The 55,072-nt window shown below is 72.9% G+C and carries 47 protein-coding genes; 20 read left to right on the top strand and 27 right to left on the bottom strand.

The annotated features are described in order from the left end of the window. Positions 1-131: 131 nt before the first annotated feature. From ACIPW5_RS23805 to ACIPW5_RS23815, 3 genes are all read right to left on the bottom strand, one after another. Positions 132-1,751 (bottom strand): transporter, encoded by a 1,620-nt coding sequence (locus tag ACIPW5_RS23805; protein WP_401248312.1) that lies wholly within the window; start codon positions 1,749-1,751, stop codon positions 132-134. Then, positions 1,748-2,584 carry an ABC transporter ATP-binding protein gene (locus ACIPW5_RS23810; RefSeq protein ID WP_401248314.1) on the bottom strand — a complete coding sequence of 279 codons (837 nt, stop codon included), beginning with the start codon at positions 2,582-2,584 and terminating at the stop codon, positions 1,748-1,750. Before ACIPW5_RS23810 ends, ACIPW5_RS23805 begins: the two co-directional genes overlap by 4 nt. A gap of 139 nt (positions 2,585-2,723) precedes the next feature. After that, complete coding sequence (locus ACIPW5_RS23815; protein WP_401248317.1) at positions 2,724-3,410, bottom strand: bifunctional DNA primase/polymerase; 687 nt, start codon at positions 3,408-3,410, stop codon at positions 2,724-2,726. Positions 3,411-3,624: 214 nt separating this feature from the next. On the opposite strand from ACIPW5_RS23815, the gene ACIPW5_RS23820 reads away from it, so the two are divergent. Both ACIPW5_RS23820 and ACIPW5_RS23825 read left to right on the top strand, forming a co-directional pair. Further along, positions 3,625-5,007 (top strand): transcriptional regulator, encoded by a 1,383-nt coding sequence (locus ACIPW5_RS23820; protein ID WP_401248320.1) that lies wholly within the window; start codon positions 3,625-3,627, stop codon positions 5,005-5,007. A gap of 80 nt (positions 5,008-5,087) precedes the next feature. Next, the gene (locus ACIPW5_RS23825) at positions 5,088-6,761 is read left to right on the top strand and encodes a hypothetical protein (protein ID WP_401248322.1); all 1,674 of its coding nucleotides are present in this window, start codon (positions 5,088-5,090) and stop codon (positions 6,759-6,761) included. Between the two features lie 21 nt (positions 6,762-6,782). Here ACIPW5_RS23825 and ACIPW5_RS23830 read toward each other — a convergent pair whose 3' ends face one another. Further along, positions 6,783-8,213, bottom strand: a complete 1,431-nt coding sequence (locus ACIPW5_RS23830; protein ID WP_401248325.1) for an ABC transporter substrate-binding protein — start codon at positions 8,211-8,213, stop codon at positions 6,783-6,785. A 196-nt stretch (positions 8,214-8,409) separates the two neighbouring features. On the opposite strand from ACIPW5_RS23830, the gene ACIPW5_RS23835 reads away from it, so the two are divergent. Both ACIPW5_RS23835 and purU read left to right on the top strand, forming a co-directional pair. Continuing rightward, complete coding sequence (locus ACIPW5_RS23835) at positions 8,410-8,856, top strand: hypothetical protein (protein WP_401248622.1); 447 nt, start codon at positions 8,410-8,412, stop codon at positions 8,854-8,856. A 14-nt stretch (positions 8,857-8,870) separates the two neighbouring features. Then, positions 8,871-9,752 (top strand): formyltetrahydrofolate deformylase, encoded by an 882-nt coding sequence (purU, locus tag ACIPW5_RS23840; protein WP_401248328.1) that lies wholly within the window; start codon positions 8,871-8,873, stop codon positions 9,750-9,752. A gap of 51 nt (positions 9,753-9,803) precedes the next feature. On the opposite strand, the gene ACIPW5_RS23845 is transcribed toward purU, so the two are convergent. Together ACIPW5_RS23845 and ACIPW5_RS23850 are read right to left on the bottom strand one after the other, a co-directional pair. After that, positions 9,804-10,775 carry an immunity 49 family protein gene (locus tag ACIPW5_RS23845; RefSeq protein WP_401248331.1) on the bottom strand — a complete coding sequence of 324 codons (972 nt, stop codon included), beginning with the start codon at positions 10,773-10,775 and terminating at the stop codon, positions 9,804-9,806. 111 nt (positions 10,776-10,886) lie between these two features. Continuing rightward, positions 10,887-11,402, bottom strand: coding sequence for an EF-hand domain-containing protein (locus ACIPW5_RS23850; protein WP_401248333.1), 516 nt, complete (start codon positions 11,400-11,402; stop codon positions 10,887-10,889). Positions 11,403-11,681: 279 nt separating this feature from the next. Here ACIPW5_RS23850 and ACIPW5_RS23855 point away from each other — a divergent pair, with 279 nt between their 5' ends. Both ACIPW5_RS23855 and ACIPW5_RS23860 read left to right on the top strand, forming a co-directional pair. Further along, complete coding sequence (locus ACIPW5_RS23855) at positions 11,682-12,260, top strand: sigma-70 family RNA polymerase sigma factor (RefSeq protein ID WP_401248336.1); 579 nt, start codon at positions 11,682-11,684, stop codon at positions 12,258-12,260. Continuing rightward, positions 12,257-13,483 carry a zf-HC2 domain-containing protein gene (locus tag ACIPW5_RS23860; protein WP_401248339.1) on the top strand — a complete coding sequence of 409 codons (1,227 nt, stop codon included), beginning with the start codon at positions 12,257-12,259 and terminating at the stop codon, positions 13,481-13,483. Before ACIPW5_RS23855 ends, ACIPW5_RS23860 begins: the two co-directional genes overlap by 4 nt. A 62-nt stretch (positions 13,484-13,545) precedes the next feature. On the opposite strand, the gene ACIPW5_RS23865 is transcribed toward ACIPW5_RS23860, so the two are convergent. The 4 genes from ACIPW5_RS23865 to ACIPW5_RS23880 form a co-directional block, all read right to left on the bottom strand. Further along, positions 13,546-14,853 (bottom strand): transglycosylase family protein, encoded by a 1,308-nt coding sequence (locus ACIPW5_RS23865; RefSeq protein WP_401248342.1) that lies wholly within the window; start codon positions 14,851-14,853, stop codon positions 13,546-13,548. An 83-nt stretch (positions 14,854-14,936) separates the two neighbouring features. Continuing rightward, positions 14,937-16,391, bottom strand: coding sequence for a CHAP domain-containing protein (locus ACIPW5_RS23870; protein ID WP_401248344.1), 1,455 nt, complete (start codon positions 16,389-16,391; stop codon positions 14,937-14,939). 238 nt (positions 16,392-16,629) lie between these two features. Continuing rightward, positions 16,630-16,908: a hypothetical protein gene (locus ACIPW5_RS23875; RefSeq protein ID WP_401248347.1), complete on the bottom strand. Its 279-nt coding sequence runs from the start codon at positions 16,906-16,908 to the stop codon at positions 16,630-16,632. Between the two features lie 340 nt (positions 16,909-17,248). Continuing rightward, a complete protein-coding gene (locus tag ACIPW5_RS23880) occupies positions 17,249-18,898 on the bottom strand; it encodes a class I adenylate-forming enzyme family protein (RefSeq protein WP_401248350.1) in 1,650 nt (549 codons plus the stop codon). A 158-nt stretch (positions 18,899-19,056) separates the two neighbouring features. Here ACIPW5_RS23880 and ACIPW5_RS23885 point away from each other — a divergent pair, with 158 nt between their 5' ends. The 7 genes from ACIPW5_RS23885 (at position 19,057) to ACIPW5_RS23915 (ending at position 26,197) form a co-directional block, all read left to right on the top strand. Then, entirely contained in the window at positions 19,057-20,250 is a 1,194-nt protein-coding gene (locus ACIPW5_RS23885; protein ID WP_401248353.1) for an amidohydrolase family protein, read from the top strand. A gap of 1 nt (position 20,251) precedes the next feature. Then, positions 20,252-21,406: an acyl-CoA dehydrogenase family protein gene (locus tag ACIPW5_RS23890; RefSeq protein WP_401248355.1), complete on the top strand. Its 1,155-nt coding sequence runs from the start codon at positions 20,252-20,254 to the stop codon at positions 21,404-21,406. A gap of 6 nt (positions 21,407-21,412) precedes the next feature. After that, on the top strand, positions 21,413-22,312 hold the full coding sequence (locus ACIPW5_RS23895) for an acyl-CoA dehydrogenase family protein (RefSeq protein ID WP_401248358.1): 900 nt from the start codon (positions 21,413-21,415) through the stop codon (positions 22,310-22,312). A 341-nt stretch (positions 22,313-22,653) separates the two neighbouring features. Next, a complete protein-coding gene (locus ACIPW5_RS23900; protein ID WP_401248360.1) occupies positions 22,654-23,115 on the top strand; it encodes an ATP-binding protein in 462 nt (153 codons plus the stop codon). A 597-nt stretch (positions 23,116-23,712) separates the two neighbouring features. After that, entirely contained in the window at positions 23,713-23,787 is a 75-nt protein-coding gene (locus ACIPW5_RS23905) for a tryptorubin family RiPP precursor (protein WP_401248625.1), read from the top strand. Positions 23,788-23,865: 78 nt separating this feature from the next. Then, positions 23,866-24,927 (top strand): cytochrome P450, encoded by a 1,062-nt coding sequence (locus ACIPW5_RS23910; protein ID WP_401248363.1) that lies wholly within the window; start codon positions 23,866-23,868, stop codon positions 24,925-24,927. After that, positions 24,917-26,197 (top strand): cytochrome P450, encoded by a 1,281-nt coding sequence (locus ACIPW5_RS23915; protein WP_401248366.1) that lies wholly within the window; start codon positions 24,917-24,919, stop codon positions 26,195-26,197. The genes ACIPW5_RS23910 and ACIPW5_RS23915 overlap by 11 nt, the downstream gene beginning before the upstream one ends. On the opposite strand, the gene ACIPW5_RS23920 is transcribed toward ACIPW5_RS23915, so the two are convergent. Both ACIPW5_RS23920 and ACIPW5_RS23925 read right to left on the bottom strand, forming a co-directional pair. Further along, positions 26,169-27,560, bottom strand: a complete 1,392-nt coding sequence (locus ACIPW5_RS23920) for a pentapeptide repeat-containing protein (RefSeq protein ID WP_401248368.1) — start codon at positions 27,558-27,560, stop codon at positions 26,169-26,171. The two genes, ACIPW5_RS23915 and ACIPW5_RS23920, sit on opposite strands and share 29 nt — an antisense overlap. Continuing rightward, entirely contained in the window at positions 27,560-28,210 is a 651-nt protein-coding gene (locus tag ACIPW5_RS23925; protein WP_401248371.1) for a TetR/AcrR family transcriptional regulator C-terminal domain-containing protein, read from the bottom strand. The genes ACIPW5_RS23920 and ACIPW5_RS23925 overlap by 1 nt, the downstream gene beginning before the upstream one ends. A gap of 71 nt (positions 28,211-28,281) precedes the next feature. Between ACIPW5_RS23925 and ACIPW5_RS23930 the strand changes: the two genes are divergently transcribed. Next, positions 28,282-29,766: an FAD-dependent monooxygenase gene (locus ACIPW5_RS23930; protein ID WP_401248373.1), complete on the top strand. Its 1,485-nt coding sequence runs from the start codon at positions 28,282-28,284 to the stop codon at positions 29,764-29,766. Here the strand turns inward: ACIPW5_RS23930 and ACIPW5_RS23935 are convergent. Both ACIPW5_RS23935 and ACIPW5_RS23940 read right to left on the bottom strand, forming a co-directional pair. Then, entirely contained in the window at positions 29,749-30,609 is an 861-nt protein-coding gene (locus tag ACIPW5_RS23935; RefSeq protein ID WP_401248376.1) for a hypothetical protein, read from the bottom strand. The genes ACIPW5_RS23930 and ACIPW5_RS23935 overlap by 18 nt on opposite strands. A gap of 161 nt (positions 30,610-30,770) precedes the next feature. Further along, on the bottom strand, positions 30,771-33,272 hold the full coding sequence (locus ACIPW5_RS23940) for a hypothetical protein (protein ID WP_401248379.1): 2,502 nt from the start codon (positions 33,270-33,272) through the stop codon (positions 30,771-30,773). A 94-nt stretch (positions 33,273-33,366) separates the two neighbouring features. Here ACIPW5_RS23940 and ACIPW5_RS23945 point away from each other — a divergent pair, with 94 nt between their 5' ends. Further along, positions 33,367-34,341 carry an FUSC family protein gene (locus tag ACIPW5_RS23945; protein ID WP_401248382.1) on the top strand — a complete coding sequence of 325 codons (975 nt, stop codon included), beginning with the start codon at positions 33,367-33,369 and terminating at the stop codon, positions 34,339-34,341. Here the strand turns inward: ACIPW5_RS23945 and ACIPW5_RS23950 are convergent. From ACIPW5_RS23950 to ACIPW5_RS23975, 6 genes are all read right to left on the bottom strand, one after another. Beyond that, on the bottom strand, positions 34,330-34,974 hold the full coding sequence (locus ACIPW5_RS23950) for a DNA alkylation repair protein (RefSeq protein WP_401248628.1): 645 nt from the start codon (positions 34,972-34,974) through the stop codon (positions 34,330-34,332). The genes ACIPW5_RS23945 and ACIPW5_RS23950 overlap by 12 nt on opposite strands. Positions 34,975-35,468: 494 nt before the next feature. After that, positions 35,469-36,338, bottom strand: coding sequence for an immunity 49 family protein (locus ACIPW5_RS23955; RefSeq protein ID WP_401248384.1), 870 nt, complete (start codon positions 36,336-36,338; stop codon positions 35,469-35,471). Positions 36,339-36,349: 11 nt separating this feature from the next. Next, a complete protein-coding gene (locus tag ACIPW5_RS23960; RefSeq protein WP_401248387.1) occupies positions 36,350-38,911 on the bottom strand; it encodes a hypothetical protein in 2,562 nt (853 codons plus the stop codon). A gap of 54 nt (positions 38,912-38,965) precedes the next feature. Beyond that, the gene (locus ACIPW5_RS23965) at positions 38,966-39,370 is read right to left on the bottom strand and encodes a hypothetical protein (RefSeq protein WP_401248390.1); all 405 of its coding nucleotides are present in this window, start codon (positions 39,368-39,370) and stop codon (positions 38,966-38,968) included. Between the two features lie 270 nt (positions 39,371-39,640). After that, complete coding sequence (locus ACIPW5_RS23970; RefSeq protein ID WP_401248631.1) at positions 39,641-39,829, bottom strand: DUF397 domain-containing protein; 189 nt, start codon at positions 39,827-39,829, stop codon at positions 39,641-39,643. Between the two features lie 13 nt (positions 39,830-39,842). Beyond that, on the bottom strand, positions 39,843-40,694 hold the full coding sequence (locus ACIPW5_RS23975; RefSeq protein WP_401248393.1) for a Scr1 family TA system antitoxin-like transcriptional regulator: 852 nt from the start codon (positions 40,692-40,694) through the stop codon (positions 39,843-39,845). A 254-nt stretch (positions 40,695-40,948) separates the two neighbouring features. Between ACIPW5_RS23975 and ACIPW5_RS23980 the strand changes: the two genes are divergently transcribed. Then, on the top strand, positions 40,949-41,380 hold the full coding sequence (locus ACIPW5_RS23980; RefSeq protein ID WP_401248396.1) for an ATP-binding protein: 432 nt from the start codon (positions 40,949-40,951) through the stop codon (positions 41,378-41,380). A 49-nt stretch (positions 41,381-41,429) separates the two neighbouring features. On the opposite strand, the gene ACIPW5_RS23985 is transcribed toward ACIPW5_RS23980, so the two are convergent. Then, a complete protein-coding gene (locus ACIPW5_RS23985; protein ID WP_401248398.1) occupies positions 41,430-41,957 on the bottom strand; it encodes a hypothetical protein in 528 nt (175 codons plus the stop codon). 531 nt (positions 41,958-42,488) lie between these two features. Further along, a complete protein-coding gene (locus ACIPW5_RS23990) occupies positions 42,489-43,415 on the bottom strand; it encodes a cyclase family protein (RefSeq protein ID WP_401248401.1) in 927 nt (308 codons plus the stop codon). A gap of 106 nt (positions 43,416-43,521) precedes the next feature. Here ACIPW5_RS23990 and ACIPW5_RS23995 point away from each other — a divergent pair, with 106 nt between their 5' ends. The 3 genes from ACIPW5_RS23995 to ACIPW5_RS24005 are packed head-to-tail and all read left to right on the top strand — an operon-like array spanning position 43,522 to position 46,710. Next, positions 43,522-44,433, top strand: a complete 912-nt coding sequence (locus ACIPW5_RS23995; protein WP_401248404.1) for an SDR family NAD(P)-dependent oxidoreductase — start codon at positions 43,522-43,524, stop codon at positions 44,431-44,433. 16 nt (positions 44,434-44,449) lie between these two features. After that, positions 44,450-45,646 (top strand): acyl-CoA dehydrogenase family protein, encoded by a 1,197-nt coding sequence (locus tag ACIPW5_RS24000; protein ID WP_401248407.1) that lies wholly within the window; start codon positions 44,450-44,452, stop codon positions 45,644-45,646. Beyond that, positions 45,643-46,710, top strand: coding sequence for a Zn-dependent alcohol dehydrogenase (locus ACIPW5_RS24005; RefSeq protein ID WP_401248409.1), 1,068 nt, complete (start codon positions 45,643-45,645; stop codon positions 46,708-46,710). Before ACIPW5_RS24000 ends, ACIPW5_RS24005 begins: the two co-directional genes overlap by 4 nt. A gap of 73 nt (positions 46,711-46,783) precedes the next feature. Here ACIPW5_RS24005 and ACIPW5_RS24010 read toward each other — a convergent pair whose 3' ends face one another. Beyond that, entirely contained in the window at positions 46,784-47,398 is a 615-nt protein-coding gene (locus ACIPW5_RS24010; protein WP_401248411.1) for a flavin reductase family protein, read from the bottom strand. 170 nt (positions 47,399-47,568) lie between these two features. On the opposite strand from ACIPW5_RS24010, the gene ACIPW5_RS24015 reads away from it, so the two are divergent. Beyond that, positions 47,569-48,363, top strand: coding sequence for a VOC family protein (locus ACIPW5_RS24015; protein ID WP_401248413.1), 795 nt, complete (start codon positions 47,569-47,571; stop codon positions 48,361-48,363). 57 nt (positions 48,364-48,420) lie between these two features. On the opposite strand, the gene ACIPW5_RS24020 is transcribed toward ACIPW5_RS24015, so the two are convergent. The 4 genes from ACIPW5_RS24020 to ACIPW5_RS24035 all read right to left on the bottom strand — a co-directional run bounded on the left by ACIPW5_RS24020 (position 48,421) and on the right by ACIPW5_RS24035 (position 54,836). Continuing rightward, entirely contained in the window at positions 48,421-50,550 is a 2,130-nt protein-coding gene (locus ACIPW5_RS24020; protein ID WP_401248416.1) for a DUF11 domain-containing protein, read from the bottom strand. Between the two features lie 85 nt (positions 50,551-50,635). Then, positions 50,636-52,708, bottom strand: a complete 2,073-nt coding sequence (locus ACIPW5_RS24025) for a hypothetical protein (protein ID WP_401248419.1) — start codon at positions 52,706-52,708, stop codon at positions 50,636-50,638. Continuing rightward, positions 52,705-53,874 (bottom strand): DUF11 domain-containing protein, encoded by a 1,170-nt coding sequence (locus ACIPW5_RS24030; protein ID WP_401248421.1) that lies wholly within the window; start codon positions 53,872-53,874, stop codon positions 52,705-52,707. The genes ACIPW5_RS24025 and ACIPW5_RS24030 overlap by 4 nt, the downstream gene beginning before the upstream one ends. A gap of 167 nt (positions 53,875-54,041) precedes the next feature. Beyond that, positions 54,042-54,836 carry an enoyl-CoA hydratase/isomerase family protein gene (locus ACIPW5_RS24035; RefSeq protein ID WP_401248424.1) on the bottom strand — a complete coding sequence of 265 codons (795 nt, stop codon included), beginning with the start codon at positions 54,834-54,836 and terminating at the stop codon, positions 54,042-54,044. Positions 54,837-55,072 lie beyond the last annotated feature (236 nt).

Genomic DNA, 55,072 nt, shown 5'->3' on the forward strand with positions numbered 1-55,072 from the left:
GCCACCCCTCCGGGCCGGGGCCGGCGGTTCGCTGGCGCGGGGCGGGGCCCCCCCCCGGGGGGCGGGGGGGGCCCGCCCGGGGGGGGGGGGGGCCCCCCCGCCCCCCCCCCCCCTCTTCCGGGTCGGGGAGGTCAGCCCTTGCTGACCGCCGTGAGGATTTCCGGGAGCTTGCGGGCGACCGCCGGGGCGGCCAGGCGGATGCCCGCCCAGGCGGCCAGGGTGCCCCAGGCGATGCCGAGGGGGAGGGCCAGCAGGGACAGGGTGCCGGGGTCGTCCGCCAGGCTGATGTAGATGGTCAGGGCGATCACCGGGGAGCAGATCACCGCGGACGCGATCATGCCGCAGAAGATGCCGAGCCAGGCCAGGCCCGCCTGCCCGGGGGCGACGTTCTTGAACGCGCCCTCCGACGGGATGGAGTAGGCGAAGTGCGCCGAGACCAGCGCGCCCGTGCACAGCATCGAGCCGAGCAGCCCCAGGGCCAGACCCGCCGCCGCCGGGAAGGCGGACCAGTCGCCCACCAGGGCGGCGGTGACGACGGTGACGAGGACCGTGTACGGGACGGTGACCAGCGCCAGCGCGGCGGCGCGGGCCCGCAGTTCCGCGTAGGCGTCGCGCGGGGAGGCGATGGTCTGGGCGACCATCCAGAAGGCGGAGGTGTCCTGCCCGAACTGGTTGTACATCTGCACGCCGAGCATTCCCGCGCCGAAGCAGGCCAGGTAGACCGAGCCGGTGCCCTGGAGGGCGTTGAAGACGGGGACGATCATGCCGACCGCCAGCGAGGACACCCAGGCCGACTTCGTCTTCGGGTCGCGCACGGCGTAGCGCAGCGTGCGCTGCATGGCGGCGCCCGTGCGTCCGCCCGGCAGGAGGGACCAGAGGCCGCTGCCGGTGCCGCGGTCCTTCTCGGGCTTGGCGGCCGCGAGGGTCGAGCCGTCCGGGGTGACCATCAGGCTGGTCAGGCTGCGCTCCCAGAACCACAGCAGGGCGGCGAGGGCGGCCAGGGTGAGGGCGAGCTGGGCGGCGGCGGTGCCGTAGGCGCCGTTGCTGACGGAGTCGACCATGCCGACGGCGGTGGCCGGCGGCAGCCAGCGCACGACCTCCTCGACCGGCTCAAGCGCGGCCAGGCCGCCCTGCTGGAACAGGCGCTGGCTGGCGAAGTTGACGACCTGGGCGCCTATCGCGATCAGCAGGCCGCTGAGCACCGCGAGGTCGCGTCCCTTGCGGCTGGACAGCAGCCGGACGTTCGCGGTGGCCACGGCGCGGGCCAGGGCCACGCAGCCCAGCAGCAGGAGCGGGGCGCCGAGCACGGCCGCGGCGATGCCCGCCGGGCCGTGCGCCACCGCGGCGACCGAGCCGGCGGCGATGCAGAGCGTGAACAGCGGGCCGGTGCCGATGAGCGAGGACGCCAGCAGGGCCCGTACGAGCGGACGCGGGCGCAGCGGCAGCATCACGAGCCGGCTCGGGTCGAGGGTCTCGTCGCCGGTCGGGAAGAACAGCGGCATCACGGTCCAGCCGAGCGCGAGGATCGCGGCGAGCAGGACGACCACGGTGCCGGCGTGGACGTGGCCGTGCAGCATGGCCAGGCACAGGGTGACGAAGAGGGAGAACAGCAGCGAGATCACCAGGCTGGTGATCCACACGGCCCTGCGCTTCGACGAGCCCTTGAGGCCGTTGCGCATGAGGGAGAGCTTCAGGCGGACGAACAGCGAGGTCAGGGAGGCCCCGCCGACCGCGGGTGCGGCGGCGCTCATCGTGCGCCGCCGAGCCAGTCGAGGGAGTCGCCGGCGGCGTGGTCGCGGGCGCCGACGAGTTCGAGGAAGGCCTCCTGGAGGGAGGACGCGGAGCCCCGTACGTCGGCCAGCGGGCCGGCGGCGCGGATCTGGCCGCCCGCCATGACGGCCACCCAGTCGCAGAGCGACTCGACGAGCTCCATCACGTGGGAGGAGAAGACGACGGTGGCGCCGGAGGCGGTGTAGCGCTCCAGCACTCCGCGGATGGTCTGCGCCGACACCGGGTCGACGCCCTCGAACGGCTCGTCCAGGAAGAGGACTTCGGGGTTGTGCAGCAGTGCGGCCGCGAGGCCGATCTTCTTGCGCATGCCGGTCGAGTAGTCGACGACCAGCTTGTGCTGGGAGCCCGCGAGGTCGAGCACGTCGAGGAGCTGCGTGGCGCGCTTGTCGGTCTCCTCGCCCGGCAGCCCGCGCATCCGGCCCATGTAGCCGAGGAGTTCGCGCCCGGAGAGGCGCTCGAACATCCGCAGTCCCTCGGGCAGGACGCCGATGCGGGTCTTGACCTCGACGGGGTCGGCCCAGACGTCGTGGCCGGCGACGAACACCGTGCCCGAGTCCGGGCGCAGCAGCCCGGTCACCATGGACAGCGTGGTCGTCTTCCCGGCGCCGTTGGGGCCGACGAGCCCGATGAAGCGGCCGGCCGGCAGCTCCAGGTCGATGCCCCCGACGGCCACCTGCTCGCCGAACCGCTTCCACAGTCCTTCCACCCGCACGGCGGCCGCGGGCTGCGCGGGTCGCGCGCCACCGCCCGTCCCGCCGCCCGTACCGCCCGCCGCATAACCCTGGTCCGGCATGCGCCTGCCTCTCGTTCTGTTCCCCGTGGTCGTACTTTCCTCACGATAGGAGCAGGGGGAGAGGCACCAGCAGTTACGAATGTCATGAACTTGCGGACACGTATGTCAGCGGGCGGGGGGAGCGGGGTGCGGGACGGGGTCAGGCCTTGCGGCGGTTGCGGGCCGCGGCCGCCTCGCTGCCGCAGGCGTACGCGAGCGCGTCGATCAGTTCCTCGGTGTCCGGCAGCCACCGGTTCGCCGGCGTGGGCTTGCGGGCCCACTGCACCGGGCCCCTGCCGCCGAAGCGGGTCGGCGGAGCGGCCACGTACTGGCCCTCGCCGCGCGTGACCAGGTCGATGGCGTGCGGCAGCCAGCCCAGCTTGCGCACCAGGTCCGGCACCTTGGCGCCGGCGCCCGGGAGCACGAAGAACAGCATCCGGTGGTCGGGGGTGAGCGCGACCGGGCCCAGGGTCCGCTCGGTGCGCTCCAGCCGCGCGAGCGCCAGGAAGCCGGCGGAGTCGGGGACGTCGAGGGCGTCGAAGGTGCGGCCGGTCGGCATCAGGATGGAGGCGCCGGGGTGCTTGGCCCAGATCCGGCGCACGCCCACCGCGCTGCCCGTGGCCAGCGACTGCCAGTCCTTGACCGCGGGGTGGGCGCCGGGCGCCGGGCATTCGGCGGCCCCGCACGAGCACACTTCCCGGCCGTCGCCGGGCTCCAGCCACGTGCCGGCGAAGACGTCCCAGTGGCGTTCTTCCACGTACCGCACGGCATGGTCCAGCAGCTGTTCGCCGCGCTGCTGGGGGATGGGCGCGGTCTCCGTGACTGTGATGGTCTCTTCCACGCCCATCACAACTCCCCGGGTCACGGCGGGTTACGGGGGTAAACCAGCCGGTGGGCGCTGCATCGATCCTGCATACGGGGCGCACGGGTGCACGTGCGGGGGCGCGTGGGAGGCCGGGGCGCGGTCGTTGGGTAACGACACGTCGCAGAGCGGAAGATTCTCGGCACTTCAGGCGGGAAGTGATCATTCGAACGATCACCCGCGGCCTCAGGGGGTTTTCATGGCAGCCAGGCCTCTCGTAGCGCGCCAGCCGAACGAACGGCTGCAGGCGCTCATCCAGGAAGCCGGGTGCTCCAACGCCGGGCTCGCACGGCGCGTCAACATGTGCGGGGCCGAGCACGGCCTCGATCTCCGCTACGACAAGACCTCGGTCGCCCGCTGGCTGCGGGGCCAGCAGCCGCGCGGCCGGGCGCCCGGCATCATCGCCGAGGCCCTCGGCCGCAAGCTGGGCAGGACCGTCACCATCGACGAGATCGGCATGGCCAACGGGAAGAACCTCGCCTCCGGGGTGGGCCTGCAGTTCTCCCCGACCGTCGTCGGCGCCATCGAGCAGGTCTGCGAGCTGTGGCGCAGCGACGTGGGGCGCCGCGACTTCCTCTCCGGGTCGAGCGTGGCGGCCTCCGCCCTGGTCGAGCCGAGCCGCGACTGGCTGATCACCGGCGCCGACCCGCAGGTGGCCCGCAGCGGCGGGGCACGGGTGGGGATGTCGGACGTGGAGGCGGTGCGGGCGACCACCGAGGCGCTGACCGACCTCGACCACCGCTTCGGCAGCGGGCACGTGCGGCCCGTGGTGGTGCACTACCTCAACTCCGTGGTCTCGGGGCTGATCGCGGGCTCGTACCGGGAGCCGGTCGGGCGGGCCCTGTTCGCGGCGGTGGCCCGGCTCACCGAGCTGGCGGGCTACATGGCGGTGGACACCGGGCAGCCGGGTCTGGCCCAGCGGTACTACATCCAGGCCCTGCGGATGGCCCAGGCGGCGGGCGACCGCGCGTACGGGGGCTACGTGCTGGCGGCGTCGATGAGCCACCTCGCCGCGGAGCTGGGTAATCCGCGGGAGATCGCGCAGCTGGCGCGGGCCGCGCAGGAGGGCACGCGCGGGCAGGTCACCCCGCGGGTGGAGGCGATGTTCTACGCGGCCGAGGCGCGCGGGCACGCGCTGCTGGGCGACGCCCGGGCGGCGGCGGTGCTGTCGGGGCGGGCGGTGACGGCGCTGGAGCGGGCCGAGCCGGAGTCCGGCGACGACCCGGTGTGGATCCGCCACTTCGACCAGGCCTACCTGGCGGACGAGCTGGCGCACTGCCACCGGGACCTCGGCCAGGCCGACGCGGCGGGCAGGCGCGCCGAGGAGGCGCTGCGCAACCTGCCCGCGACGAAGGCGCGCCGCCGGGCCATCGGGCTGCTGCTGCTCGCGGCCGCGCAGGTGCAGCAGCGGGAGGTGGAGCAGGCCTGCCAGACGGCGACGAAGGCCGCCGAACTGCTGGGCTCGCTGCGCTCGCGCCGGGGTGCGGAGTACCTGGACGACTTCCGGGCGCGGCTGGAGCCGTACCGGGAGGAACCGGCCGTCCGGGAGTTCGGGGCGAGGCTGGAGGTTCAGGCGGCCTGACGTGATCACGGCGTGACCGGGTAGCGTGATCCGACGGTTCCGTGCGTTCGGGCCGGTCGGAGAAGGCAGAAGGAGTCCCGGTGACGGAGAACGGACAAGGGGGCGTCCCCCAGCCCGGGACGCCGCATCAGGCACCGCCGGTGCCCGCTCCCGGCTACCCGCAGCAGCCGGGGCCGCAGCCCGGCGAGGCGTGGGGCACGCCCCCGGCGTACGGGTACCCGCCCGGTCAGGACCCGCAGGCGCAGCCGGCCGTGCAGCCGGCCGCGCAGCAGTACTCCGGGCCGTACGAGTCCGCGTACGAGCCGCCGCCGCAGCCGGGGCAGCCCGCGTACGGGTACCCGCCGCCGGCGGGCCACGTCGTCGGCCCGGGTTTCGAGGGGCCGGGGGACCCGCACGGCTACGGCTACCCGCCGCTGCCGGACGCGGCGACGCAGTACATTCCGCCGGTTCCGGGTGACGCGGCGACGCAGTACATCCCGCCCGTCCCGGCGGCCCCGCACGAGCAGGCGGCGACGCAGTACATCCCGCCCGTCCCGGGTGACGCGGCGACGCAATACATTCCGCCGGTTCCGGGTGACGCGGCGACGCAGTACATCCCGCCCGTCCCGGGTGACGCGGCGACGCAGTACATCCCACCCGTCCCCGCCGACGCCGCGACCCAGTACATCCCGCCCGTCCCGGCGGCCGGTCTGCACGAGCAGGCCACGCAGCACATGGCGCAGGTCCCGATGTCCGCGGCGGCCCCCGCCGAGCAGGCGACGCAGTACATCCCGCCGGTTCCGGCGGCCGGTCTGCACGAGCAGGCCACCCAGCACATGGCGCAGGTCCCGATGTCCGCGGCCCCCGCAGGCCCCCCTGCGGCGCCCCCCGCGGCGGGCCCCGCCGAGGGCTTCGACGCGCTGTTCCGGGCCGACGGCGACACCGGTGCCGGTGCCGGGCACACCCAGCAGCTGCCGCCGGTCCAGGACCCGGGACCGGTCCGGACCCCGCCGCCGGCGCCGCCGCAGCGGTACGGGCCGCGCCGGGCCCAGCAGCCGCAGCCTCCCCAGCAGCCCCTGCCGCAGCAACAGCAACAGCAACAGCAGCAGCAGTACGCGCCGCCCCCGCCGCCCGCCCCCGCGCGCCGGATCCCGCCCGCCGTCATCGCGGCGGCGGTGTTCGGGCTGGTCGTGGCCGGGCTCGGGGTGGGCGCCATGCTCAGCGACGGCAAGGCCCAGAACACCGACCCCGGCGCGGTGGCCCCCGCCGCCAGCGGCTCCGCGAACTCGGGCGCGGCGCCGGGGGAGGCGGTGGACCCGGCCCGCCCGCAGGCCGTCCAGCTCGACAAGCTGCTCGCGGACGCCAGCGACAGCCGGACCACGGTGATCAAGGCCGTGGACGACATCAAGGACTGCAAGAACCTGGCCCAGGCGGCCCAGGACCTGCGCGAGGCCGCCCAGCAGCGGGAGGGGCTGGTCACCCGGCTCCAGGAGCTCAAGATCGACCTGCTCCCGAACAATGCCCGGCTCTCCGCGAGCCTGACCAAGGCGTGGAAGGCCTCCGCGGACGCCGACAACAGCTACGCGGACTGGGCGGACGGCGCCGCACGCGACAAGGGCGGCTGCAAGGACGGCAAGGCCAAGGTGACGGACGACGCACAGGACGGCAACAAGTCCAGCGCCGAGGCCACCCGGTCGAAGGAGTCGGCGGCGACCATGTGGAACACGATCGCCGCCAAGTACGGCCTCACGAAGCGGGACAAGTCCCAGCTGTGACGGGTGGCCGCCCCGCCCGGGTCAGGCCGAGCGGGGCGCCTGCTCCAGGGTCGGGGTCATGTCCAGGTTCTGCTCGCCGACCTGGGCGACCAGGCGGCCCGCCTGGACGGTCTGGAAGCTGACCCGGCCGTTGACCAGGCGCGGGAACCCGGCGACGGCGCGCATGTCCTGGTAGCGCCAGCTGAGCTCGGGGGTGAGGTTTCCGGTCTGGACGCCCGGGGACTGGTTGAGGGCCCGGGTCAGTTTGCGGGCGGTGACCTCCTCGCCGCTCTTGAAGCGCTGGACGATCTGGTTGAGGACGCCGTACGCGATCCAGGTGGTCTGGGCCCCGCTGTCGTCGGGGTCCACGGCGTCGTCGCCGAAGGCCTGCTCGGCGATCACCTTGCGCATCGGCGCCCACAGCGGGTCGGTGGAGACGGGGTACCAGCTGGTGACGTAGGCGCCCTCGAAGGGGCTCTCCTTGCCGCCGGTGCGGTCGACCAGGGCCTGGCTGATGCTGCCGAGGACGGAGGAGATCTGCGTCTTGCGCTGGGTGTCGACGCGGCGGAAGGCGTCGAAGAAGATCTCGGTGCGCTCACCGAGGACGGCGGTCACGCAGCTCCGGTCCTTGGCGGTGTCGGCGGCCGGGGACTTCCCGGGCTTGGGGTCCTTGGACGGCGACGGCGACGCTGGGGCGGAGGGCGTGGCGGGGGTCGTGGCGGGGGTCGTGGCCGTGGTGGTGCCCGGCGTGCCGCCGGGGGTGGAGGACGGGGCTGACGGGGTGGACGGCGCGGACGGGCTGCCGGTCAGCGCCTCGCGGGCCTGCGGCTTGAAGTCGGCGGAGTCCTCGGCGGCCCGGATGTCCGAGGCCTCCGGCGTGTTGTTGGTCTTCAGGCCTGCGTTCAGCAGCACCGGCATGGTGTCGCCGGCGAGGGTGTCCGGGCGGACCAGGGACACCTGGGAGCAGGCCTTGCCGAGCTGGTGGCCGGCGCCGGCGAGCAGCGCGGGCTGCCCGCCGTTGACCGGGAAGGACAGCGGGCTCTGGAACTCCTCGGGGGAGACCCCGTAGCCGCCGATGAACGGGATGCCCTCGGCCTCCAGCGGGGCCATGAAGGCGCGCCCGTGCTGGCTGTAGGAGCCGACGACGGCGACGGCCTTCTCGGTGATGGCCTTGCGGGCGCAGTCGGCGGCGCCGGTGGCGGTGTTCTTCTCGTTGCAGGTGATCACGCGCAGTTTGCGGCCCTTGATGCCGCCGTTGGCGTTCACCCACCGCTCGTAGGCCTTTGCCATTCCCGGCATTCCGGCCATGTTGGTCGCTTTGGTTCCGATGGGTGCGAAGGTCATGACCGTGAGGGAGTCCCCGGAGCCCCCCGAGCCACCGGGGACCACCCCGCACGCGGTGAGGAGACACGCGCCTGTCGCCGTGGCAATGAGCATGCGGGACAAGGCAGTTGCGCGTCGGTGATTGGTCATGTCCACCGACCCTTCCGCCCCGCGGGTAACTCGGCGATGAGATGGACACAACAAACGGTGACATCGAGGTGAATTGCGGGGGAGCGGGCGCGCACAGGTGCTTCAAGATCGCACCGGCCGGGAACGTACGATCGAAAGCGTGACATTCGCCCAAGGTTCGAAGAACTCTTCCCGCCGCGGCGGCCGCTCCTCCACCATGGGCGGCATGCCCCTCAACGACATGCCGTGGTGGCGCTGGCGCAGCAACGTGCGCTCGGCGCTGCACATGCTTTCCGACCCGGTGTTCCAGGAGGAGGTCTGGCTGACGGGCGCCGAGGGCTACGGGGACGTCACCGACGCCGTGTACCGGCTCGTCGAGGACACCTGGCTCGACAGCTGGTCCGCCGACAAGTACGTGGGCACGATCTTCCGCGACGCGCAGGAGGCGGCCCTGGTCGACCACGCCGTGCTGCAGGTGCTGCGGATCCTCCACCAGGTCGGTCCCGACGCGCCCGTCACCGCGTACCTCGGCCACCAGGACTGGCCCGAGGCGGTCCGCGCGGCGCGCGAGGCGCACGTACGGATGTCGACGGCGGACGGGGAGGACCCGGACGAGCGTCCGAGCTCCGTCGACGTGCTGAAAATGCTGACCCGCGCGGTGTGAAAGGCTGTGCCGTCATGAGCGCACACCCACAGCCCCAGGCCCCGGCCCAGGCCCAGTACGTCCTGACCGTCTCCTGCCCCGACAAGCAGGGCATCGTGCACGCCGTGTCGAGCTACCTCTTCATGACCGGCTGCAACATCGTGGACAGTCAGCAGTTCGGAGACCGCGAGACCGGGCTCTTCTTCATGCGGGTGCACTTCGAGGCCGAGCCCGCCGTGACGGTGGAGAAGCTGCGCGCCAGCTTCGCCGCGATCGGCGACTCCTTCCGGATGGACTGGCAGATCCACCGCTCGGACGAGCGGATGCGGATCGTGCTGATGGTGTCGAAGTTCGGGCACTGCCTGAACGACCTGCTGTTCCGCTCCCGGATCGGCGCGCTGCCGGTGGAGATCGCGGCGGTGGTCTCGAACCACACCGACTTCGCCGAGCTGGTCGGCTCGTACGACGTCCCCTTCGTGCACATCCCGGTCACCAAGGACACCAAGGCGGACGCGGAGGCGCGGCTCCTGGAGCTGGTGCGCGAGCAGGACGTCGAGCTCGTGGTGCTCGCCCGCTACATGCAGGTGCTGTCGGACACCCTGTGCAAGGAGCTGAGCGGGCGGATCATCAACATCCACCACTCCTTCCTGCCGAGCTTCAAGGGCGCGAAGCCGTACCACCAGGCGCACGCGCGCGGTGTGAAGCTGATCGGCGCCACCGCCCACTACGTGACGGCCGACCTCGACGAGGGCCCGATCATCGAGCAGGAGGTCGAGCGGGTCGGCCACGAGGTCACCCCCGACCAGCTGGTCGCCATCGGCCGGGACGTGGAGTGCCAGGCCCTGGCGCGGGCCGTGAAGTGGCACAGCGAGCACCGGGTGCTGCTGAACGGCTCCCGGACCGTCGTCTTCGCGTAGCGGCGGGGTGCGGGTGCGGGGCACGGCCCTCGGGCGCGTGCCCCGGCCGCCCTACCGGGCCGCGACCCAGCCGCCGAGCCCGTTCACCTGCGACCGGCCGGCCAGCTGCATCGCGTCGGTGAAGCCGAGCAGCTCGGGCGGCAGGTAGCCGGAGCGGACGCCGAGCTCCCACTGGTGCGTCTGGACCGCGAGGGCGGCCAGCACCAGCGGGCCCAGCGGCAGCAGGGTCCGGGGTGCGGGGTCGGCCTCGGCGGCCGCGCTCTCGCGGTGGGCGGCGAGCCGGTCCGCGAGGGCCGCCTCGAAGGCCGCCCGGTCGTCGTCGAGGAGGACGCGCAGCAGCCGCTGGTCCGCGGTCAGCGGGCCGGCGGCGTCCAGGGCGGCGGCGGCCGCGGCGCGGGTGACGGCGTCCGGCTTGCACAGGGGTACGGTCGGCCAGCCGCTGGGCAGGTGGCTGGTGCTCCCGGCGAGGTAGCCGCACAGGGCGTCCATCGCGGCGAGGTCCCCGGGCTCCGAGTGCGAGGTGTGGCGCGAGTACGGCACCCCGTTGCGGACGGCGGGCGCGTAGTCGTTGCGCAGCAGCAGGCCGGTGACCTTCTTCCAGTCCCACACCAGGCCGCTGACCACGGTGGTCTCGAAGGCGTCGAGCCAGGTCCGCGCGGTGGGGGCCGCCGTGACGGCGCTCGCGAAGTCGAGGTCCTCGCTGCTGAGCGTCTCGTCGATCAGCGGGAGGGGCACCTCCTGGTCGCCGTTCGGGAAGCAGCCGGCGCCCAGGGCGCCGAGGTCGCACTGCGCGGCGGTGTGCAGCGCGGTCCGGGCCTCCTCGCCGAGCCGTCCGCCTTCCGCGGTGCGGGCGGCGACGTGGTCGAGGATCTCCTCGGACAGGCTCCGCAGCCGCTCGGGGGAAGGGTCGGACTCCAGGCGGGCGTGCCGCATCCAGGTCAGCGTGACGATGTCCCGGAGGGCCTGGGCCGTCCGCTCCTCCCCCACCGGGTGCCGTTCCACTTCTCGTCCGCCGTCCTGCATGTCGAGCCGCCTCCCGTGATCGTTCCGGCCGGTTGCGGCACGCTATCAGCGCGCTCGGACAGAGCCCGGGGGGACGGCCCCGGGGCTCGGGAGGCCGGACGGCGGGGCGGCTCAGGCGTCGGGGTCGACGCCGCAGTAGCCGGCGAAGGCCCGCAGGATCTCGTCCTCCGAGATGCGGCCGTCGCCGTCCGCGTCCAGGGCCGCCGCCACCACGCCGGCCAGGGCCGGTTCGGTGCCGAGGACGCGCAGCACGCGGGCCGCCGCGGCGGGGGTCGCGCCCGTGCCGTCCTCGTCCGCCACCGCGATCACGGCGTGCAGGAACGGCCGGGCGATCTCCGCGAACCGCTCCGGGTTGTCCCGCAGCCGCTTCGCCGCCCCGGTGACGAACTCCTCGCGGGAGACGCGCTGGTTGCCGTTCACGTCGGCGATCCCGGCCATCCCCTGCCAGAACGCCTCGGCCCCGTTGAAGACGGCCTGGCCCTTCTCCGAGCGCGCGGCCGTACCGAATTCGGTCAGCACGGCCTTCGCCGCGGTGCTGAAGTCCTCCCGGTCGATATAGCCGGACCCGTCCTGGTCGAAGGTGGCGAATCGGGCGGCGATCTTGCGCTCGTATTCTGCGCTGTCCATGTTCGGCTTCCGCCTTCACGTGTGCGTTGGGGCTGCGGTCGGGGTTCAGATCAAGACAGGCAGGAGCGTAAGGCCTACGTGGCCTGCGCGTTAAGCGAAGCGGTCAAGGAGGTGGCCGCATCGAACCCGCGCACGGGGAGCGCGCCGGGGCGCGTACGTGTGTGCCAACGCGCCCGCCTAGCACGGTGGTCGCGCTTCCGGGGGGAGGTTCTCGCAAAACAGGCGCGTTCCATCCGTTGCCCACTACATTTGACGGGTCGACACACGGCTGGAGGCATGATGGCGAAGGACGTTCCACCGCGCTGGGACCGTCGCATGCAGCAGCGCCTCGCCCGCGGTGAGGCCGCGGCGCTGGGCGAGCTCTACGACCGCTTCGCCTCGCTGGTCCACAGCCTGGCCCACCGGGTCCTGGGCGACGAGAAGGCCGCGGACCGCGTCACCCGCGAGGTCTTCGGCTACATCTGGGAGAACCCGGACGCCTACGACCCCAAGCAGGGGTCCATGCGCTCCTGGGTCGCCCGGATCACCCAGGGCCAGGCCGTCGCCCGGCTGCGCCAGGCCGAACTGGGCCGCGGCTCGCGCGAGGAACTGGAACAGAAGGTGCGCAGCGCCAACGCGGCCGCCCGCGCGGACTACATCGTCACCTCCATGCCCGCGCCGTTGCGGGCCGCCCTGGAGCTGGCGTACTTCAAGCGCCGCGACTACCGCCAGGCCGCCGCCGACCTCCAGATCAGCGAGGACGAGGCACGGCGCAGGCTGCGGCTCGGCCTCCAGCTCCTGTCGACCGCCAACGTCCTTCCCCGGGAGGACACCGCCCCGCCCGGATACGGCCCACGCGGATACGGAACGCCCCGATGACCGGACCCTCCGAAGACACCCCCGACGACGCGTACGAGCGGCGGGCGGGCGGCCGCGCACGGATACCGGGTCCCCGCACGGCCGGTGACGACCTGGACGCCCCCGAGACCCTGCCGCCCGCACCGCCCTCGCACGCCGTGCTGAAGTCCCTGCTCGGCGCGTGGGCGCTGGCCGCCTGCTCCGCGGAGGAGACCCAGGCCGTCGAGGACCACCTGACCGAGTGCGCGCCCTGCGCCGAGGAGGCGCTGCGGCTGCGGGACGCGGTGGGCCTGCTGCACCCGGAGGAGAGCCTCGACCTCAAGCCGCTGCTGCGCTCGCGGGTGCTGGAGGACTGCCTGGGCAAGCGCCCCGCCCGCATCCCCGTACCCGTGTGGGCGACCCCGTACGACACCGAGACGGCCCGGCTCGACGCGCTGCTGCGGGACTTCGGCGACTCGGAGTGGCACACCCCGGTGCGGCTGAAGTGGTTCGAGGGGGAGCGCGGGCGCTCGCACCGCACCACCGTCGCGGGGGTGATCGGACACCTGCTCACGGTGGACGGGATGATCGCCACCGCGCTGGGGCTGGAGGACCCGCTGGGGTCCGAGGCGCCGCCGGGCGGCCCGGCCGAACGCACCGAGCACTTCTGGAACTCCTCGCCCCACCCGGTGACCCGCACGGTCCGCGAGCCCTGGCGGTCCCAGGGGCACACGCTGGTGCGGACGGTGTCCTTCGCGGGCCGGGGAGTGGCGGAACTGGCCGTGGACTACGGCGCCTTCGCGCTGCCGCTCGGGGACGCCTTCCTGGAGCGGGCCTTCGAGTGCTGGGTGCACGCGTGGGACATCGCGGAGGCGGTGGACTATCCGTACGAGCCGCCCTCGGGGCCGCACCTGCACCGGATGATCGACCTCGCGGCCCGGCTGCTGCCCGGCGCCCTGGCGGGTCGGCGCCGGTCGGGCCTGGCGGCCCCTGCGCGCGGCCTGGTCGCGGCGGGCGCCCCGGGGCGGACCCTGCACCTGGAGATCGAGGGCGCGGGCGGGGGCGGCTGGGACATCGCCCTGGACTCGCCGGCGGCGAAGCCCTCGCGGGACCACACTGTGGCGGAAGTCGCGCTGGACGGGCTGGAGTTCTGTCAGCTGGCCGCCGGGCACATCTCCCCGGAGGAGGCCGCGGTCGGCCAGACCGGCGACCGGGAGGCGATCCGCGACGTGCTCTTCGCGGCGGCGTCGCTGAGCCGGCTGTAACGGAGCGGGACGCACGGGTACGCGGCTCCGGTGGTCCGGAGCCGCGTACGGGGTGGTGGAGATCAGTTGCGGGTGGCGAGCATCTGGGCGCTGCCGTCTGCGAGGCCGGTGATGGCGACCTTCTGGGCGCCCATGCCGGTGGCCCACCAGCCCTGCCAGGAGCCGTTGGCGTAGCGGGCGGCGTGGTAGGCCTTGCCGTCGTTGCCGACGGCGAGCATCTGGGTGTCGCCGCTGGGCATGGCGGCGATGGAGAGGCTGGTGGCGGCGAAGCCGGGGGCGCCGCCGTATCCGTCGACCTTGGCCCAGCCCTGGAGGGTGCCGTCGGCGTTGCGGATGTTGTGGTAGGTGAGGCCGTCGTTGCCGGTGGCGAGCATCTGGGTGCTGCCGTTGGGGAGGCCGGTGATGGCGATGTTGCCGGCCTGGAAGGTGGTGGCGGTGCCGGTGCCGGGGAGGGCGTTCCAGCTGGTCCAGGTGCCGTCGGTGGCGCGGGTGGCGTGGTAGACGTTGCCGTCGTTGCCGATGATGAGGGTCTGGGTGCTGCCGTCGGGAAGGCCGGCGACGGCGATCTTCTTCGCCTGCCAGGTGCCGACGCCGGACCAGCCGGACCAGGAGCCGTTCTTGAAGCGGGTGTTCTGGTAGATCTTGCCGTCGTTGCCGATGGCCATGACGTTGGCGTCGCCGTTGGACATGCCCGCCATCGCCTGGTCCTTCGCGGCGAAGTTCGCCGCGCCGCCGACGCCGGGCAGGGCCGCCCAGCCGGTCCACTGGCCGTTGGTGTAGCGGGCGGTGTGGTACAGGTTGCCGTCGTTGCCGGTGGCGAGGGTCTGGGTGGAGCCGTCCGGGGTGGCCGCGATGGATTCCTGGGAGGCGTTGAAGAAGGCCGCGCCGCCGAAGCCGTTCAGGGCCTGGAAGGTCTGCCAGCTGCCGTCGGCGAGACGGGTCGCGTGGTACAGGTCGCCGGCCTTGCTGACCGGAGCCGGCGGGGTGGTGTCGCCCGGGTACGGGTCCGAGTGGTCCGAGCCGAGGTTGGCGGCCGCGCCGCAGCTGCCCCAGGCGCCCGCGCCCTGGCCGGCGAGGATCTTCTCGGCGATCAGGATCTGCTGCTTCTTCGTGGCCTGGTGGGGGTAGGCGGCGTAGGCCCGTCCGCCGAAGGAGTCCCAGGTGCTCTTCAGTATCTGGAGGCCGCCGTAGTAGCCGTTGCCGGTGTTGATGCTCCAGTTGTTGGTGCTCTCGCACTGCGCGACCTTGTCCCAGGTGGCGACCGAGGCGGCCTGCGCCGAGCCGGCTCCGACCGTGGAGAGGGCGACGGCTGCGAGTGCGGTGGCGGTGATGACGGCGAGGCGGGGGCGGCGGGCGGCGGTACGGGACATCGCTGGGGTCTCTCTCTGGCTTGGCGGGGAAGGGCGGCGCGGCGCGGGCCGGCCCACCGGGCGTGGTGGGCCGGCCCGGGTGCTCAGTTGCGGGTGGCGAGCATCTGGGCGCTGCCGTCTGCGAGGCCGGTGATGGCGACCTTCTGGGCGCCCATGCCGGTGGCCCACCAGCCCTGCCAGGAGCCGTTGGCGTAGCGGGCGGCGTGGTAGGCCTTGCCGTCGTTGCCGACGGCGAGCATCTGGGTGTCGCCGCTGGGCATGGCGGCGATGGAGAGGCTGGTGGCGGCGAAGCCGGGGGCGCCGCCGTATCCGTCGACCTTGGCCCAGCCCTGGAGGGTGCCGTCGGCGTTGCGGATGTTGTGGTAGGTGAGGCCGTCGTTGCCGGTGGCGAGCATCTGGGTGCTGCCGTTGGGGAGGCCGGTGATGGCGATGTTGCCGGCCTGGAAGGTGGTGGCGGTGCCGGTGCCGGGGAGGGCGTTCCAGCTGGTCCAGGTGCCGTCGGTGGCGCGGGTGGCGTGGTAGACGTTGCCGTCGTTGCCGATGATGAGGGTCTGGGTGCTGCCGTCGGGAAGGCCGGCGACGGCGATCTTCTTCGCCTGCCAGGTGCCGACGCCGGACCAGCCGGACCAGGAGCCGCTCTTGAAGCGGGTGTTCTGGTAGATCTTGCCGTCGTTGCCGATGGCCATGACGTTGGCGTCGCCGTTGGACATGCCCGCCATCGCCTGGTCCTTGGCCGCGAAGTCGGCGGCGCCGCCGTAGCCGGGGAGCGCGGCCCAGCCCGTCCAGGTGCGGTCCGCGTAACGGGCCGTGTGGTAGAGCTTGCCGTCGTTGCCGGTGGCGAGGGTCTGGGTGGAGCCGTCCGGGGTGGCCGCGATGGATTCCTGGCTGGCGTTGAAGAAGGCCGCGCCGCCGAAGCCGTTCAGCGGGGCGAAGCCTTCCCAGCTGCCGTCGACGAGACGGGTCGCGTGGAAGATGTCGCCGGCCTTGCTGACCGGGGTCGAGGGGGTCTCGGGCAGGCCCGCCGGGCCGATGAAGGCGAGGGCCCGGCCGGCGCCCACCGGGCTGGAGTTGGTCTTCCAGTTGAACCAGGAGCGGAAGCGGACGCCGCCGGTCTCGTTGCCGCCGACCGTCTGGATGTTGTCCCCGTCGACCGCGACGACGATGTTGACGTGGTCGGCCTCGCCGTCGTTGAGGTTGCCGTCCTTGTCGTAGAGGACCGCGTCGCCGACCTGCGGGGAGCCGTGCAGGGTGCCCTTGTTCTTGCCGTACTGGTAGATGCTGACGGCCGCGGCGCTGATGCCGGAGGTGTTCGCGCCGGCCTTGTTCCACACCCAGCGGGTGAACTCCGCACACCAGGCGCCGGGGTACTGGCAGTTGTAGTCCCCGCAGGTGTTGCCGACCTGGGCACGGGCGATCGTGGCGACCGTCGTCGATTCGGCCTGCGCCGAGACCGCGGGCAGGGCCACGGCCAGCATCGGGGCGGCGACGAAGGAGGTGAGGGCGACGGTGAGCATGCGGGAGGAGCGGCGCGAGGTCATGGCGGTGTCTCCAAGAGGACATGGCGGCCCGAGGCGTCAGGGCCGGGACGTTTCGGTGTGGTGCCGCGGGCGTGCCGGGGGCAGGTGCCGCGGGCGGGCCCGGTCGGGCCGGAAGGGTGGGGGCGGCGCGCACCGTGGTGCCGGTGGGGACGGCTGCCCTGCAGGAACAGCGGTCGGGGACCGGGCGGCCGGTGGGCCGGAAAAGGGTGGTGCGGGTGGTGCGAGTGGTGCGGGTGCGTCAGTTGGGGATCAGGGGGCCCATGGAGTAGTGGCGGGCCGTACCCGTCCCGAGGACGGCGGCGAGCAGCGCGCGGGCCTTCTCGTGTGCCTGGGCGTCGCTCTCGGCCCGGACGAAGAGGGCGACGCTCATCCCCTCGGGGAGGGGGCGTACCCGTACGTGTTCGAGGGCGTGCTGCGGGCCGGCGTGGGCCCAGAGGGCGTCCTGGAGGAGGCTCGCCCCGTTCTCCGTACCCGGTGCCCCGGTGTGGCTGACCAGGGGCAGTCGGACGAGGAGCATGCCGCTCAGTCCCACCCGATGGAGCGGTCCGCGGCGTTGCGGATCGCGGCGGTGCGGACTGCGGTGAGCTGAGCGGTTCTCGACATGGCGGTGCCCCCTGGCTGACGCTGGTGCGGTGGATCCGGAAGGCGGAGGTCCGGGCTTTCGGGGGCTGTTCGCCCCGGTGGCCCCGGCTTCGGGTTTCGTTCCCGCCGCCGTTCCGGTGAGCACCATCCTGCTGGGCCGCCAGGTCCCGGGAAAGGGTTCCGGACCGGCACCAAGGGGCCTGTCACCTTGGTGCCAGCCGGTGCTCGGATCCCGCTCGGATCCCGCTCGGATCCCGCTCGGATCCCGCTCGGGTTCAGCTGTAGCGCTCGCGGAGCCGGTACTTCAGCACCTTGCGCAGGGCGTCGTTGCGCGGCAGGGCGTCGACGAGTTCCAGCTGTTCGGGGAGCTTGTGCGGGGAGAGCCCCTGGGAGCGGAGGTAGGCGGTGACCTGGGGGAGGGTGAGGGGGGCGGCGCCGGGCGGCTGCTCGACGACGGCGCAGACGCGTTCGCCGCGTTCCTCGTCGGGCAGGCCGATGACGGCGGCGTCGGCGACGCCGGGGAGCTGGTGGAGGAGGTCCTCGACCTCCTTCGCGGAGATGTTCTCGCCCTTGCGGATGATCACGTCCTTGCTGCGTCCGGTGAGGACCAGGTGGCCGGACGCGGTGAGGTGGCCGAGGTCGCCGGTGATCAGGTAGCCGTCGGCGTCGAAGGTCTCCTCGCCGGTGTCCGGCCGGTTCAGGTAGCCCTGGCAGACGGCCTCGCCGCGCAGCCGGACCTCGCCGTCGGCGCCGGCGGGCAGGGGGGTGCCGTCGGGGGCGGTGATGCGGATGGACATGCCCTGCGGGGGGCGTCCCTCGGTGGTGGCGAGGTTCTCCGGGGTGTCGTCCGGGGACCCCATGGTGATCATCGGGACCTCGGTCATGCCGTAGCCGTGGGTGAGCTGGCAGCCCAGCTCGCGCACCACGGCGTGGTAGATCTCCGGGGGCTTGGGGGCGCCGCCGCCCGCCAGCAGCCGCAGGCTCGGCAGGAGCTTCACGGCGGGGTCCTTGCGCTGCTCGGCGAGGAACATGGAGTAGAAGGCGGTGGAGCCGCCGGCGACGGTGACCCGGTGGCGGCGGTAGCCCGCGAGGGCGTCCGGCATCGCGAACTTCTCGAAGAGGACGGCGGGGAAGCCGTACAGCAGCAGCATCACCGTGTAGTCCGGGCCGGCTATGTGCGCGTACGGGAAGGCCATCGAGCCGACGTCGGCCGGGGTCAGGCGCAGGGCGTGGGCGAGGCAGGAGCCGCCGGCGATGAGGGAGCGGTCGGTGTGCAGGACACCCTTGGGGTCGGAGGTGGTGCCGGAGGTCCAGTAGATCCAGCGCACGGAGGTGCCGTCGGCGGGCGGCGGGGGCAGTACGGCCGGGTCGCCGTCGGGGAGGTTCGCGTAGGCCTCGAAGACCCCGCGGGCGCCGAGCCGGTGGGCCATGGCGGTGTGGTCGAAGCCGCGCCAGAAGCCGGGTACGGCGAAGAACTCCGCCTTGGACTCGCGCAGCGCGAAGCCGACCTCGCGGTCGCGGTAGAAGGGGATCACGGGGGACTGGACGGCGCCGAGGCGGGCGAGGGCGGCCGACAGCAGGACGGTCTCGATGCGGGTCGGGAGCTGCCAGGCGACGACGGTGCCGGGGCGCACGCCCATGCCGTACAGGCCCGCGGCGACGCGTTCGGCGCGGTCGCGGAGGGCGCCGAAGGTGAGGGTGCGGTCGGCGGCCGGGTCGTCGGCGGCCTCGATGAGGACCGTGGCGGCGGGGGTGAGGTCCGCGCGGCGGGCGATCAGCTCCCACAGGGTCGCGGACCGGCCGAGGAGGGTCGCGGTGGCCGTCGCGTCCCGCGCCGCGGCCGTTCCCGCGGCCGTTCCCGCGGCCGTTCCCGCGGCCGTTTCCGCCTCCGCCCCCGTAGCCGCCGCCGTATCCGTGGTCGTCATCGCGGACCTCCTCTGGGCGTGCCGGCCGGAGCCCAGGCCAGCTGACGGTGAGTCAGATCAAGGGCAGAGCGTAGGGCTCCGGCGCTTGTCGGTCCAGGGGTGGCGGGGCTAGCTTGTTTCTGACGATGCATCAGATTGGGGAGAAGGAGCGTGCGCCCATGGCACTGGAACTGCCTCGGATCATCAGCGTCGACGACCACGTGATCGAGCCCGCCCACCTCTTCGACGTGTGGCTGCCCGCGAAGTACCGCGACCGCGGCCCCAAGGCCCTCACCGCCGGGATCGGGGAGCTGGAGTACACCGGCGGCAAGTACGTCATCTCCATGGACCCCGACGGACCGCCGACCGACTGGTGGATCTACGAGGACCTGAAGTTCCCGTACAAGCGCAACATCGCCGCCGTCGGCTTCGACCGCGACGACATGACCCTGGAGGGCATCACCCGCGAGGAGATGCGCCGCGGCTGCTGGGACCCCAAGGCCCGGCTCCTCGACATGGACCTCAACCACGTCGAGGCCTCCCTGTGCTTCCCGACCTTCCCGCGCTTCTGCGGGCAGACCTTCGCCGAGGCCCACGACAAGGAGGTCGCCCTCGCCTGCGTGCGCGCGTACAACGACTGGATGGTCGAGGAGTGGTGCGGCGACAGCGGCGGCCGGCTGATCCCGCTGTGCATCATCCCGCTCTGGGACATCGGCCTCGCCGTCGCGGAGATCCGCCGCAACGCCGCCCGCGGGGTGCGGGCCGTCACCTTCTCCGAGATCCCCACCCACCTGGGCCTGCCGTCCATCCACTCCGGCTACTGGGACCCCTTCTTCGCCGTCTGCCAGGAGACCGGCACGGTCGTCAACATGCACATCGGGTCCTCGTCCCAGATGCCCGCCGCCTCCCCCGACGCACCGCCCGCCGTCCAGGCCTCGCTCAGCTTCAACAACGCCATGGCCTCGATGATGGACTTCCTCTTCAGCGGGGTCCTGGTGAAGTTCCCGGCGCTGAAGCTCGCCTACAGCGAGGGCCAGATGGGCTGGATCCCGTACGCCCTGGAGCGCGCCGACGACGTCTGGCAGGAGCACCGTGCCTGGGGCGGGGTCCGCGACCTGATCCCCGAGCCGCCGTCCACGTACTACTACCGGCAGATCTACTGCTGCTTCTTCCGCGACAAGCACGGCATCGCCTCGCTGGACGTCGTCGGACGGGACAACGCCACCTTCGAGACCGACTACCCGCACGTCGACTCGACCTTCCCGCACACCAAGGAGGTCGCCCTCGACCACGTCAAGGGCCTCGACGAGGAGACCGTGTACAAGCTGATGCGCGGCAACGCCATCCGCATGCTCGGCCTGGACCTGGTCTGACGTGGACCTCGCCCACTCGCAGGAGGAGCAGGACTTCCGCGCCCGGCTGCGCGAATGGCTCGCCAAGACGCTGCCCGAGCTGCCCGCCAGGCCCTCGCCCGACGACTGGCCCGGCCGGCGCGCCTACGACCTGGGCTGGCAGCGCAGGCTGTACGACGCCGGCTACGCGGGACTGCACTGGCCCGTCGACGCCGGAGGCCGCGGCGCCACCCCGACCCAGCACCTGATCTACCTGGAGGAGACCGAGCGCGCGGGGGCCCCGTACGTCGGCGCGAACTTCGTCGGCCTGCTGCACGCCGGGCCGACCATCGCCGCCGAGGGCACCCCGGAGCAGCGGGCGCGCTGGCTGCCGCCCGTCCTGCGCGGGGAGGAGGTGTGGTGCCAGGGCTTCAGCGAACCCGGCGCCGGCTCCGACCTGGCCTCCCTGCGCACCCGGGCGGTGCGCGACGGGGACGCGTACGTGGTCACCGGCTCCAAGATCTGGACCTCGCACGCGGAGGTCGCCGACTGGTGCGAGCTGCTGGTGCGCACCGACCCGGAGGCGCCCAGGCACCGGGGGATCTCCTGGCTGGCGATGCCGATGGACGCGCCCGGCGTCACGGTCCGGCCGCTGCGCACCCTGGCCGGGTCGGCGGAGTTCGCGGAGGTGTTCCTGGACGAGGTCCGGGTGCCCGTCGCCAACCGGGTCGGCGCCGAGAACGACGGCTGGCGGGTCACGATGGTGACCCTGTCCTTCGAGCGCGGCACCGCCTTCGTCGGGGAGGTCGTCGCCTGCCGGCGGACGCTGGGCGCGCTGGCCCGGGCCGCACGGGCGAACGGCCGCTGGGACGACCCGGTGCTGCGCCGGTGGCTGGGCCGGCTCTACGGGGAGTTCGGGGCGCTGTGGCGGCTGACGCAGTGGAACGTCAGCGAGGCGCAGGGCTCGGGCGGCGTTCCGGGCACCGGGGGCAGCGTCTTCAAGCTGGCGTACTCGCACGCGCGGCAGGAGCTCTACGAGGCGGCCGCGGCGGTCCTGGGCGCGGAGTCCCTGTCCCTGGAGGAGGAGTGGACGGCGGAGCGGCTCTCCTCGCTGTCGTACACCATCGCGGCGGGCACCTCCCAGATCCAGCACAACATCGTGGCCGAGCGGATCCTCGGCCTCCCGAAGGGGCGGTGAGCGGTCGTGGACTTCCGGCTGACGCAGGACCAGCAGGACGTGCGCGCGGGCGTCCGGGCCCTCCTCGCGGGGCGGTACGGGCGGGAGGCGCTGCGCTCGGCGGTGGACCGCGGCACGTCCGTGGACCGCGCCCTGTGGCGGGAGCTCGGCGACGCGGGCTTCTTCTCGCTCCGGCTGCCGGAGTCCGCGGGCGGGGCGGGGCTGGGCCTGCCGGAGGCGGTGCTCGTCTTCGAGGAGGCCGGGCGGGTGCTGCTGCCCGGGCCGCTGGTGGCCACCCACCTGGCCGCCGGAGCGGTCCCGGGGGCGGCCGAGGGCGCGGTGGTGGTGACGGCCTTCGACCTGGAGGGGCCGCTGGTGGCGCACCTGGGGGAGGCGGACGCCGTGCTGGGGATGCCGGAGCTCCCGGCCGGGGAGCCGGTGCGCTCGGCGGACCCGCTGACCCCGCTGTGGCGGGCCCGGGGCCGGACGCCGGAGGGCTTCCGGGACGCGGGGGCACTGCTGACGGCGGCGCTCCAGGTCGGGAGCGCGCTGCGGACGGTGGAGCTGGCGGTGCGGTACGCGGGGGAGCGCGAGCAGTTCGGGCAGCCCATCGGGGGGTTCCAGGCCGTCAAGCACCTGTGCTCGGGGATGCTGGTGCGGGCCGAGGTGGCCCGTACCGCGGTCTATGCGGCGGCGGTCACCGAGGACCGGGCCGAGATCGCCGCCGCCAAGCTCCTCGCGGACGAGGCGGCGGTGCGCGGGGCCCGGGACTGCCTCCAGGTGTACGGCGGGATGGGCTTCACGTGGGAGGCGGACGTCCATCTCCACTTGAAGCGGGCCTGGGTCCGGGCGGAGCAGTGGCGCACGGCGCGGGAGGCGGAAGAACTGCTCGCGGAGGCGCTGCGGGAGGAGTCGGCCGTGGGTTAGCCGTGGGATAGCAGGCTGTGACGGGGGTGCGCGGGAAGGCACGGGAGGGACGGCGCGGGACGCATGTCCGATTACAGAGAGTTGATATCGGTTTGTGTCCTTCGCCCGGCTCGATGCGGCCCGGAGGCGGGGGCGCACCGCGATACGCTCCGACGATGCGAGCGGTTGAGCGGCGTGAGCGTCGCACAGTATGCACCACGCCTACTCCTTCGCGCTGGAATATGCCCGAAGCGCTTGTTGTGGTGACTGTATGTCAACCATGCTGCTCGGCACGGGGATCACGGTCCGTGATCCCATCCTGTCGCGAGGCGAAGTGTCCGCCGGTTCGGATGGTGTGAGCGGTGCAGGTGCTTCAGGTACAGCTTGAGGTAGGACCCGACCCCGCCGAGGTCGGCCGGGCGCGCCGGTGGGCGCGGTCGCGGCTGGCGGGCTCGGGGCTGGGGGACGACGAGACGCTCGCCGAGACGCTGATCCTGCTGATCTCCGAGCTGGTCACGAACGCGGTCGTGCACACGGGCTGTCCGGCCGTGCTGCGGATGCTGTTCGGGGGGCCGGGCGTACGAGTCGAGGTGGCCGACGCGAGCGACCGCGCCCCGGCCCGGCGGCAGGCCGGCGGGGAGGACACCGGCGGGCGCGGCCTCGAGCTGGTGGACGGGCTCGCGGACCGGTGGGGCTGGCAGCGCGAGGGCGCGGGCAAGCGCATCTGGTGCGAGGTCGACCGCGCGGCGGAGCGGGTGCCGGAGGCTCCAGAGCGGGCGCCGAAAAATTGTGGGCTGATGCGGGAACCGCGCGTGTACCTCTAACGAGGTGTTGACGGTTCGTCACCTGTTGATCACCCTGGTGGTGAGCGATTCGTCGCGAGGGGACGCCAAGGGTCCTGTGCCTTGACGAGTGCGGGTCGTGGGGTGGCGGCTGCCGTGCCGCGCTCGGGGCGTGCACGACCGCACGCCGCCACCCGCAGGTTCCACCGCCGTCACCGGGCTGCCGCTTCCGCCGGCGCTTCCGCCGCCGCTGCTGTCACTGCCGCTGTCACTGCCGCCGCGCAGCCTCGCCGTATGACCGCCTGCTGCACCCTCACCCTCGCCCTCGCCCTCGTCCCCGCCCCGCCCTCGCCCTCGCTCTCCCTGACGCCGGCCGCGCAAGGGCGGAGGGGGAAGGGGCCGGGGCGGTTTCACGGGGGTGGGGAATCGGCGGGAAGTCGGGGGAAGGCGGCTGGAATTGGGGGGTGGGGTTGGTAGGAGCGTACATAAAGGTCAGGGGGGCGTTGTAGCGGGGGTGATTCGGGGCCTACGGTGGCGGCGCATTCTCAACGGGTCGTCGCCGGTATGTCTTGGGCGGGGTCCCGTAATCCTTTGATTCGGCCACGAGCCATGGAAGGGAGAGGGGGTACCGCGATGAAGATGCTTTTCGCCATCCGCAACGCTGTTTCCGGTCGGAAGAGCCTCAAGAAGAGCGCCTGGTACTTCTGGTACTAGACCGGCACAGCCGCCCCGGCCGCGCGGCGTCCGGGGCGGTTCCGAGGCCCCGACCGACGGATGCATCGGAGTCCCCGCATGTCCCTCGTCTCCGCCCAGGCCGCGCGGACCACGCAGTTCGCGCCCCGGCTGGCCGCCCTGCTGCGCGAGCACACCGGCCAGGACGCCTTCCGGCTGGAGCCCGACACCATGGGCGTCGCCGGCCACGAGCTCGCCGACCGGATCCTCGCCGCGCGCCGCGCCACCGAGACCGAACGGCCCACCTTCAAGCCCCTGCACGGCCGCTCCATCGAGCGCAACGAGGCCGCGGCGGTCATGCGCGTCATCGGGAAGGACGTGCGGGACGCGCTGGAACGGCCGTTGGTGAGGAGCGTCGATCTCGCCGGGAGCTGGCCGCTCACCGGGCACCTGTTCCTGCGGGATCTCATTCTCGGGGACGACCCGTGGCGGCTCCGGATTCTCATGAGCCGGAATCTGGAACTGACTCCGAAACTCACCTGGTCGGTGATCGCCACCGGCGCCGCCATTCCCCGGCGGGGGAAGAGCGGAAGAGGGGGCAGCGGAATTTCTCGGTTGTTTGCCGAAGCCGGGGATTACCGTGACCGGCGCCATGCGATGGGTATCTACCGCAGGGCCGCCGCGCCCGTCTGCTTCACCGTGTCCACCCTCGTCGCGAACGCCCTCTGGCTCGGCTCCCCCTTCGACGAGGACGCCTCCGGCCGCGACGTCCTCCACGAGGCCGCCCGGCTGCTGCCGCCCTCCTGGAACATCCTGCGCCTCGCCTCCCCCGAGTACCCGGCCGTCGACGCGCGCATCGGCGAGCTGGACGACGTACTCGTGCTGCCCCTGCTGTCCCACCGGGACCCCGCGCTGTGGGAGGAGCCCGAGGCGTTCCGGCCCGGGCGGTGGGCCCGGCTCGACCCCGACACCGCCCCCGGCTACCTGCCGTTCGGGCACTCCTCCGAGCGCTGCTGGGGCCGGCACATGGTGATGCCGCTCGCCGAGCTGCTGCTCGACCTGATCAGGGGCGCCGGGCTGGAGGTCGACCCCGCGCAGCGCCGGGCGAAGGTGCCGCTGGTCGGGCTGCTCGGGGTGGAGGACGTACGGGTGGTACGGAGGGGGGCGCGGCGTGGGCGTTGAGCGGGCCGGCTTCGAAGAGGTGCCGGTGTCGTTCTTCGACGACCCGCACCCCGACTACCGTCGCTGGCGGGAGCGGGCGGGCGGGGCGCACCCGGTGCGGATCCTCGGGGAGGCGCCGCTGGAGGGGTGGGTGGTCACCGGGCACGCCGACTGCCGGGCCGCGCTCACCGATCCGGGGCTCAGCAAGAACGCCGCCACCGAGGTCTTCGACCGCCGCGACGGCTCCGAGGAGGGCCCCGGGCCCGGGCGGGCGCTGACCGCGCACATGCTGAACTCCGATCCGCCCGCCCACACCCGGCTGCGCCGGCTGGTCCGGCAGGCGTTCACGGCGCGGCGGGTGGCGGCGCTGCGGCCGGTGATCGAGGGCCACGTCGGACGGCTGCTGGACGAGTTGGAGGGGCCCGTCGTCGATCTGGTGCGGGACTTCGCCGTGCCGCTGCCGCTCGCCGTGGTCTTCGACCTGCTCGGCGCCTCCGAGGGCGCCGGGGAGATCCTCAAGGCCTGGGCCGCCACCCTCAGCGGCGAGGAGGGCGACGGGGAGGTCTCCGTCGACACCGCGGAGGCGCTGGTGGGGCACATCCGGGCGCTCATCGACCACAAGCGGGCCCACCCCGGCGACGACCTGCTGACCGCGCTGATCGCCGCCCGCGACGAGGGCGAGGGAGAGGGAGAGGGCGGCGGCGACGACGGCGGCCGGCTCAGCGAGGAGGAGATCACCTCGATGGGGTTCCTGCTGGTGGCGGCCGGCCACCAGACCACCGCCAACCTCATCTCGAACGGCGTCCACGTACTGCTCACCCACCCCCGGGAACGGGCCGCGCTGCGCGCCGACCCGGCCGCCCGGACGGGCCCGTTCATCGAGGAGGTGCTGCGCCACGAGAGCCCGTTCTCCATCGCCACCATGCGCTACGCCGTGCAGCCCGTGACCATCGGCGGGACCACCGTCCCCGCCGGGGAGTTCGTGCAGGTCTCCATGCTGTCGGCCAACCGGGACCCGGCCGTCTTCGCCGACCCGGACCGCTTCGACTCCTCCCGCCCCACCGCCGGCCACCTGGCCTTCGGACACGGAGTCCACCACTGCCTCGGGGCGCCCCTGGCCCGGCTCCAGGCCGAGATCGCCTTCGGGGCGCTGCTCTCCCGCTACCCGGAGATGCGCCCGGCCGTGCCCGGCGCCCGGCCGCTGTGGTGGCGCAACCCGCGCCACCGGGGACTGCGCACCCTGCCGGTGCTGCTGCGCCCGGTCAGGCCCGGAGGCCCCGGGGCGCGATGACCCGTACGTCGCCCCCGCGCGCCCGGAGCCAGTCCTCCAGGGCGGTCCCGGCGAGGGCGGTGCGGGTGCCGTCGGCCGCCACGTGTTCCGCCGGGCCGAAGACGGTGCCGGTGAGGCCCGCGACGCGGGTGTGGTCGTCCAGCACCACCTTGAAGCCGTTCTCCCGGAGCACCGCGCCGCTGAGGTCGGCCCCGCGCAGGTCGGTGCGGTGGAGGTCCGCGCCGAGGATGCGGGCGCCGCGCAGGCTCGCACCGCGCGCGTCGGCCCCGTGCAGCTCGGCGCGGACGAGGTCGGCGCCGTCGAGGACGGTGCCGCGCAGGTCGGCGTCGTCCAGTCCGGCGCGTACGAAGCAGGCGCCGGTGGCGTCGGCCCGGGACAGGTCGGCCCGCTGGAGCCAGGCGCGGTGGAAGCAGGCGCCGACCAGGCGGGTGCCGGCCAGTCCGGTGCCGAGGAACAGGGACGAGGAGAAGTCGGCCCGGGTGAGGTCGGCGCCGCCGAGGTCGAGGTCGGTCATGTCGGTCCCGCCGGGCTTGCCCTCGGCGCCCTCCTCGACCCACTTCCACAGCCAGTCCGCCGCCTCCTGGTCGGCGGGCGGCAGCACCCGCCACGGCAGTACGGCCGGCCGCCGCAGCCGGTACCAGGGCGCGGTGGCCGGGTCGGCGCCGAGTTCGTGGCCCGCGTCGTCGACGGTGACGGCCCGGAAGCGCGCGTCGAGGGCTTCGAGGCGGGGATCGCCCTCCAGGTCGCGCAGCGCGTCCCGGGCGTCGAGGTCCTCCGCGTACATCTCGGCCCCGTACCAGCGCAGGGGCGGCCACCCGGCCTCCATGCGGCCGATCAGGTCGGTCCAGTCGCGGAGGCGGGGGTCGGTGCCGGGGGGTGCGAAGGGCAGGGTCCGCACCACCTCGGGCAGCCCGCGCACGGCGGCGCCGGGGAAGGCCGCCACGCCGGCCTGGGTGGCGGTGACGCGGAGCGCGGGGCGGTCCTCGCCGTCCAGGTCCTCGACGCTCGCGAAGGTGGAGCCGCCGGTGGGGGTGAACACGTGGTGGATCCAGGGCAGGGACGCGTGGCCGATCAGTACGGCCGTTCCCAGCCCCCGGGCCAGGGCCCGCGCGAGGGTCTCGTCGGAGGGCGGGTCCTGCACGGTCGGGCCGGCGTAGACGTCGAGCTGGCAGGAGAGGTTCAGCGGCTCGAACCACAGGACCGCGCACTGGACCGGTGTGTCCCACCGCCAGCCGTCGACGTCCCCGTCGAGCCCGACCTCGACGGCCCCCTCGCCGAGGCCGAAGACGGCGTCGAGCAGCGGGCCGAGGGCGGCCGGGTCGGGCGGGGCGGCGACGAGGAAGCCGTAGCTGCGGCCCGCCATCACACGGCTCCGTACCGGGCCCCGATGCCGGCGATCACGAGGCGCAGGCCTTCCTCGAAGCCCTGGTCGTAGTCCTGGAAGAGGTCGGCTCCGGCTTCGGCAGACAAAGGGAACTCGGCCAGGCGCGCGGCGCGTTCGGCGACGTCGTAGCCCTCGCGGCGTTCGCCGGGGAGCGGTTCGACGCCCTGTTCCTCGGTGACGAAGCCGAGGGTGAAGAAGTACGCGGTGGTGGTGGCGCGGACGGCCTGGGGGAGCGTGAACCCGGCGGCGGTGAGGGCGGTCAGGTGCGCCTCCATCTGGGTGGCGTGCTCGGTGCCGGTGAAGCGGGAGCCGCTGAAGACCTTGGCGCCGTCGCGGTAGCGGAGCAGGGCGGTGCGCAGGCCGCGGTTGGCGGCGAGGAGGCGGTCCTGCCAGGAGAGGTCCGGGGGGAGGGCGGCGTCGGCCGTCATCCGGCGGTACATCTCCGTCGCCATCTCGTCGAGGAGCTCCTGCTTGTTCTTGAAGTGCCAGTACAGGGCGGGTGCCTGGACGTCGAGCTCCTTGGCGATGGCGCGCAGGCTGAGCCCGTCGAGGCCGAGTTCGTTCAGCAGCCGGAGGGAGGTCTCGACGGCCTGCTTCTTGTCCAGCTTGGGGGATCTGCGGGTAGCCACGCTTGACAGCTTAACAGCGTTAAGTGCACTCTCGTGGAGCCAGCTACTTAACGCTGTTAAGGAGAAGTGGGATGAACACGCACGCAGTGCATGCGGTGGACGCGTCGGGCTCGGTGGACTCGGTGGACGTGCTGATCGTCGGCGCCGGCCCGGCCGGCCTCGCGCTTGCCGTGGACCTCGCCCGGCGCGGGGTCCGGGCGCTGGTCGCCGAACGCTCCGCCGGACTCTTCCCCGGCTCGCGCGGCAAGGGCGTCCAGCCGCGCACGCTGGAGGTCTTCGACGACCTCGGCGTGTACGACGCGGTCCGCGCGGCGGGCGGCCCGTACCCGGTCGGGATGATCTGGCAGGACGGGAAGCGGCTGGGCGAGCACGCCATCCTCGACCCCGACGAGACCGGCACGGCCGACGAGGCCACCCCCTACGCCGAGCCCTGGATGGTCCCCCAGTGGCGCACCCAGGAGATCCTGCTGGCCCGCCTCGCCGAACTGGGCGGCGAGGTCGCCTTCGGCCGGGAGCTGGTCGGCATCGCGCAGGACGCGGACGGGGTGACCGCCGCGTTCGCCTCCGGGGCCCCGGTCCGCGCGCGGTACGCGGTCGCCGCGGACGGCGGGCGCTCCACGGTGCGGCGGGCGCTCGGCATCGGCATGACGGGGGAGACCGTCGACCCGACGCCGATGCTGGTGGCCGACGTACGCATCACCGGCCTGGACCGCGACCACTGGCACATCTTCCCGCCGGCCGAGGGCGACCCGGGCTTCCTCGCGGTGTGCCCGCTGGCCGGTACGGAGGACTTCCAGGTGACGGCCGGGCTCCCGCAGTCCGACGGGCCCGTGGACCTCTCGGCCGCGGCCGTCCGCGCCCTGATCGCGGCCCGTACGCACGTGGACGCGGCCGATGTGACGGAGGTGCGGTGGGCGTCGGACTTCCGGCCGCGCGCGGCGATGGCCGACCGGTTCCGGGAGGGGCGGATCTTCCTCGTCGGGGACGCGGCGCACGTCCACTCGCCGGCGGGCGGGCAGGGGCTCAACACGAGCGTGCAGGACGCTTACAACCTGGGCTGGAAGCTGGCGGCCGTCCTGCGCGGGGCCCCGGCCGCGCTCCTCGACACGTACGAGGAGGAACGCCTCCCGGTCGCTGCCGAGATGCTGGGCCTGTCGACCCGCATCCACCGCGGCGAGGCCCGCCGCGGGGCGGCCACCCGGCAGCTCGGTCTCGGCTACCGGGACTCCTCCCTGGCGGTGGAAACCCGCCCCGGCCTCGCGGCGGACGCCCTCCGCGCCGGCGACCGCGCCCCGGACGGCGTACGAGGCGGCACCCGCCTCTTCGACGCCTTCCGCGGCCCGCACTGGACCCTGCTGATGGTCGGCACCACCACCACACCCGCCGCCTCCCTCCCGGGCGCCCGCACGCTCCACATCCCCGCGTACGAGGCGTACGGCGACGGCGTGTTCCTCATCCGCCCGGACGGCTACGTGGCGTGGGCGGGCGCCCCGGGGGACACGGAGGGCCTGGCGGCGTACGCGGCGGGGGCGGGGGTCTCACTCCAGGGCGAGTAGCGCGAGCGCCCCGAACTCGCCGACCTCGACGGCAGCATCTGCCTCGGGCCTCCCCGCCACGGGGTCGCCGGGACTCCGGCCCAGGTCGTCGAGAGCTCCGCTCGGAGACAGCCCCTGGTCGTACGCCGCCTGCAGCCGGTCCAGCCAGACCAGCCCGGCCCGGTAGGCGTCGAGGTCGGCGGCGTCACGCGGCTCGAAGCCGGCGGCACCCTCGGCGTCGGAAGCCCAGAGGTAGCCCAGGACCTCCCGGGGGCCTGCGACGGGGACGTACCGCACGGGGCCCGATGCCTGGCGACCGTACCCGGGCGTGAACTCCGGAGTCTGGCTGAAGATCCGGTTCCGATAGGGGATCTCGAAGCGCCCCCATACGTCGGACGGGGAACCGTCGTCGTCCTCGAAGTGGTTCTCGACCCCCGATTCCGTCGGAATGCCGAACCAGGTGGCGTCGTCGGGGTCGGTATCCAGACCGAGCGCTTCGGCGATCTCAGCGAGGGCGGAGGCAAGGCGGGGCCGGTTGGCGGCGCACACCGCCTCCTGGGCGCGGCCGCGCAGATCGAAGGGCATCCAGGCGTCGGAGAAGGTGGTCAGGTCGACGTTGAAGTAGTCGTCGGACACTTCGGCGCTGACCTCGAACCACCCTTCCACCGCCTCGCCCGCACCGTCATGGGTGGCTGCGATCCCGTCGCACGAGACGTAGACCGTCATGCCCCCGATCTCGCTGGAACCGATGGCTTTTTTGATCCCGGCTTCCAGGGTCTCGGCGAGGAGTACTACGCCGCCGGATTCGGTCGGCGGTGACCCAACGGGGAAGTCCTGGCGAAGCAGGACGTGCTGATGGCTCATGTCGGGAACCTCCACGGACACGCGCCCGTTGTGCGGGGTTCCGAGATGGTGCTTGTCCAGGACTCGGAGCGCAGCGGTGAACCGGCGGGCGGCCTCGCGGACCAGGTCGACGTCGCGACCGCGTTCTCCCCATGACCATCGCGCGACGGGTGTGCTGGCGATCAAGGTCGTCCTCCCGGCATGAAGCTGGCGCCGGGCGGATACATGATCGTTCCGTCCTCCACTCGAAGTACCACGTTTACGCCCCTTGCGGTGTGCATCCTCGCGAGCTCCTTCTCGATACCCGACGCCAGCATGTCTGCCAGACTCCCCTTGGTGTCGATGACGAAGGTCTTGACGTCAGCACGACAGTTCGCGAGCTGCTTCATGTCCTTCCATATCTTGTCACTGACCTGACTCGGATCTTCGATCTCCTTGAACTGGTATCCGTAGATCTCCCCGTCCGCACTCCTGGCCATTACGTCCATGTCGGTGCCCTTGCCCGTAAGGACCCCGGGCTTGATCTCGACGTTCGCTTTGATCTCGAATGAGATGTCCCTGACGCCGCTGTCGAATAGCTGACTCGCCAGTCGAAGCTGTGTGAAACAGCCCCGCATCCCATTCTCCTTCTGGCTGATACCGCCCACGACCTGCTCGTAGTTCGTCATGCCCTTGAACTTGCCCGATGCAATCAGATCGGCGATCTCCTGCCCAGCAGGGTCGTCGGCCAGATTGGCGAGCGCCCTCTCCAGGTCCGGTGGCTTCGGCTTTCCCGGCCGCAGGCTCTTCCGGATCTGTTTCTCCGTCTCGCCGCCCCGCTCGAAAGGCCTGGGCTCTTCGCGGGGCAAGGACGCGTCCGAGTGGTTACCCGTCGGCAGCTTGCTGCTGTCGCCCTCCAAGCCGCCGGGCGTGCCTGCGCCATGGTGATCGGCCTGGTGCGGGAAGGCCGGACCGTCGCTCGGTCCGCCGCCTGTGCCGGGGCCGTCACCGTGGGCACCCGCGGCAGGGGATTCGGTGTGGCCGCCGGTGTCTCCGCCTCCGCCGGGTTCGGTGTGGCCGTTGTGCGGTGTGGTGTCGGCGGCGCTGCCGGGGGTGTGGGGCGTGCCCCCGCCGGAGGCCTGGGGGGTGGCTCCGCCCGGGGTGTGGGCGCCGACCGTCGCCGGGAGTTCGTGGTGTCGGGGGGTGGTGGTGAGGGGGTGGTCGGGGCCCTTGGGGACGGTGGTGAGGTCTTGTTTGGGGAGGTGGTCGTGGCCGAGGAGTTGGTGGGTGACCTTGTCGTAGTACTGGGGGCGGCCCAGGGCGTCGTCGGTGAGTCGGACGGTGTCGTCGGGGTGGGGGAACGTCACCCCTGGTGCGTCGGTTCTGGGGAGGTCTCGCCAGATGACGTCGTTGGTGTGGGGGAAGGCGCCGTCGGTTTTGCCGATGTTGGAGAGGAGCTCGCCGACCTTGAGTTTGGAGAAGGTGAGGGAGGCGGCTTTTCCGGCGGCTTGGCCGACGTAGGTCATGGGGTCGATGAGGCGTCCGGCCTGGCCGGCGATGCTGAGGGTTTTGGCGATACCGCCGGATTTGACTCCGGTGCCGACGCCGCCGGAGAAGACGGTGGTGAGGACGTTGAAGGTGACGGCGCCGGCGGCGCGGGCGGGGTTCTTGTGCCATTCGTCCCAGGCGACGAGGGCTTTGCCGGTTTCCTTCATGGTGGTGCGGGAGTCGCGGAACCAGGCGGGCATGGCTTTGGGGTCGGCGTTCCAGAAGACGGCGGCGGTGCCGGGTGAACTGCTGAGGGCGATGCCGGTGGCGAGTTTGGCGAGGCCGGTCCAGGCCTGGCCGGCGGCGTCGGATCCGTCCCAGCCGACGAGGGTGCCCAGGCCGCGGACGGTGCCGACGATGCCGTCCATGACGAGGCCGTCCCAGAGGAAGGACTTCGTCCAGTGGCCGACTTCGTACCAGCGGTGGGACTGGGTGAGTTGTGAGCCCCAGGGGAGGTCTTCGACCTGGTTGAGGGTGGCGGCGGTGTAGCCGTGGGTGTTGTCGGCGTGGGTGCCGTCGTCGGCGGTGAGCGGGGGCTTGCCGGTCAGGGCACGGATCTTGTTGGCGCAGGCGCGTTCGGCGGCCCAGAAGGCTTCGGCTGCGGCGTTGACGTCGTGGATGAGGTCGTTGTTCCGGCCGACCTTCTTGGGGTCGTCCTTCCAGTGGGCGTCACCGCTGATGGTGTGGGTGAAGGCGGTTGCCTCTGACTGGAGTTGTCTGAGGCGGGCGACGGCGGGGCGGGCTTCGACGGCGAACTCGCCGAGGGCCTTGGCGGCTGCCTCGAGGTGGTCGGCGTAGTGGTCGCTCTCCGTCCGGACCCGGTGGGTGGTGGCGAAGAGCTGGGCGGCTTCGGGTGCGGAGTAGAAGGAGGCCAGGCCCTGGAACTCGGCGTCCACGTTCGCGCCGGTGTCGCGGAGGGTGGCCGCGGCGGTCGCGATGGCGGTGCGGTCCTGTTCCAGCGCGTCGAGGTCGCCCGTGAACTGAAAGATCGCGCACGGATTGATCGGTATGTGGTCCGCCACTGCTGTCCCGCCCCCCGGCAGATCGATCGACGTGTGGAGACCTTGATACCGGTCGGCTGTTGCGAACGTGAATTCGAAACGGGTTGCGGGCGAGTTAGGGCCGGAAAGCGTTGGTGGTTGACCTGATCCGGACATGCTGCGTTCGGCCCAATGGCGGGGCGCGCGCGGTCGGCGGTGGAGGCTGGGGGCTTTGGGCGTCGCGGGGTCAGGGGGCGGGCGGGTGTGGGGCGTGTTGCGGGAGGAAGGGCCCGGGGCGGCGCGGGTCGTGGTGACCGTCGTCGTGGCCTGGCAGGTGGCTCTGTGGCTCGGTGCCGACCAGCCGCCCGTGTACGCCGCCGTCGTGCCGCTCGTCGCGCTGCGCGGGGACCCGGTGAGCGCGCTCGGGGCCTCGGTGCAGCGGTCGCTGGGGGTGGTGGCGGGGGTGCTGATCGGGATTGCGGTGGTGAACTGGCTGCGGCCCTCGACGGCCGCGCTGGCGGTGGTGGTGGCGCTGGGGCTCGTGGTCGGGATGTTCCTGCGGGCCGGGGGCGGGCTGAACGTCCAGGTGGCGGCGTCCTCGCTGCTGGTGTTCGCCAGCACCTCGCCGGAGGCGTACGCCTGGCACCGGGTGTGGGAGACGGTCGCCGGTGCGGTGGTGACCGTATTGCTCGCGCCGCTGCTGTGGCCGCCGGACCCGTACCGGACCCTGGGCGGCATCGCCGAGGACTGCCGGGTGCGGGTGACCCGGGCCCTGGCCGGCACCGCCGCCGTGGTGGGTGGGGAGGCGGGAGCGGCGCGGGACAACCTCGTCGTGGTGCGGGAACACGCCGGGGCCGTGCACGAGGGCGCCGTCCGGGCGGGGGAGGCGGAGCGGGCCATGCGGTTCAACCCGGTGCGGTGGCGGCACCGGGAGGGCGTACGGGTACGGGCGCGCGGGATCGAGGCCGTCGACCGGGCCGCCGGGGAGCTGGTGGTGCTGGCCGGGGAGGTCGTCGCGTTCACGGGCCGGGAGGGGATCGCGCGGGCGCCGCTGGCGGAGCTCGCACCGCTCGTCGTACGGGTCGTCGAGGACACCCTGAGCGGTGCGGATCCAGGGCCGGCGGCGGGCGCGGCCCGCGCGGCCCTGGCGGACTACGCCCGTACGGATTCCAGTCCCGTCGCGGTGGCGCTGCGGCGGCCGCTCGCGCGGATCCTGGACGACCTCGGCACGCCGTCAGGGGGCTGAGGACCGGCGGACCATCTCGTCGATCCAGACCGGCGCGTACGGGGAGGTGCAGCCCGGGGACGTCGGATGGTCCTTCAGGACCTCCAGGCGCTCCCCGATGGCGATCGCACGGGCCCGGTGTTCGGGGTGCTCGATGCCGATCCGGGCGAGGCAGTGGTTCATCGCCCACTGGAGGCGGTCCGGGGCGTCCTTCATGTGCGCCTCGATGAGGTCCAGGAGGCCCGGGAGATCGAGGCCCTCGGGCTTCTTCGCCACCCGGTCGGTGGTCAGCGCCCAGCCGGCGCTCGCGACCACCGGGTCCGGGTCGGCGAACCAGGCCCGGCGCAGCTCCTCGGCGTGCGGGCTCTTCTCGACCACGTAGCCGACGAGCCAGTCGTGGACCTTGGGGGTGCGGGCCTCGCGCAGCATGCCGTCGAGCTCGGCCCGGTCGTACGCCTTCGGCCGGCAGACGAGGAGTGCGAGGAGCCGGGCGGCGCTGTTGCCGGTGGCCCAGAGCTCGCGGGCGAGGTCCTGCTGCGTCTTGAGGCGTTTGGCGACGGCGCGGAGCTTGGTGAGGTTGACGCCGTGGTCGTCGCCGTGGCGCTCGTTCACGGCCCGGATCTTCGGGTCCTCCAGACCGGCCAGCTCGGCCATGACGGAGGCGAGCAGCGGCGTCGGTGGATTTCCGGTCTTCGCTTCGGCGCGCAGGAATTCAGGGCACAGGTGCAGAGTGTATTCGGCGGTCGCGATCATGCTGATGATCTCGAGGCGCGGCTCGCGGAGTTCGAGCGCGATCACGTCGAAGGGGTCCACGCGGTGGACGTTGCCGTCCTGGCCGCGGGCTTCGAGGACGTAGCAGTACCCGCGCGGGTGCCTGGGATCGTCGGCGACGGCCCAGGCGGCGCCGTGGCGCCGGATGATCACGTCCGCGAGGTACGCGACCAGGTCGCAGCGGAACGTGATCCAGTCCGACTGCTCGAACTCGTGGAGGGGGAGGCTGTCCGCGTAGTCCTGGAGGGCCGGTATCAGGGTCAGCGGGTCGGCCGCGTACGCCTCGGGGGGTACGCCGAGCATGTCGGCGATGCCGCGGGCGTTCGCGTGGTTCCCGTCGTGCCATTCCCCGATCCGGGGGTCGTCCTTCGTGGGCATCAGACCTCGAACTCGCCGACCCAGGAGCGCTTGAGCAGGTGCTCGGGCAGGTACGGGGACTCGACGCCGACGGGGATGCCGCCGTCGTGGGCGAGGCAGGCGACGGCGAGGAGGCCGATCGGTACGAGGCCGTCGATGTCGGTCGCGCGCTCGGGGGTGGCGGTCCAGTACTGCTGGTGGAGTTCGAGGGATTCCAGGAGCGCGGTGTGGAAGCCCTCCTCGTCCTTCTGGAGGAACGTGTAGAAGAGGTTGATCGGCGGGTAGGCGACGTGCTGGACGTACTCGCGTCCGGCGATGACGGCGACGTCGGGGTGGGAGCGCTGGAAGGTCAGCGTCAGCTCCGGGACCAGCGCGGGACGCTTGAGCCAGTACGCCTGGAGGGCCGCGACCCAGTGGTAGAGGTAGTCGTCGTGGTCGGCGCCCGAGGCGCGCAGGACGTCGATCGGGAGCTCGCACAGCTCGGTCATCTTCGGCTGGTCGCGGGTGATGACCGCGTACCAGAACGCCTCGATCCATGCCTCTGCGTTCGCGTCCCACGAGGGCCCGGCGCCCGGCAGGGTGCGCATCTCGTGGTGGATGCGCACCTCGGTCGTGGTCCCCTCGGCCATCCCCGCCGTACGGAACAGCGCGGTGCCCAGCTGGGCCGCGGTGACCACGGCTTCCCAGGTGCCGAGCTCGGCGCCCGTCTGGTCCACCCGGAAGCGGGCCCTGACGTTGAAGGCGGCGTCCTTCCACGCCGACCCGAGCTTTCGCGGTGTCGCCGCCGGACCGAACGCGTCGATGTCCTTGATCAGATTCTCGCCGAGCCTTTTGACCCAGGCAGCGCTGCTCGGCTTCGGCTCCGAGTGGCTGGCGACGAAGACGGTCATCGCTTCTCCTGTCATGTGCTGAGGTCGAATCGGCGCATAGTGTATCCAGCGTAAGTGCCCGTGTTATCGGCACCCTTGACGACGACGTAGTCGATCCGCGGGGGGTCGGCGTCCAGGGCCGCCTTGAGGTTCTCGTACAGGTCCATTTCGCTTTCGATGTCCTCTCCGCGCTTCTTCATTTGCGCGAGGATGTCCTCGAAGTACTCGCGGGTTCCCTGCGAGACGCGTTTACCGCCGATCCGGCGTTCGCCCAGATCCGTCGTGACGTGGCTCTTCGCCTCGACGACCACGTACCGGTCGCCGTGCTTGTACACCTGGTCGAACTGGTCGTTGCCGTTGGCCGGGCCGTGCAGCGTTTCTTCCTTGGCGCCGGGGAATTCCTTCGGTATCGCGTGTTCCCGGGCTATTGCCTCGCCGTACGCCTCGCTCTTCTTGGACAGGGCCTCGTGGAGCGGCGCGTGCTCCGCCCTGGCCGCGTCGAGGGCCGCCTGGGTTTCCGGTGTGTCCTGGAGGTTGTGCGCCTTCTTGGCCTCGCCGTAGGCGTCGTGGGGGCCCTTGTCCGCGGCGATGGCATCGTGACGCGCCTTCGCCGCCTGGTCGAGGGAGTCGCGCATCTCCTTGGTGACGAGGACGTCGTTGTGGTCGACGGACTTCGCCTTGCCCAGGTAGTCCGGCGGGACCGGCGGCGGGATGTCCGACTTGGGCACCCAGACGTCGGGGGCGGTCTCCACGAGCTGCGGCGGGACCAGGCCGGTGTGGTCCGGTACGTCGGCGCGGAGGCGGTAGCCGAGCTTGTTGTAGTACTTCTTGAAGTAGCCGTCCGTCGGGTCGTTCGCCCGGTGGACCTGGTACTCCATGATCTGGCGCTTCTCGGCGTCCGTGTACCTGTGCGCGTTCTCCCGGTGGGGCGGCAGCTCGGGGCGCCCGCCGCCGCCCTGGTGCGGGATGCCGCCGCCGTCACCGCCGTGGCCGCCGCCGCCCGTGCCGGGGCCGTCGCCGTGGCCGCCGGTGGAGGGGGTGTCGGTGTGCGTTGCTCCGCCGGTGGTGGGGGTGGTGTCGGTGTTGCCCCGCCCTGCGCCGCCGGTGCCGGGTTCGGTGTGGCTGTTGTGGGGCAGGTTGTCGGCGGTGCCGCCGGGGGTGTGGGTGGCGGTCCCGCCCGGGGTGTGGGAGGTGACGTCCGTGGTGCGGCCGGGGCCGCCGACGGTGACTTCCTGGCGCTTGGGGACTTCGACGAGGGGGTGGTCGGAGCCCTTGGGGACCGAGGTGAGGTCCTGCTTGGGCAGGCCCTTGTGGTCCAGGAGCTGGTTGGTGACCTTGTCGAAGTACTGCGGCCGGCCCAGGGCGTCGTCGGTGAGCTGGACGGTGTCGTCCGGGTGCGGGAACTTCACCCCCGGCGCGTCGGCCTTCGGGAGGTCCTTCCAGATGACGTCGTCGACCTTCGGGAACGCGCCGTCGGCCTTGCCGAGGTTCGCGAACAGGTCGCCGATCTTCAACTTCGCGAGGGAGCCGGCCTTGCCGATGTAGGTGATCGGGTCGATCAGGCGGCCGGCCTTGCCGGCCACGCTGAGGACCTTGGCGACCGCGCCGGTCTTGGCGGCGGTGCCGGCGCCGCCGGTGAAGACGGTGGTCAGGACGTTGAAGGTGACCGCGCCGGCGGCCCGGGCGGGGTTCTTGCCCCACTCGTCCCACGCCACCAGGGCCTTGCCGGTCTCCTTCATCGCAGTGCGGGAGTCCTTCAGCCAGCCGGGCAGCTGCTTGTCGTCCGCCGCCCAGAACGCCGCACCCACACCCGGCATCGACGTGATGGCGAGGCCGGTGGCGAGTTTCGCCAGGCCGGTCCAGGCCTGGCCGGCGGCGTCCCAGCCGTCGACGCCGACGAGGGTGCCCAGGCCGCGGATCGTGCCCCAGATCCCGTCGACGATGAGCCCGTCCCACACGAACGACTTCGCCCAGTGTCCGACCTCGTACCAGCGGTGCGTTTCTTCCAGCTGCGAACCCCACGGCAGGTCCTGGACCTTGTTCAGGTCATCGGCCTTGTAGCCGTACATGTTCGCGCCGTTGGACCCGTCGTTGACCGTCAGCGGCGGGGCGCAGTACAGGGCGCGGATCTTGTTCGCACAGGTCCGCTCGGCCGCCCAGAAGGCCTCGGCCGCCGCGTTGACGTCGTGGATCAGATCGTTGTTCTCGTCGATCTTCTTCCCGTCGTCCTTCCAGTGCTCGTCCCCGGCGATCTTGCTCGTGAAGGTCGTCGCCTTCGCCTGGAGCTCCTTCAGCCGGGCGACGATCGGACGCGCCTCGGTCACGTACTCGCCCAGCGCCTTCGCCGCCGATTCGAGCTGGTCGGCGAAGAAGTCGCTGTCCGTCTTCACCGGCTTGGTGGTGGCGAACAGCTGGGCCGCTTCCGGGGCGGCGTAGAACGCCGAGAGGCCCTGGAACTCGCTGTCGACGTTCGATCCGGCGGTACGGAACGTCCCCGCGGCCGCCGTGATCGCCGCGTGGTCCTGCTCCAACGCGTCCAGGTCACCCGTGAACTGCGGGATCGTGCACGGATTGATCGGTACGTGGTCGGCCACTACTGCCCCGCCCCCCGAAGTCGAGCTGCGATCGCGAGCGTCTTTGTCTACTCGTCAAGTGACGCGAACGCACATACGAACGGTTCCCGTGGGGGCCGGGGTGAGGGAGAGGTAGTCGACCGGCCGGACCCGCCATTCGGGGCGCAGGCCGCCGCGCAGGACGATGCTGAATCCGGCGGTTTCGCCGCGGTGGAGGGCGGCGAGGGCGTGGATGCGGCCGCCGCCGTCGGCCCAGTTCAGGGCTCGGTGCACTTCCGTGGGGGAGAGGGCGAAGGGGTGCGCGGTGCGGATCTGGAGGCGGATGAGGCGGACGGCCTCCTCGGGGGTGTCCAGCATGGCGCGGTCGAGGAGTTCGGGGGGCCGGTCGCGGGCGTCGCGGTAGCGGAGGGCCTCGAACCAGTACCCCTTGCGGATGGCCGCCGTGTGGTCCGGGGGGAGGGGTTGCGCGTGCGCGTGCATGTACGGCTCTCCTGCCGTCGCCGAGGGTCGCCCCCTCCGGGCCGTGACGAGCGGCGGGAGGGGGCGACGGGTCACTCCCCCGAACTGGCGCAGAGCACGGTGGAGTTGCGGCCTTCGGGGGCGAGCCCGTTGGCGCGCTTCGACGTTAGCGTCGGGCGCAGAGGCGTAGCAACCGTTTGACGTCTAACGGGTGATACGGCATATGCCGCCGGGTCGGGCAGCAAGAGGCCCCCCGTCCGGAGTGGGCGGGGGGCCGGCGTGTCGGGCGGGTCAGGCGAGGTCGTCGAACTCGCCTGCGGCGGCCCCGTCGATGAAGGCCCTGAGCTTCGCCCGGGACGTCCTGATCACGACGTCGGGGTCATCGCTCTCGCGGATGAGGATCTCGCCATCCTGCACCGCCACTTCCAGGCAGTTCCCCGTGTCCGCGGACCTGGAGGATTTGCGCCACTGAATTTCCACTGTTCTCACGCCTTCACAGTTGTTGCGCCATCTCGCGGATGAAGTCGCGAGACCGTTCGGGGTCGAGTGCCCGCTCCTCGGTCCGGTCCAGCACCGCCCGGTAGTTGGCGAGCCGTGTCTCGGCGTCGAGCAGCACGCTTCCGGTCGGGATGTCGGTCTGGACGGTGTCCAGTTGGGGAACCGGGCCGTGGGCGTAGAGCGTCGGGCCCCCGGCGTTGGGGAAGCCGCCGGCTTCGAAGGTGATGACTCGGACGGTCAGGTTGTCCCGCTCGGACTGCTTCAGCAGGTAGTCGAGCTGCGTGGACGTGATCTTGCGGCCGCCGAACCGCATCCGCAGGGCGGCCTCGTGGATCAGGAAGGTGAACGCGGGCGCGTCCTTGCGGTCGAGCACGTCCCGGCGGCGCATCCGAAGCGAGAGGCAGCGTCGCAGGTCCACCGGGTGCAGGGGTGGAACCGCTTCCTCGAAGACCGCGCGGGCGTAGTCCTCGGTCTGCAACAACCCCGGCACGTGCATGATCTGAACGCTGCGGAGGGCCACGGCGTGGTGTTCCAGCTCGCACAGGTCGAGCAGGCTCGCGGGAAGGTCGTCGCGGTAGTCCTCCCACCAGCCCCGGACGCGTTCCTCGGCCATGGCCGCCAGGGTGTCCACGTAGGCCGTGTCGGGGCAGCCGTAGTGCCTCGCCCAGGTGCGCACGCGGTCGCTGCTGACGCCGAAGCGGCCGCTCTCGACATTGCTCATGTTGGTGCGGTCGGTGCTCAGTTGGGATGCGGCTTCGGTCATCGAGATGCCCGCGTGTTCCCGGATCCTGCGAAGCTCGCTGCCCAGTCGGCGCTGTCGGGCGGTCGGAGCCTTCCTTGGCGGCATCGGCGTCCCCTCCTGTCGGCTCTCATCTTGGCCTGCGGCCGGGAGCAGGGTCCACCCGTCGCTCTAGTTTTACGGATTGCGTAGCAACCGTATGACGGAGTGGCTACAGTCAGTGTCCGCATCGCGTCGCACGGCAACGAAGACCGAAGTGCAGCCGCCGGCGCGCGCCTTGGCGCGCGCCACCTGGGGGCGGCCATGCCACGGCACGCCGGACCGACGGGAAGCGTGAACTCGTACCGCATGGGAGGAGTGTCATGAGCGTCAGCGCCCTGGACCACGTCGGATCCGAACCGGAGGGGGGACTCACCTACCGGATGGTCGCGCCCAGTCGGGCCGCGACGGTGAAGGTCGCCCGGGACTGGGTGGTGGCGGTGTTGCGGAGTGCCGGGTGTGGGTCGGAAGTGGGGGAGCGGGCTCGGCTCTGCGTGTCCGAGGTGGTGACCAACGCGCACCGCCACACCGGCACCCCCGAGATCGCCGTCGAGGTGTCCCTGCTCGGGGGGAGGGTCACCGTCTACGTCTACGACTGCGCGCCCGAGCGGTGGCCCGAGCAGGGTGGCGGCGGGGTGATGGCCACCTGCGGGCGGGGGCTCGCGCTCGTCGCCGCCACCGCCGACGACTGGGCGGCCGTCGCGCAGGGGGACTGCGTCAAGGTGGTGTGGTTCAGCTTCGAGGTGGCGGTGTGACGCGGCGAGGCCGCCCGGGGGTGCCGGGCGGCCTCATCGGGAGGTCGGGTCAGCAGGGGCGGATGTGGTAGACCGGGGTCCAGTTCGCGGTGCCGGTGTCCTTGGCCACGTTCGACCAGCGCTCGCTGCCGTCGCTGTTGTAGAAGCGGGCCCGCGTCCCGGAGGTCTGGTTGTTGTTGAACGTGCCGTTGCCGATGCCGTTGAAGTCGTAGTAGCCGCAGCGGTAGTAGTCGTAGTTGTTGCCGTTGCCGTCCGTGATGCACAGGTGGCCGTTGTTACAGGCCAGCGCCGTGTCCGGAGAGGCGAGGTCGCGGGTATCGGTCTGGCCCGGGGCCCGCAGGACCACGCTGCCGCCCGCGGTGGACAGCTTGTTCGCCGACACCTGGCGGGCCGACGGGTCCGACGCGAGTAAGGCGTCGACCTGCTGCTGGAGTCCGGCGGTCTGCGCGGCGGTGAGGCCGGCGGCGGTGGTCTGCTGGGAGTAGGCGGTCGTGGAGGCGGCTTCGGCGGTCAGGACCGGGCCCGCGATCAGGGCCGCGGCCGCGGTCATCGTCGCGAGGATCTTGCGCGGTGACATGGGTGTTCCCCTTTTCGTCTTCGGCAGCCAGGTGGCCGCCGCTCGTGGCGGCGGTCTGGGAGTCGCGGGACTCATCGTTCCGAAGTCGCGGTAGGGCGTGAAAGGGGTGAATCGGCCGGGTTGCGGCTCTTGTCGGGTTACCTCTGCTCTGCGTGCGTCTCAGGGGCCCCGGGAGTTTCCGAACTGATGCGTGGTCCACGCATCGTTCTTGCTGGCCGGGCGGGATGTTTCGTCACCGTCCGCTGTGGAGGCGGTTGCGTGGCGTGATGGGGCTGGCGCCGGCCGTCGTCGGGAAGGGCTCGTACCCTTGCGGGATGCGGCCCTCCGAGGATCAGCCACGCAACACGTTCGGCTACGCACCTCCCGAACCGGCAGGGTGCGAGGGCCCGGAGGCGCCTGCTCCGCCGGACGGGACGGATGTCCCGGGGGCGGTCGGCGACCCGCCCCCGGACGCGCTTGCGGAGGGATGGGCGGCCCCCACGCGGCCGGGCGACTTCCCGCCCGACTACCGGTCCGGCCCGGCCTGACCCGTCAGAGCAGTGCCACCGGGGCCACCGGGGTGCCGGTGCCGCCGACGAAGGGTTCCGGCATCGCCGAGAGGAGGAAGGAGTGCCGGCCGGCTTCCGCACAGGCTGTGGACAGTTCCTCCAGGTTCCAGTTCTGGCCCTGGTGCATGCCCATCTCCACCAGGTCCAGCGCGTGCACCGGCAGCCACAGGTTCTCGATCTCCGGCGGGAAGATCTCGAAGGTGAGGGTGTCGTTCGCGACGGCCGCCACGTCCCGCGCGTGGAACCACTCCGGGGTGTGGACGGACAGGCCGGGCGACGGGAAGCCGTAGCCGTGCTTGTCGCCCGCCAGGTAGACCTGGATCTGCCCGGTGCGGACGAGGACGACGTCCCCCGCGCGGACCGTGACGCGGCCGAACTCCTCCGCCTCCGCCAGGTCCCCGGGGGTGACCGCGTGGCCCCCCGGGAGCCGGTCCAGGCCCTTGGCGCGGGCCACGTCCAGCAGGACCCCGCGCGAGACGATGTGCCGGGCCTTGTCGATGCCGCTGAACTCCGCCCGCCCGTGCGCGGTGATCGTGGACGCCGGGCGGCCGTTGTAGATGCGGCCCGAGTGTGAGACGTGCGTCAGGGCGTCCCAGTGGGTGGCCGACTGGAGGCCCATCGTCACCGCGTCGTCGGAGCAGGCCACCGTGCCCGGGCCGAAGAGCTCCTGGTTGATCTGGACCATGGTGTGGAAGGGGTTGACCCGGCCCGGGATGAGGCCCGACTGGACGCCGTCCTCCTTCAGGGGGAGGGCGAGGGGGATCCGGCGGCCCGTGTGGACCTCCGCGGCCGCCGCCCGCACCACCTCGTCGGTGACCAGGTTCAGGGTGCCGATCTCGTCGTCGGCGCCCCAGCGGCCCCAGTTGTTGATCCGCTTGGCGATCTCGTGGAACTCGGGAGGGAGGGACACCGGCCATCAGCTCCTAGGGCTCGGGGCTTGCTCAGGGCTTGTGTGAAGGGATCTGACTGGTCATAGAATCTAACGGTCCGTCAGAAAACACGGGAAGGGGTCGGCCGTGGGGAACTTCTTGGCAGGGAAGGTGGTCGCCGTCACCGGCGCGGGCCGGGGCATCGGCCGGGCAGTGGCGCTCGCCGCCGCCGCCGAGGGCGCCAAGGTCGTCGTCAACGACTACGGGGTCGGGATCGAGGGCGGCGAGCCCACCAGCGAGATCGCGGAGAACGTGGTCAAGGAGATCCAGGCCGCCGGCGGCGAGGCCGTCGCCGTCGCCGACGACATCTCCACCATGGCCGGCGGCCAGCGCATCGTCGACACCGCCCTCGCCGAGTACGGGCGCGTCGACGGGGTCGTCTGCGTGGCCGGCATCCTGCGCGAGCGGATGCTGTTCAACATGTCCGAGGAGGAGTGGGACCCCGTCGTCGCCACCCACCTCAAGGGCACCTTCACCGTCTTCCGGGCCGCCTCCGCCGTCATGCGCCGCCAGGGCTCCGGCACGCTCATCGGCTTCACCAGCGGCAACCACACCGGATCCGTCGCCCAGGCCAACTACAGCGCCGCCAAGGGCGGGATCATCTCCCTCGTCCGCAGCGCCGCCCTCGGCCTCAACAAGTACGGGGTCACCGCCAACGCCGTCGCACCCGTCGCCCGCACCCGGATGTCCGCCAACGTGCCGATGGAGCTCAAGGAGATCGGCGACCCCGAGGACGTGGCCGCGCTCGTGACCTACCTGCTCAGCGACCGCGCCAAGGCCGAGAACATCACCGGGCAGGTCTACACGATCGCCGGCCCCAAGATCGCCGTCTGGGCCCAGCCGCGCGAGCTCCGCGCCGGCTACGCCGAGGGCGCCTGGACCCCGGAGAAGATCGCCGACTTCCTCCCCGGGACCGTCGGCACCGACCCCATGCCGATGCTCGCCCAGCTCGAAGCCATGGCCAAGGCCGCCGCCGCCAAGGACCGGCCCAACGCCTGAGAGGGAGGGGAGCGGCGTGGACTTCAGCTTCGGGGCCGAGGACGCGGCACTGCGCGCCCGCGCCCGCGCATGGCTCACCGGGCACCTCGTCGGCCCGTACGCGCAGGCGGTCGGCCTCGGCGGACCGGGCAGCGAACACGAAGGGGTCGGGGTCCGCCGCGACTGGGAGCGCGAGCTCGGCCGGGGCGGCTGGATCGGCCAGGGCTGGCAGGAGGAGGGCTACGGCAACCGGCGGCTCTCCCTCACCGGACAGGTCGTCTGGGCCGAGGAGTACGCGGCGCTGCGCGCCCCCGCCCGGGTCGGCCACATCGGGGAGAACCTCCTCGCCCCCACCCTGATCGCCTACGGCAGCCGCGAGCAGAAGGACCGCTTCCTGCCCGCGATCGCCCGCGGCGAGGAGCTGTGGTGCCAGGGCTACAGCGAACCCGGCGCCGGCTCCGACCTCGCCGGGGTGCGCACCGTCGCCGTGCGCGACGCGGCGGACGGGCTGCTGCGCGTCACCGGGCAGAAGATCTGGACCTCCCTGGCCCGCGAGGCCGACTGGTGCTTCGTCCTGGCCCGCACCGAGGCCGGCTCCCGGCGCCACCGGGGGCTGTCCTTCCTCCTCGTGCGGATGGACCAGCCGGGCCGCGTCGAGGTCCGCCCGATCCGGCAGATGTCCGGCACGGCCGAGTTCAACGAGGTCTTCTTCGACGGGGCCGTCGCCGCCGAGGTCGTCGGAGGCGAGGGCAACGGCTGGGCCGTCGCCATGGGCCTGCTCGCCCTGGAGCGGGGTGTCTCCACCCTCGTCCAGCAGATCGGCTTCGCCGCCGAACTGGAGCGCGTGGTCACGGCGTACGCGACCGCGGGCGCCCCCGATCCGGTCCTGCGCGAGCGCCTCGTACGGCAGTGGGCGGAGCTGCGCACCATGCGCTGGAACGCGCTGCGGACGCTGGGGGCGGCGGCGGGGGATCCCGGCGCGCCGAGCGTGGCGAAGCTGCTGTGGGGCGGGTGGCACCGGCGGCTCGGGGAGCTGGCCGTCCAGGTGCGGGGGGCGGTGGCGGCGGCCGGGCCGGGGCTCTGGGCGCAGGGGGAGCCGTACGAACTCGGGCTCGACGAGGAGCAGCGCCTGTTCCTGTTCACCCGGGCCGACACGATCTACGGCGGCTCGGACGAGATCCAGCGGAACATCATCGCCGAGCGGGTGCTCGGCCTGCCTAAGGAGCCCAGGTGAGAGGCGTCGTGTTCGACGGCAAGCAGGCCCAGGTGGTCGGGGACCTGGAGATACGGGAGCCGGGGCCGGGTGAGGTGCTGGTCGCGATAGCGGCGGCCGGGCTGTGCCACAGCGACCTGTCGGTGATCGACGGGACCATCCCCTTCCCGCCGCCGGTGGTGCTCGGTCACGAGGGCGCCGGTGTGGTCGAGGCGGTGGGGGCGGGGGTGACGCACGTGGCGCCGGGTGACCACGTGTCGCTGTCGACGCTCGCCAACTGCGGGGCGTGCGCGGACTGCGACCGGGGCCGGCCGACGATGTGCCGCAAGGCCATCGGGATGCCGGACCGGCCGTTCTCCCGGGCCGGGCAGCCGCTGTTCCAGTTCGCCTCGAACTCGGCGTTCGCGGAGCGGACCCTGGTCAAGGCCGTGCAGGCGGTGAAGATCCCCGAGGACGTGCCGCTGACCTCGGCCGCACTGATCGGCTGCGGGGTGCTCACCGGGGTGGGCGCGGTGCTGAACCGGGCGAAGGTGGGGCTCGGCGAGACCGTCGTGGTCATCGGCACCGGCGGGATCGGGCTGAACGTCATCCAGGGCGCCCGGATCGCGGGCGCGTCGGTCATCGTCGCGGTGGACGCGAACCCGGCGAAGGAGGCGGTGGCCCGGCAGTTCGGCGCCACCCACTTCGTGGACGCCTCCACCGTGCCCGACACCTCGGCGGCCGTCCGGGAGGTCCTGCCGACCGGCGCGGACCACGCGTTCGAGTGCGTCGGCAACGTCCGGCTGATCCGGCAGGCGGTCGACCTCCTCGACCGGCACGGGCAGGCGGTGCTGCTCGGGGTGCCGGGCTTCAAGGAGGAGGCGTCCTTCCTGGTGTCCTCCATGTACCTGGACAAGACGATCATGGGCTGCCGGTACGGGTCCTCGCGCCCCCAGCACGACATCGCGCTGTACGCCGAGCTGTACCGGCAGGGGAAGCTGCTGCTGGACGAACTGGTGACGGAGGTCTACCCGGTGGAGGACTTCGCGAAGGCCGTGGACGACGCCCACCACGGCCGGGTCGCGCGCGGGGTGCTCACCTTCTGAGCCGGGCGGCCCGGACGGCCCGCCGCCGCATCACGCGCGGCGGGCCGTCCGGGCGGGCGCCCGCGCGCGGAGGTCAGTCGGCCAGGCGGGCGAAGCGGCCCTTGTGGAAGAGGAGCGGGCCGTCTTCGCCGGAGGCGCCCAGGGCTTCGACGCGGCCGACCACGATGAGGTGGTCCCCGCCGGTGTGGACGGCGTGGATCCGGCAGTCGATCCAGGCGGGTACGTCGTCCAGCTGCGGGGATCCGGTCGCGGGGGCGGGCCGGTGGGCGACCCCGGCGAACTTGTCGGCGCCGCTGACCGCGAAGGCCCGGCACAGCTCGCCCTGGTCGGCGCCGAGGATGTTGACGCAGAACACCCCGGCGCGGGCGATCCGCGGCCAGGTGGTCGACGTACGGGCCACCATGAAGGTGACCAGGGGCGGGTCCAGGGAGAGCGAGGCGAAGGACTGGCAGGCGAAGCCGGCCGGACCCTCCTCGCCCTCGGCGGGCGGGGCGGTGACGACCGTGACCCCGCTCGCGAAGTTGCCCAGTACGGCCCGGAACTCGGCCGGGCCGACGGGTGCGCGCTCGTCCTCGCCGACGGCCCGGAGGTCGGGGCGGGGCAGTGCGTCGACGTGTCCGGCGGAGGTGGGGGAGCCGGCTGATCTGAGGTATCGGACGACGGTGGCCGCCATCCCTGCGTGTCCCATCACCCTTCCGATTGAAGCTGACGGTCCGTCAGATGGGAAGGGGTGCGGAGGTCCCCGCAGCACCCGGACGGGTGAATCCGCCCGGCCTCGGGCGGCCGTGCGCCGTCCCGCCTGCGCGAGGGGTGGGCATGGTGGCCAGCGACCGTGTCGCCCCACCCGCTGGAGGACCCATGCTCGGCACCGCCTTCCGTACCGGATCGCCCAACTGGCTCGACCTCGGCAGCCCCGACACCGCCGCGGCCGCCTCCTTCTACGGGTCGGTCTTCGGCTGGGAGCTCGTCTCGGCGGGGGAGGAGGCGGGCGGGTACGGCTTCTTCCGGCTGCACGGCAAGACCGTGGCCGCCCTCGGCCCGCTCACCGAGGAGGGCGCGGGCTCGGCGTGGATGGTGCACTTCCAGAGCTCCGACATGCAGGCCACCGCCGAGGCGGTGCTGGCCGGGGGCGGAACCGTGCGGATGGAGCCCATGGACGTCATGGGCGAGGGCTGGCTGGCCCAGTTCACCGACCCGCAGGGTGCCCAGTTCGCCTCCTGGCAGCCCGGCAAGACCGGCGGGCTGGAGATCGCCTCCGAGGTGAACACCCTGGTGTGGGCGGAGCTCCACGTACCGGACCCGGTCGCCGCGATCCGCTTCTACGCCGGGGTGTTCGGCTGGCGGTACGTGGAGATGGAGACGCCGGGGATGACGTACCGGGTGCTGAGCATCGGCGAGGGGGACCAGGAGGAGGGGTCCTTCGGCGGGGTGGCCCCGCAGGGCGAGGGCGCGGGCGGCGCCTCGACGATGGTGCCGCGCTGGGTGCCGTACTTCCACGTGTCCGACGTCGACGCCACCGTCACGGCCGTCGAGGGGAACGGCGGAGCGGTGCTCATGCCCGCGGTGGACGTCCCCGACGTCGGCCGGATCGCCTGGGCCTCCGACCCGGCCGGTGCGGTGTTCGCGCTGCTGAAGCCCGCCCCCGGGATGTAGCGGAAGGGGCGGCCGGGGTCCGGCCGGCGGGGCGTGCGCCCCGCCGGCCGGGCCGGGTCACGGAGTCGTCTTGCCCACCTCCAGGTCGGCCGTCGGCTCCTTCACGGTCCCCGCGGGCGGGCCGGCCGCCGCGCTGGTGTTGTTGGCCGGACGCGGGTCGGCGGTCAGCGAGTCGACCGTCGCCGTGTTGCGGATGTCCGAGCCGTTGCCGGTGTACTCCGGGTCCAGCTTCACCCTGATGACCCAGGTCACCGAGGCGCCCGGGGCCAGGTGCGCCAGCGGGCCGCAGGTGACCGTCCGGCCCGAGGTGCAGGCCGCGTCGCCCGAGACGAAGCTCAGCGCCGTCGGCAGGGTGTCGGTGACGGTGACCTGGTCGGCCTGCGAGGGGCCGTTGTTGGTCACCGTCAGGGCGTAGTCGAAGCTCTCGCCCGGGGCGATCGCGGCGGTCTGCACCGCCCGCTTCACGATGGCCAGGTCGGCCGAGGCCTCCGCCACGTGTCCGCCGGGGACGGTCGCGGTGCCCTTGTCGTTCTGCGACGCCGGGTCGATGTTGTCGGCCGTGACCTCGGCGGTGTTCTTCAGGTCGGAGCCCGTGCCCTTGTAGGCCGGGTCGATCTTCACCGTCAGCAGGTACTCGACGGTCTCGCCGACCTTCAGCGGGGCGGTGCGCCGGCACGACACCAGGCGTCCGGCGGCGGTGCAGCCGGACGGCGTGGAGGACACGTACGACAGGCCCTCGGGCAGGTTGTCGGTGAGCTTCACGTTGAACGCGTCCGCCGACGGGCCGTTGTTGGTGACCCGGATCCGGTAGTCGAACACCTCGCCCGGCACCGGCGGCCGGGTGCCGACGGCCTCCTTGACCACCCCGAGGTCCGCGGTCGGCTTGTTGACGCGGCTGCCCGGCAGGCCGGCGGGGCTGCTCGTGTTGTTCTCCGGCTTGGGGTCCTTGGTCCGGGCGGCGGCGGTGGCCGTGTTGCGGATGTCGGAGCCGTCACCGGTGTAGGTGCTGTCCAGACGGACCGTGAACCGCCACGTCCGGGACGCCCCGGGCTCCAGCACGGCCTGCGGGCCGCAGGTGACCGTGCCGTCCGTGGCCTGGCAGCCGTCGGCCGCGGGCGAGGAGACGAACGCCAGCTGCGACGGGAGCCGGTCGGTGACCGAGGTGTTCAACGCGCGCGACGGGCCGTCGTTGGTCGCCGTCACCACGTACTCGAAGGTCTGCCCGGGGGCGATCACCGTGTCGTTCGCGGTCCGCTTCGTCGTCCACACGTCGGCCTGCGGCTCGGTCACCCCGCCCGGCGGCAGCACGGGCCGCGAGGTGTTGTCCGCGGGCTCGGGGTCCTTCGACGCCGAGGTGGAGGTGGCCGTGTTGCGCAGGTCCTCGCCGTCGGAGGCGTACGCCGGGTCCAGCTTCACCTTGAACGTCCACACCGCGTCCCCGCCCGGGATCATCCGCGCCAGCGGGCCGCAGGTGACCGTCCGGCCGGACGCCGAGCACGGGTCGGAGGAGGACACGAAGGTCAGCCCGTCCGGCAGGGAGTCCGTCACCGTCACGTTGCGGGCGTCCGAGGGGCCCTTGTTGGACGTGCGGATCTCGTACTCGAACTCCTGGCCAGGCACCGTCGGCCCCGCCCCCAGCGCCGTCTTGACCGTGGCCAGGTCCGACACGGGGTCGAACGGCCCGGGCGGCAGCACCGGGTCGGGCTTGTTGTTGCCCGGGTCCGGGTCGGTGGCGTCCGAGGTGCCGGAGGCGCTGTTGCCGAGGTCCTTGCCGTTGCCCAGGTACGAGGCGCTCAGCCGGGCGTGGAAGCTCCAGCTGCGGCTCTGCCCGGCCGCCAGCTGCGGTTCGGGCCCGCAGGTGACGGTCTGGCCGACGGCCGTGCAGCCGTCGGAGGAGTCGACGAAGGTGATCCCGTCCGGCAGCCGGTCGGTGGCCTTCACGTTCCGGGCGACCGACGGCCCCTTGTTCCTCGCGGTCAGCGTGTACGTGATCAGGTCACCGGGGGCCTTCGCGGCCTTCGCCACCGCCAGGTGCGTCGTCACCTCGGCCGGGGCGAACCGTGCCGCCGTGGCCCGGGCGGTCGTGGGCTGGGCGGCCGCTGGGGGCGGCGCGGCCCACAGTGCGGCCGCGCAGAGCAGCGGGGCCAGGGCCCGCGCCACCGGCCGCCGGCCTGGGGTCGTCGTCATCGCGCATCGTTCCGTTTCGTGCGTGAGAGACCGTACAGAGCGCTGTACGGGAGATCGGGGGAGCGCACCGGGGCGGGCGCGGGGGTCAGCCCGCGCGCACGCCCTTGGACAGCTCGATGTCGGCGGCCGGCGGGGCGACCCGGCCGCCCGGGGTGCCCGCCGAACCGCTGTTGTCGGCCGGGTTCGGGTCGGCGGTGTCGGACACGGCCGTCGCGGTGTTGCGCAGGGCCGTGCCGTCGCCCGCGTACGCCGGGTCCACCCGCACCGTGAACGTCCACGCGCGGCTGCCGCCCGGGTCCACGGCCGCCTCCGTCCCGCAGGTCACGTCACGGCCGGAGGCGGTGCAGCCGTCCCCGGACACGAACTCCAGGCCCGCCGGCAGCGGGTCGGTGACCCGTACCTTCCGGGCCACGGACGGTCCCGCGTTGCGCACCGTCACCGTGTACGTGAAGGACTCCCCGGGCGCGACCGGCGCACGGTCCTGCGCCGCCTTCGTGAGCGACAGGTCCGCCCGCGCGGCCGCCGGACCGCCGGGCGGGCCGGCCGCCGCGCTGGTGTTGTTCTCCGGCCGGGGGTCGGGCAGGCCCTGCCGGACGGACGCCACGTTGCCGAGGTCGGTGCCGTCGCCCGTGTAGGCGGGGTCCAGCCGGACGCGGACCGTCCACGAGGCGCTCGTACCCGCGTTCACGGGACCCCGGGGCGGACAGGACAGCTGCTGGCCGGTGGCGGTGCAGCCGCTGGACGAGGACACGAACCGCAGGGGGGCCGGCAGGGTGTCCGACATCAGCACCGTCTGCGTGTGCGAGGGCCCCAGGTTCCGTGCGGTGATCCGGTACTCGAACTCCTCGCCCGGGGCCACCGGGCCGGACCCGACGCCCTCCTTCTCGGCGGCCAGGTCGGCGCGGGCCGTGACGGTGACGTCGGAGGCGGTGGAGGTGTTGTCCGCCGGGTTGGTGTCCGTGCGGTCGGCCGGGGCCGTCACCGTCGCCGTGTTGGAGAGGGAGGCGGGCTGCGCGGGCGCCCTGCCGGTGACCGTGTAGGTGACGGAGCCGCCGCGTTTGAGGTCGGCCTTCGTGTCGAGGGTGCTGCCGCTGCCGGACGCCGTGGCGCAGGTGCCGCCGGTACCGGCCTTGCAGGTCCAGGTCACGTCGGTGAGACCGGGCACGGTGTCGCGCACGACGGCGCCCGTCACGTCGTTGGCCTGGCTGTTGGAGACGGTCACCGTGTACGTCACCGGGTCGCCCGCCGGCACCGTCGACTGCGCGGTCGACTTCACCACCTTCAGGTCGGCGGGCACGTTGATGGCCAGGTCGTCGATCTCGTGGATGTTCGTGGCGCTGCCGGTGCCGGCCGAGAAGCCCACCTTCAGGGTGGCGGGGAGGGCGGGCTGGCTGGTGATGGTGGTGACGTCGAAGTCGGTGACCAGCTGGGTGAGGGCGGTGCCGGGGCCGCTGTCCGACCACACCGACAGCAGCATCTTCGTACCGCTGGGCAGCAGTGAGACCCGCACCTTGCGCTCGTTGGCCCGGCTGCCGGTCTCCACCGTCGAGCCGGGGCCGTCGGCGGCGGTGGCGTAGCGGTAGCCGGTCGTGCCGCTGCCGCCGCCGCGCACCACGATCTTGTTGGCCTGGGTGCCGGGGCCGCCGTTGCCGACCCCGTCGGAGGAGAAGTTGCCGAACTCGTCCAGGCCGATGCCGAGGTAGGCGCCCGGCACACCGGAGGTCAGGCAGCGGGAGAGCGCGCCCGAGCAGGCGTAGCCGAGGCTGCCGCCGGTCGGGCCGGTGCCGTCGGCGGCGGTGCCGTCGGTGAGGTAGAAGGACAGCCCGTCGCCGCGCTTGCCGGCGAAGGCGGTGCCGCCGTAGGTGGCGTAGCGGAACTCGGCGACGATGCCGAGGGTGGTGGAGAAGGTGTCCTTCATCTTCCAGGTGCCGGCCTGGCCGGTGCTCGCGGACGTCAGCCGCAGCCAGCCGCCGCCGGCCGGGTAGGAGGCGTTGCCGCTGGCCGTGCCGAGGTTGGCGGAGCTGTCGAAGGCCTCGTTCACCGGGAACGCGAGGGCCGCGCGGGGGCGCTGCACGGCCCCGGCGGGGGCGGTCGCCGTGAACGCGGCCGCGCACAGCAGGGCGGCGGCGGCCGCCGCCCGCCACCGGGCGGCCCTCACCGGCGGCGTGCGGTGGCGCGCAGGGCGGCGCCGCAGGTGAGGAGGGCGGCGGAGGCCCAGGCGGCCCACTGCGGCAGACGGGTGCCGCAGTCGGCGAGTTCGCCGGGGGCGGGGCGCTCCGCGGGGGCCTGGTGGCCGGGGGCGGGCCTGCCGTCGTCGGGTGCGGGCCTGCCGTGGTCGGGTGCGGGCCTGCCGTGGTCGTCGGGCCGGTCGGCTTCGTGCTGGGGGCCCGGCTTCTGGGAGTGGTGGTGGTCGGCGTGGTTCTGGCGGGGGGCGTGCACCAGGCACAGGCGGCCGCCGTCCGGGCCGGTCGTGCCCGGGGCGTTGGAGTTGTCGGACGGGTCCGGGTCGCGCACGACGGAGGTGACGCGGGCGGTGTTCTCGATCGGGCTGCACCGGCCTGCGGGCGGGTTCGCGGCCCGGTCCTCCTCGGTGCCGTCGGCGGCGCGCACCGTGATGCGGAACTCCGCCGTGGCCCCGGGCGGCAGCCGGTCGAGCGCGGGACACCGTACGAGGGGCTCCTCGCCGGGGGCGGTCGTGCAGTCGTCGGGGGAGTACAGCAGGGTCAGCGGGGCCGGGAGCCGGTCGGTGACCGCGACCTGGCGGGCGGTCGCCGGGCCCGCGTTGTGCACCGAGATCAGGTACGTGAACTTCTCGCCCGGCCGTACGTCCTCGCGGCCCTCGGCGAGGACGGCCGTCTTGGTGAGGGAGAGGTCCGCGAGGAGTGCGCTGGGCGGGAGGACGAGGCCGGTCAGGGAGGTCGAGTTGTTCGCCGGGCGGGGGTCGGTGGTGCCGGCGTCGACGACGGCCTCGTTGACGATGTCCCCGCCCTCGCCCCGGTAGCCGGGCGCGAGCCGCACCGTGATCACCCAGGTGTGCGAGGCGCCGACGGCGAGGGTGGGGAGGGGGCCGCAGGTGACGGTCCGGCCGGCTGCCGTGCAGCTGCCGTCCCGGGAGGTGAGGAACTCCAGCGCGGCGGGGAGGCGGTCGGTCACGGTGACCCGCCGGGCGGTGGAGGGGCCGTGGTTGGTCACCGTCACGAGGTAGTCGTACGTCTCGGTGGCGCGCGTGGTGTGCTGCGGGCCCACGGCGGCGGTCACCGTCAGGTCGGCCGGCTCCTCCGGGGCGGGCGCGGCCGCCCGGGCGGGGACCGCGGACAGGAACACGGAGGCCGTCGCCGCGCACAGTGCGGACAGTGCGCGTGGCAGCCGGGTTTTCGCTCGCCAGGTAGGACCCATGCGGTCAGCTATTCACATGAACGAAGCCCGTCGGGCGCGGCGAATTGATCACTGCTGCCTCATGGGTGATCGATTTCAGTCGTTCGGGGCAGAACTCAGCGCCCCAGGTACTTCGGGGTGCGCCGCTCCACGAAGGAGGCCACACCCTCGTTCGCGTCGGCGGTGGTCATGTTGAGCTCCTGGGCGGTGGCCTCGGCGGCCAGCGCGGTGGCCCGGTCGACGTCGAGGGAGGCGTTGACCAGCTGCTTCGTGAGCGCGAGGGCACGGGTGGGGCCCTGCGCGAGCCGCTCGGCCCACTCGCGGGCGGCGCCCTCCAGCCCGTCCGCGGGGACCACCCGGTTCACCAGACCGAGCCGGGCGGCCTCCTCGGCCGGGACGGCGTCCCCGAAGAACATCAGCTCCTTGGCCTTCTGCGGACCGAGCAGCCGGGGCAGGAGGTAGGCGCCGGCCCCGTCGGGGACCAGGCCGCGGCGGACGAACACCTCGATGAAGCGGGCGGTGTCGGCGGCGATCACGAGGTCGCAGGCGAGGGCGAGGTGGGCGCCGATGCCGGCGGCGGTGCCGTTGACGGCGGCGATGACGGGCTTCTCGCAGTCCAGGACCGCGGTGATCAGGCGCTGCGCGCCGAGCCGGATCATGCGCGCCACGTCGCCGGCGACCCGCTCGCCGGCGGTGTTCCCTCCCCGGAGGTCGGCACCGGCGCAGAACCCCTTGCCGGTGGCGGTGACGACGACGGCCCGGACGCCGGGGTCGGCGGAGGCGGCGTCGAGCAGCCCGATGACGCGGTCGCGCTGGGCCGGGGTGAGGGCGTTCATGGCGTCGGGGCGGTTGAGGGTGATCCAGCTGACGGCGGCGTCGGTGCGGTGCAGGATCTCGTCCGAGGGGGGCATGGGGTCTCCGTTCGTCGTTGCCGTTGCCCTGGCCGGGCGGGGGTTGGTGTGGTCCCGGGCGGGGTCTGGCCGGGGCCGGGGCCGGTGCCGGTGGGCGTGTGCGGGTGGTTGGCCGCTGCGCGGGGCGGAGGTCCCCTACCCGCCCTTCGCCCGTTCCCCGGGCTGCGCCCGGACCCCTACGGCGCTACCGCGCCCGCGCCTCAAACGCCGGCGAGGCTGGAAGATCCAGCCTCGCC

Source organism: Streptomyces sp. NPDC090077 (assembly GCF_044747545.1).
GTDB lineage: Bacteria > Actinomycetota > Actinomycetes > Streptomycetales > Streptomycetaceae > Streptomyces.

Excerpts from the sequence above, each read along its gene's own strand:
- ACIPW5_RS23805 (WP_401248312.1), bottom strand. The coding sequence starts at position 1,751 with ATGAGCGCCGCCGCACCCGCGGTCGGCGGGGCCTCCCTGACCTCGCTG.
- ACIPW5_RS23810 (WP_401248314.1), bottom strand. The coding sequence starts at position 2,584 with ATGCCGGACCAGGGTTATGCGGCGGGCGGTACGGGCGGCGGGACGGGC.
- ACIPW5_RS23815 (WP_401248317.1), bottom strand. The coding sequence starts at position 3,410 with ATGGGCGTGGAAGAGACCATCACAGTCACGGAGACCGCGCCCATCCCC.
- ACIPW5_RS23820 (WP_401248320.1), top strand. The coding sequence starts at position 3,625 with ATGGCAGCCAGGCCTCTCGTAGCGCGCCAGCCGAACGAACGGCTGCAG.
- ACIPW5_RS23830 (WP_401248325.1), bottom strand. The coding sequence starts at position 8,213 with ATGACCAATCACCGACGCGCAACTGCCTTGTCCCGCATGCTCATTGCC.
- ACIPW5_RS23835 (WP_401248622.1), top strand. The coding sequence starts at position 8,410 with ATGGGCGGCATGCCCCTCAACGACATGCCGTGGTGGCGCTGGCGCAGC.
- purU (WP_401248328.1), top strand. The coding sequence starts at position 8,871 with ATGAGCGCACACCCACAGCCCCAGGCCCCGGCCCAGGCCCAGTACGTC.
- ACIPW5_RS23845 (WP_401248331.1), bottom strand. The coding sequence starts at position 10,775 with ATGCAGGACGGCGGACGAGAAGTGGAACGGCACCCGGTGGGGGAGGAG.
- ACIPW5_RS23850 (WP_401248333.1), bottom strand. The coding sequence starts at position 11,402 with ATGGACAGCGCAGAATACGAGCGCAAGATCGCCGCCCGATTCGCCACC.
- ACIPW5_RS23855 (WP_401248336.1), top strand. The coding sequence starts at position 11,682 with ATGGCGAAGGACGTTCCACCGCGCTGGGACCGTCGCATGCAGCAGCGC.
- ACIPW5_RS23860 (WP_401248339.1), top strand. The coding sequence starts at position 12,257 with ATGACCGGACCCTCCGAAGACACCCCCGACGACGCGTACGAGCGGCGG.
- ACIPW5_RS23865 (WP_401248342.1), bottom strand. The coding sequence starts at position 14,853 with ATGTCCCGTACCGCCGCCCGCCGCCCCCGCCTCGCCGTCATCACCGCC.
- ACIPW5_RS23870 (WP_401248344.1), bottom strand. The coding sequence starts at position 16,391 with ATGACCTCGCGCCGCTCCTCCCGCATGCTCACCGTCGCCCTCACCTCC.
- ACIPW5_RS23875 (WP_401248347.1), bottom strand. The coding sequence starts at position 16,908 with ATGCTCCTCGTCCGACTGCCCCTGGTCAGCCACACCGGGGCACCGGGT.
- ACIPW5_RS23880 (WP_401248350.1), bottom strand. The coding sequence starts at position 18,898 with ATGACGACCACGGATACGGCGGCGGCTACGGGGGCGGAGGCGGAAACG.
- ACIPW5_RS23885 (WP_401248353.1), top strand. The coding sequence starts at position 19,057 with ATGGCACTGGAACTGCCTCGGATCATCAGCGTCGACGACCACGTGATC.
- ACIPW5_RS23910 (WP_401248363.1), top strand. The coding sequence starts at position 23,866 with ATGTCCCTCGTCTCCGCCCAGGCCGCGCGGACCACGCAGTTCGCGCCC.
- ACIPW5_RS23920 (WP_401248368.1), bottom strand. The coding sequence starts at position 27,560 with ATGGCGGGCCGCAGCTACGGCTTCCTCGTCGCCGCCCCGCCCGACCCG.
- ACIPW5_RS23930 (WP_401248373.1), top strand. The coding sequence starts at position 28,282 with ATGAACACGCACGCAGTGCATGCGGTGGACGCGTCGGGCTCGGTGGAC.
- ACIPW5_RS23935 (WP_401248376.1), bottom strand. The coding sequence starts at position 30,609 with ATGAGCCATCAGCACGTCCTGCTTCGCCAGGACTTCCCCGTTGGGTCA.
- ACIPW5_RS23940 (WP_401248379.1), bottom strand. The coding sequence starts at position 33,272 with ATGTCCGGATCAGGTCAACCACCAACGCTTTCCGGCCCTAACTCGCCC.
- ACIPW5_RS23950 (WP_401248628.1), bottom strand. The coding sequence starts at position 34,974 with ATGGCCGAGCTGGCCGGTCTGGAGGACCCGAAGATCCGGGCCGTGAAC.
- ACIPW5_RS23955 (WP_401248384.1), bottom strand. The coding sequence starts at position 36,338 with ATGACCGTCTTCGTCGCCAGCCACTCGGAGCCGAAGCCGAGCAGCGCT.
- ACIPW5_RS23965 (WP_401248390.1), bottom strand. The coding sequence starts at position 39,370 with ATGCACGCGCACGCGCAACCCCTCCCCCCGGACCACACGGCGGCCATC.
- ACIPW5_RS23975 (WP_401248393.1), bottom strand. The coding sequence starts at position 40,694 with ATGCCGCCAAGGAAGGCTCCGACCGCCCGACAGCGCCGACTGGGCAGC.
- ACIPW5_RS23980 (WP_401248396.1), top strand. The coding sequence starts at position 40,949 with ATGAGCGTCAGCGCCCTGGACCACGTCGGATCCGAACCGGAGGGGGGA.
- ACIPW5_RS23985 (WP_401248398.1), bottom strand. The coding sequence starts at position 41,957 with ATGTCACCGCGCAAGATCCTCGCGACGATGACCGCGGCCGCGGCCCTG.
- ACIPW5_RS24010 (WP_401248411.1), bottom strand. The coding sequence starts at position 47,398 with ATGGGACACGCAGGGATGGCGGCCACCGTCGTCCGATACCTCAGATCA.
- ACIPW5_RS24015 (WP_401248413.1), top strand. The coding sequence starts at position 47,569 with ATGCTCGGCACCGCCTTCCGTACCGGATCGCCCAACTGGCTCGACCTC.
- ACIPW5_RS24020 (WP_401248416.1), bottom strand. The coding sequence starts at position 50,550 with ATGACGACGACCCCAGGCCGGCGGCCGGTGGCGCGGGCCCTGGCCCCG.
- ACIPW5_RS24035 (WP_401248424.1), bottom strand. The coding sequence starts at position 54,836 with ATGCCCCCCTCGGACGAGATCCTGCACCGCACCGACGCCGCCGTCAGC.